The organism is Nocardioides luteus (assembly GCF_000960475.2).
In the GTDB taxonomy this organism is placed as follows: domain Bacteria; phylum Actinomycetota; class Actinomycetes; order Propionibacteriales; family Nocardioidaceae; genus Nocardioides; species Nocardioides luteus_A.
In genome coordinates this window covers 1-55,478 of record NZ_JZDQ02000008.1, presented here as the reverse complement: position 1 = coordinate 55,478, position 55,478 = coordinate 1, and the positions used below count along the sequence as shown (strand labels likewise).

Genomic DNA, 55,478 nt, shown 5'->3' with positions numbered 1-55,478 from the left:
GGCAGCGGATGCGGTCATCGGATCTCCTCAGGTCGGTTCGGCTTTCACCACCCAGCCTGACCCGGTTCCTGCGAACACTCAAACAGATAGTTCTGCTGGTTGCTAGCATCAACGATGATGGAAATCGGACAGCTCCGCTACTTCGTCGCCGTCGTCGACCACGGCTCGTTCACGGCCGCGGCGCAGCGGCTTCACGTCAGCCAGTCGGGCATCAGCGCCCAGCTGGCCAAGCTCGAGCGCGAGCTCGGCCACGACCTGCTCGTCCGGGGTCCCCGCAACGTACGCCTCACCCACGCCGGCGAGACGCTCCTCCCCCGCGCCCGCGACGCGATCCGGGCGATCGAGGGCGTGCGGCAGAGCGCCGACGAGCTGAGCGACCTGATCCACGGCCACGTACGCCTCGGGATGATCGCCGGCTGCACGATCCCCGGCTTCCTCGACGCCGTCGCCACCTTCCACCGCGAGCATCCCGGCGTCAGCGTCGAGCTCGCCGAGGACGCCTCCGACCGCCTCCAGCGACGTACGCTGGCCGGCGAGCTCGACCTGAGCCTGATCTCCCACGCCGGACCCGTCATCGACGGCCTGGCCACGGAGTCGGTCAGCGACGAGCGGCTCGCGGTGATCACGCCGGCCGGCCATCGCCTCGCCGGCGCCCGCGTCCGGCTCGCCGACCTCCACCAGGAGACGGTGCTGTGCATCCCACCGGGGACGGGCGTACGGACGGCTCTGGAGCAGTCGTGCGCCCGGGCCGGGGTGGAGCCGAAGGTCGACCTGTCCGGGTCCAACCCGGAGACGCTGCTCGGGCTCACCGCGCGCGGACTGGGGGTCTGCGTGCTGGCCGAGTCGATGGCCGCCGGGACCGATCTGGTGGCGACGCCGATCGTGGACGCCGAGGTGCGCGCCGGGCTCGCGCTCGTGATCCGCGACGGTGACCAGCAGCGCGCGACCCGGCGGCTCTACGACCTGCTTCAGGCCGCGCTGACCTGAGGATGACGCAGCCCGGGGTGGTCCTCGGGCAGCGAGCGGCGCAGCACGAACCAGCTCACCACCAGGCAGAGCGCGACCAGCGGCCAGCTGAGCCCGACCCGGGCGATCGCCAGGGAGACCACGTCCCCGGACCACCACAGCGGGCCGAAGATCGCGACCCGGATGACGTACTGACAGACCCAGACCCAGCTCGCCAGCGCATAGCCGCGCAGCAGGACCGGGTCGCGGCGCCAGGTGCCGCGCTGACGCAGGATCAGACCGACGACGACCCCGAGCAACGGCCAGCGGAACGCGATGCTGACCACCCACACCAGGGCGCTGGCCGCGTTGGCCGCGAGCTGGACCACGAAGAAGTCCTCCGCCCGCCCCGTACGCAGCGCGATCATCGCCGCGACCGCGACCCCGGCCACGCCCAGCAGGACGGCGCGCGGCTTACGGCCCTTGCGCCACTGCCAGACGGCCACCAGCGCGGCCAGCCCGAGCGCCACCACGGTCGCCACCCACAGCTCGCCGCTCAGCAGCCATCCGGCCACGAACGCGACCGGCGGGATGGTGGCGTCGATCGCTCCACGCGCGCCTCCGAGGAGGTCGGCGAGGGTCTCGGCGTCGTCGTCGCGGCGGTCGGTCGTCGTCACGCGAGTAAGGGTAGCCTTACTCGCAAGCGGTGGTGACGTCTCGGCCTGCGTACGTGACGCATCGGCCGACGGGGGTGACGCCTCGGCCGACGTACGTGACGCCTCGGCCTGCGGGGGTGACTTCTCGGCAAGATTTTACCCGGATGGCAACCGGGCGACGTACCCCGGCCACTCGGCGCCGATTGGCTCGCAGCGCCGCTGCTCGGGCACGCGGAAACCCCTTTCTCACGCGGAGGATCCAACGTGTCGCACGAGCACCACCCCCACTCGCACGGGCCCGACGGTCACCACCATGCCCATGAACACGACCACGAGCACGGCCACTCCCACGCTCACTCCCACGAGGTCGACGAGATCACCCTCGCCGCCTCCTCGGACGCGTCCGACAGCGACCTGCGTCCCGCCGAGGTCTCCCGGCGCAACCTGCTCCGCGCGGCCGGCATCGCCGGCGCGGTGACCGCCGGGATGGCGGGCATGACCGGCGTGACCCCGGCGATGGCCGAGACCGCCACCGCCACCGCGCGCACCGGCAGCCGGACCACGATCCGGCACTGGCTCGCCGGCGACCACCACATCCACACCCAGCACAGCTCGGACGCGATGTACCGCGTCATCGACCAGGCGCAGCACGGCGCGGCGTACGGCCTGGACTGGCTGGTCATCACCGACCACGGCGGCGCGACCCACGCGAAGCTCGGCGTCGAGCTGGTCAACCCCGACATCGTGGCCGCGCGCAAGGTGCTCCAGGACACCCTGATCTTCCAGGGTCTGGAATGGAACATCCCGGCGGCCGAGCACGGCACCGTCTTCGTCGCCCCGGGCGCGAACGAGGTCGCGGTGCTCAAGCAGTTCGAGAACGACTACGACGGCTCCGTCAAGGGCGCCAGCGGCAACTCCCCGGAGAACGAGGCGCTCGCCGTCGCCGGCATCCAGTGGCTCGGCAAGCAGGTCGACAAGCGGCGCGTCGCGGACGCCCTCTTCCTGGCCAACCACCCGGCCCGCAACGGCATCGACAGCCCCCACGAGGTGCGCGGCTGGCGCGACGCCGACCCGCGGATCGCGATCGGCTGGGAGGGCGCGCCCGGCCACCAGGCGGCCGGCCTGCCCGCCGGCTACGGTCCGGGCAGCGCCCGCGGCTACTACGGCAACGGCCCCGGTCCGAACTCGTTCCCCGGCTACCCCGCCGAGTCCTACCGATCCTGGGGCGGCTTCGACTGGTTCACCTCGACCGTCGGCGGCCTGTGGGACTCGCTGCTCGCCGAGGGCAAGCCGTGGTCGATCAGCGCCAACTCCGACTCCCACGTCAACTGGGGCGACACCTCGCGGCGCCCCGACGGCTCCGACTCGGCCTTCTTCAACGCCAACGGCCGCTACGGCGACCCGGTCTACGCCGGCTCGGTCAACAACACCGCCGGTGACTTCTGGCCGGGCTACTACAGCCGCACCCACGTCGGCGCCACCGAGCGCAGCTACGGCGCGGTCATGAAAGGCCTGCGCAACGGACGGGTCTGGGTCGACCACGGCGCGCTGGTGAAGTCGGTCGACGTCCGTGTCGTCTCGTCCGACGGCGGCTCGGAGAGCCTCGGCGGCACCCTGAAGGCCAAGAAGGGCAGCCGGATCTCGCTGGTCGTCACCATCGCCGCCCAGGACGTCCCGAACTGGTCGCAGTTCGTGCCGAGCCTCAACCGGGTCGACGTGATCCGGGGCGCGGTCGACCCGACGTACGTCTCCGACAAGGACACCTGGAAGGCACCCGACACCAAGGTGATCGAGCAGACCGACACCTCGGGCCGCACCGGCACGTTCCAGCTGCGCTACGACCTCGGCCGCGTCGAGGAGGCGTTCTACGTACGCGTCCGCGGCACCGACGCCAACCGGTCCCAGCCGGGCTACCTCGGTGCGAGCATCGACCCGGCCGGTCCCGCCATCGACGTCGTGGGCGACGCCGACCCGTGGGTCGACCTGTGGTTCTACACCAACCCGGTCTGGGTCGTCCCGACCCGATGACCACCCTGGCCGTCGACGCCGACGCCCGGGACCTCGCCGCCGCCGAGCACCTCGTCCACCGTCTGGACGAGGCGCTCGGCGGGGGCCCGCCCGAGGACGCGTACGTCATCAGCACCCATGTCGTGCGTGAGCCGACCGCCCGCTTCGTCGCCGTCGTCGACTGGCCCGGCGGCCCGGCGGCCGAGGACCTGACCGGGCTCCTGACCGACCGTCTCCCCGAGGCGTACGTCACCCCCGACTCCCCCGCGATCGCCGAGGCCGCCGCGCGCACCGCCGGGCGCCTGGCCCGCTATCACGGCCGGACGCGGATCGAGACCGTCACCACGGTGGCCGCGGTCGAGGCGGACAGCGTGGTCGACACCGTCGAGGGGCTGGCGGGCATCACGCTCGCGCCGGACGACGTCCTCGATCTCACCGGGTTCGCGCGGCCGGTCTGGCGCGAGGGGCGCTGCGTGCTCCTGGTCCAGCGGGCCGCCGCCGGTCTGGTGCCGTTCGAGGCCCGCCACCAGATCCCGTGCTGCTCGGACCACTGAGCGATCAGACCGACGCGGAGCCCCGCGGCAGCGGAGCCTCCCAGTGCCGCCACATCGCCAACAGCCGCCATCCGGAGCAGACGATGAAGGCGGCGGCCATGGCGAGGCTTGCCGGCAGCGCGGCGTACAGACCGAAGGCCGCGACCGAGGCACCGGCGAAGGCCGGGATCGCGTAGAAGACGCTGCGGCGCAGGATGATCGGAACCCGGCCGGCGAGGACGTCACGGAGAGCGCCGCCACCGACACCGGTGGCCAGGCCCATGACCGCGGCGGCGAGCGGGGAGAGCCCGAAGTCGAGGGCCTTGACCGCCCCGGCGATGACGAAGAGACCCAGGCCGAGGGCGTCGAAGACGTTGACCAGCGGCTCGAGGCGACCGAGCGCGGGATGGAAGAAGAAGGTCAGCAGACCGGCCGTCATCGGCACCACCAGGTAGCGCCAGTCGGAGAGCGCGGCGACGGGCGTCGCACCGATGGCCATGTCGCGCAGGAAGCCGCCACCAAGGCCGGTGACGCAGGCGAGGACGATCACGCCGAAGATGTCGAGCTCCTTGCGGACCGCCATCAGGCCACCGGAGAGGGCGAAGACGAAGCACCCGACCAGGTCGAGCACAAGGAGGGTCAGCGTCTGTTCCACCGACAAATGGTCGCCTCGTTCGTCCCGAAAACCCCAAATGCCACGGCCTCGCGGCATGGGCACCCCATACGATGACGGTCAGTGGCGTAGGGTCGTCACAACCGTTTCTAGAATTGAGAAGAGGATGTCGGCCGAAGGATTACCCCTGACTCCGGGCCAGCTCGAAGAGCAGGCTCCGGATGAGGCTGGTCCCGTCCTTCTGCGGCTCATCTCGGTCAGTGACGATGGTCTACGCATGCTTCTCGTCGATGACGAGGATCGTGAATACACCGCCGACATCGACGACCGTCTCCGTGCAGCACTCGAGGCTGTGTCGACCCGCCGATCGGAGCAAACCGTGAACAAGACCCCGAGCAGCAGCCTGCGGCCCCGTGACATTCAGACCCGTATCCGTGCGGGCGAGAGTGCCGAGGAGGTCGCCGCTGTCGCCGGCACCACGGTCGAGAAGATCTTGGCCTTCGCCGGTCCCGTCCTCGCCGAGCGCGAGCACATGGCGCAGCGTGCCCAGCAGGCTTCCGTACGCCGTCGGCCCGGTGAGGCCGCCAGCACCGCCCGCACCCTGGGAGAGGCCGTCAGCGCCCACTTCCAGACGATGTACATCGACCCCGAGACGGTCAACTGGGACTCCTACCGGCGTCCCGACGGGCGCTGGAAGCTCACCGGTGAGTACGAGACCCCCGAGCGCTCCGGCATCGCCGAGCTGACCTACGACGCCCCCGGCAACTACGTCGAGCTCGACAACGACGACGCCCGCTGGCTGACCGGCGAGAAGCTCGAGGCCGCGGCTCCCGAGCCGGAGCCGGTCGTCACCGACGACATGCTCGCCGCCCGCCGGCGCCGCGCGAAGAGCCCCGCCGCACCGGCCACCCCGCCCCCGGCTCCCAAGCCGGTCCCGGCGGCCAAGGCCGCACCGTCGGCCCCGCTCGACGTGGACACCCCGCTCGAGGCGTTCCTGGGTGACGAGAGCCCGACGGAGAAGCAGGCACCGGTCCCGGCCGAGCCGGAGCCCGTCGCCGAGCCGGCGGTCGTCGAACCACCGGCCGCCGAGGTCGAGCCGGAGCCCGCCGAGGAGGCCCAGCCGAAGCCGGCCAAGAAGTCCTCCGCGCGTCGCAAGCGGGCCTCGGTGCCGAGCTGGGACGAGATCATGTTCGGCGGCGGCAAGCAGGACTAGCAGACTCCTCACACCACGTTCACGGACCGGCCATCGGCCGGTCCGTGATGCGTTGGGGAGCCGACCGACCAGTGTCGGACAGGCGACGGACGGCGTTCACGCGCCGCCGATGAAGTGGGTGGAGGCAGCTCTCCCACCCCTTCTCGGAGGCCTCGATGCTCCTGCCCGTCCCGTTGAGCCGACGTACGTTCGTGACCGGATCCACCCTCGCCGCAGCCGTCATGATGGGGACCGGTTCGATCCCCGCCGAAGCGGTCTCGGCCCTGGGAGCCAAGCCGCTCTCGGGCTACCCGTTCACCCTGGGTGTCGCCTCCGGCGACCCGCTCCCCAACTCGATCGTCCTGTGGACCCGGCTCGCCCCCGAGCCCCTCGCCCCCGACGGGCTCGGCGGCATGCCGGCCATCCCGTTCAAGGTGCGCTGGCAGGTCGCCGAGGACCCGGCGTTCCGCAAGGTCGTGAAGGCCGGTACGGTCACCGCGACCCCCGAGCTCGGCCACTCGGTCCACCCGGAGGTCTGGGGCCTGCGCCCCGGCCGCGACTACTGGTACCGCTTCATGGCGGCCGGCGAGGTCAGCCAGACCGGCCACACCCGGACGGCCCCGGCGTACGGCTCCTCGCTTCGCCAGATGAGCTTCGCCTTCGCCTCCTGCGCGCTCTACAGCCACGGCTTCTACACCGCCTACCGGCATCTGGCCGACGAGGACCTCGACGTCGTCTTCCACCTGGGCGACTACCTGTACGAGTCCGGTGTCACCGCCGAGAACAACTGGCGCAACACGCCGGTCTCCCCCGCCGTCGGCGGGGAGGCCCTGGACCTGGCGCGCTACCGCCTGCAGTACGGCCTCTACAAGTCCGACCCGGGCCTGATGGCCGCCCACCAGGCCCACGCGTTCGTGGTCGCGCCCGACGACCACGAGGTCGAGAACAACTGGGCCGACGAGACCCCCGAGGAGCGGAGCCAGTCGCAGGGCGACCTGTGGATGCCGCGGCGTACGGCTGCCTTCCAGGCCTACTACGAGCACCTGCCGTTCCGGGCCAGCGCGCTGCCGGACGGCCCGGACATGCAGATCTACCGCAGCCTGCGCTACGGCGACCTGGTCGACTTCAACGTGCTCGACACCCGGCAGTACCGCGACGACCAGGCCTACGGCGACGGGTCCGACCCCGCCTCCCCGGACCTGACGCCGGACATCTACGACCCGTCGCGCTCGATGATGGGTTTTGAGCAGGAGGCGTGGCTGCAGCGCAACTGGCGGCTCTCGACCGCCCGCTGGCAGGTGCTCGCCAACCAGGCGCCGATGGCCGAGACCGATCTCGACGAGACCGAGGCCAAGACCCTCTACATGGACCCGTGGGACGGCTACATCGCCAACCGCAACCGGCTCCTCGCGGGCGCCCGCGCCAGCGGTATCGAGAACCTGGTCGTCATCACCGGCGACCGGCACCACAACTACGCCAGCAACCTGCTGGCCGACTACGACGACCCCGAGTCGGCCGTCGTCGGCAGCGAGTTCGTCGGCACCTCCATCGCCAGCGGCGGCGACGGCGCCGACATGACCACCGGCGGCGAGAGCCTGCTGCGCGCCAACGACCACCTGAAGTTCTTCAACAGCCAGCGCGGCTACGTACGCGTCACGGTCACGCCCGAGGAGTTCTCCAGCGACTTCCGGGTGGTGCCGTACGTCCAGCGCCGCGGCGCCCCGATCTCCACCCGCGCGACGTACGTCGTCGAGAACGGCCGCCCCGGCGTCCAGCTCGACACCCAGAACGCCGCCGTCGGGACGAGGTACGCCGACGTGCCCATGCCGACGCTCAACCACTGACCACCGCTACCGCCGGTCGAGCGGCGCGGCGATCAGCCGAACGGCAGCGGCTCGGGCACCAGGGAGACCGACTGGGCCCGGGCCGCGGTCAGGCGGCGGCGGTGGTGCTGGCGGCAGAGGACCTCGTAGGAGACCGCGCTGGGTGCTGTGCCGGATTCACGGTCGGTGTCGCCGACGACGACCTGGTCGCCCTCGGTGACCATGACGCCGTCCTCGACCCGGGCGTTGTGGGTGGCGCGCTTGCCGCACCAGCACAGCGCCTCGACCTGCAGCACCTCGGTGCGGTCCGCGAGCTCGACCAGCCGGGCGGCGCCCGGGAAGAGGCGGGTGCGGAAGTCGGTGAGGATGCCGAAGCAGAAGACGTCGATCTGCAGCTCGTCGGTGATCTTGGCCAGCGCCTCGATCTGCTCGGGGGTGTAGAACTGGGCCTCGTCGCAGATGAGGTAGTCGATCCGGGCACCGTGGGTCAGCGCGTCGACGGCGTGGCGCCAGAAGTCGAAGTCGTCGGTGACCTCGATGGCGTCGTGGGTCAGCCCCAGCCGCGAGGTGACCGCCGCCTCGCCGGAGCGGTCGTGGGCGGTGAAGATGAGCCCCACCCTGCCGCGTGCCGCGTGGTTGTGGTTGGTCTGCAGGGCGAGGGTCGACTTCCCCGCGTCCATCGTCCCGGTCCAGAAGGTCAGCTCAGCCACTCGCGGAAGCCTAGTGGTCCGCGCCGCGGCGCGTGGCGGGACCCTCGTGGCTGGACGTGTTCCGTCGATAGTGGCGAGCGACCCGGGCCCGGTTGCCGCAGCCCGCGGAGCACCACTCACGCCGGGGGTGGTCGCGGACGAAGTAGAGGACGCAGCCCGGGCCGCCGCACGCCTTCAGCTCCTGGGGCGGCTGCCGGGTGAGCAGCTCGGAGCCTTCCAGCGCGACCAGGTTCAGCTCGCGCTGCAGGCCGGAGCCGTCGGTGAGCCACTCGCGCACGTAGCCACCCTGCGGGCCGTGACGCAGGACCGGCGCGCAGTGGGAGACGAACTCGTTGAGCACGGCCAGCGCCGCCTCGGCGCCGATCCCCTCCGGGACGCTGTGCGGCCGGCTGTCGCCGGTCACGTCCGCGGCCAGCCGGCGCAGGGCGTCCCTCAACGCCTGCGCCCGGCCCAGGTCGTGCTCGCCGAGGTCCTCGTGGTGCCCGAGCCCAGCCTCCCCGGCCCAGGCCCGCAGATGCGCCTTGCTCTCCAGCGAGTCGTGGACCGAGGTCCGGTCGGCCCAGATCGTGTTCATGAGGCGTACGGCCCGGGGCTGGGTCGGGTACAGCACCGGCACCTGCAGCTCCACGGGCGTCTCCTCCGTCATCGTTCTAATGGTCAGTCTAGGCCTCGGCCGTTAGCCCGCCGCGCGCGGCAGCAAGCTGAGCCTTGAGCTCGCTGATCCGCTCGGTCAGCTCCGCGACGGTGTTCCGGGCGACCGCCAGGGGCACCAGCTGCGGGATGTGCTGCTTGCAGTTCCAGTCGTACGCCTCGACGTCGATCAGGATCCCGCGCTCGACCCGTGCCGGATGACCGACCGGAGCGAGCGAGGCGACCAGCTCGGGATCGTCCTCGGGCTCGACGACCCGCGCGCGACCGAAGATCTTCATCCTGGCCTGGAGCTGGTAGTCGATCAGGAACAGCGAGACCCGTTCGTCGTGGTCGAGGTTGCCGCGGGTGATGTACTGCCGGTTGCCGCGGAAGTCGGCGAACCCCAGCGTGGTCTCGTCGACGACCTTGAGGAATCCGGGCGGCCCGCCGCGGTGCTGGACGTAGGGCCACCCCGTCTCGCTGACCGTGGCCAGGAAGAAGCTGTCCCGCGACGAGATGAACGCCGCCTCGGCCCTGCCGATCCGGTCCGGCACGCCGTCGACCTCGGCCATGCGCGCGTACGCCGCCGCGCTCCCGTGGATCGCCTGGTGCTCCGCCACCAGTGGCGTGAACGCGACCTGCCCGTAGTGCCCGGTCATCGCCGACCCTCGATCCTGTGCTCGAATCCGTGCTCGATCCTGTGCTCGCCCATGACACACCTCTCCCGCCGGACACGGCACGTGTCCCTAATGGATAGTCATGCAGCAACCATTAGATGGCGAGGATCATTCCCGGCTAGGAGACGAGCAGCGGGATGAGCATCTCGTCGGGCGTCAGGGACCCGTGCAGCCCGACCAGCGTCGTCTCGTACTGGAACAGGCTCGTCGAGACCACCGCATGCTCACCGTGGGAGGCGACGATGACGTCGCCGAGCCGCGGCAGCACCGACGGGGTGACCGGTCCGAACCAGCCACGACGGATCGCGGTCTCCCGGGTCATCACCTCGGCCTTGTCGCCCAGCGTCTCCGCCCAGGTCGCGACCACGTCGTCGACCGCGCCACGGGAGCAGTAGAGGTGGCGGAAGCGGGCCTCACCGCCGACCAGGGCGACGCCGTGGCGCAGCTCGGGGAAGTCGTCGATGTCGGTGCGGGAGGTGGCGGGAGAGTCGACCATGCCGTGGTCGGCGAGCACCAGCAGGCGTACGGACGGGTCGAGGGCGTCGCGCAGCTGCTCGGCCTCGGCGTCGATCATGGAGAGCTGCTGCAGCCACGGCGAGGAGGCGACCCCGTACTTGTGGCCGGTCCAGTCCAGGTCGCCGTCGTAGAGGTAGGTCAGCGATCCCGGCACCCGCGACAGCGCCACGGCCGAGGCGATCCGCTCCCCCACCCGGTCGGCGCCGACGAACTCCGCGCCCCGGTGGGCGGCGATGGTCAGACCGGAGCCCCCGAAGGCCCGCTTGTTGATCACCGTGACCGGCACCCCGGCCTCGCCCAGCCGCTGGAAGACCGTCTGGTTGGGCTGCCACTCGACCGGGTCGACGTCCTTGCGCCACTGCAGCGCGTTGAGAAGATGCTCGGTGCCGGGGATCCGGGAGGTGTAGCCGACCAGGCCGTGGCCGCCGGGCGTCAGCCCGGTCCCGAACGAGGTCAGACTGGTGGCCGTCGTCGAGGGCACCCCGGCCGTACCGGCCTCCTGGTCCTCGCTCAGCGAGGCCAGGAACGGCGCCGCGTGCGCGTAGCGCCGCAGCAGGTTGGTGCCCATCCCGTCGACGAGGAAGACGACGTACGCAGCCGCCGACGGAAGCTCGAGACCGGATCTCGCCTCCGAGGTGCCCAACGGGACGCCCATGGCGGCGGCGACCGCCGGCAGGACATCACCCAGTGAGCGCTCCCCGTAGGCGGGGGCGAGAAACCCGGTCACCCTGCTCTCACCGGTTGTGGGTGCGAGCCGAGAGCGATTCCGCGAAGGAGAGCAGGCGGGCGACCGAGTCGTGACCGTCGGCGGCGGCCGAGACGCGCAGGGAGAAGTCGTCGGGGGTGAGGACGCCGGTGTAGCCGTGGTCGGCGTCGCAGTTGGGGTCCGAGCAGCCCGCGGGCTCCAGGTCGACCCGGTTGACGCCACCCCAGCCGATGGTCATGACCACCTCGGCCGGCTTGCTGGACCCCTTGGTCGGGTTGGTGATCATCCGGGTCACCACGACGGAGTTGACCGAGTCGATGCGCACGGCCTCGGTCGAGGTCGAGGTGTAGGGCTCGGGCAGCAGGTCGTCGCCGGCGTGCTCGTCGGTGTGGGCCAGGATCAGCCGCGTCGGGGTCAGCACCAGCACGGAGAGGTGGCGGCGCACCTCGTCACGGTCGAAGGTCGGCTCGTGGTGGAGGAAGAAGGAGGACACCTTCTCCCCCGCGACGGCGGACGCGACGCAGTCGGCGACCACCTCGGGGTAGTAGCCGGTGCGGTCGATCTCGGCGCGCAGGTCGTCGGCGCGGTCGAGATCATCGGTGCGGGTGCTCATGGTCCCCATCCTTCCATGGGCCGCCACAGGCCGCCTAGCCAGGAAGGGTGTCGCCCACCGCAGGGTTGAGACGGCGTACGAACCAGTCGGACCGCGGGTCGGCGACCAGGTCGACCCTGGCGCTGGCGGTGAGGACGGCGGAGTACTCCAGGCCGACCAGGACCAGGGACAGGTCGAGGGAGGAGATCTGGGGCAGGTCGTTCTGCAGCTGGGCGACCTTGAGGACGAGCCGCTCGATCTCGTCGACATCGACCATGTCGCCGCCGCGGTAGCCGAAGAGCATCGGCGCGGACTTGATCTCGCGCACCATCGAGGCCGCGTCGCGCTGCGACAGCGGCGGAATCCGGTAGGCGCGATCGGCCAGCAGCTCGGTGATCGGCCCGGCGATGCCGAAGGAGACCACCGGCCCGAAGAGCGGGTCCTCCATCGACCGGATCGTGACCGGGACGCCCGGCGGAGCGGTGCGCTGCACCGCGAACCCGCCGGTCTCGGGCGGGATCCGGCTGGTGATCAGCTCCCAGGCCTCGGTCATCTCGTCGACGTCGTCGATGTTGCGTACGACGTGGGCCTGGTCGGGCCGCTCCCGCACGCTCTCCACGGTCGCCTTGAGCACGACGTCCCAGCCGAGGTCCTCCGCGGCGGAGATCGCCTCCTCGAGGGTCGTGACCTTGTGGGTGTTCCACAGCTTGATGCCGTACGCCGCCAGCACCATCGTCAGGTCCTCACGACTCAGCTCGCCACCCGAGGGGCGCGCGGCCAGCACGTCGGTGACGATCTTGCGCGCGGTCCGCGGGTCGCACTCCTCGGCGCTGAGCCACGGCGTCTCGCCGTCGGCGGAGCGCAGCCACACCGCGTACTCCACGACCTTGGCCAGCGCGCGCACGGCCGACTCCACCGAGGAGTAGGACGGCACCGAGCCGCGACCGGCGGTCGAGCCGGCGACGTCGGGGACGCGCAGGAGCTCGGGCACACCCTCGGCACCGAGGAAGCTGGTGACCAGCGGCTTGTCGGACTGCTCCCCCACCGCGGCGAGCACGTTGGCGATCTCCTCGCCGGAGACGTTGAGCGGCGGGATGTAGACCGAGATCACCGCGTCGACCTCGGGGTCGTCGATGGCCGCGTCGAGCGCGTCCTCGAAGTCCTCGGCAGAGGGCTCGGTGGGCAGCGGGACCTGCTTGTTGACCTGCAGCCCCACCGAGACGGCGGCGTCGGCGGCCAGCAGCCCCAAGGCGTCGGAGTTGCCGACGATGGCCACCCGCCGGCCGCGCGGGAGCGGCTGGTGGGCGAGCAGCTGGGCGACGTCGAACATCTCGTCGAGGGTGTCGACCTGGATGATCCCGGCCTGGCGGAACATCGCGTCGACGGCCGCCGGCGGGGCGCTGATCTTCCGCACCGCGTGGCCCATAGGCACACCCTGGGTGGTGCGCCCGGAGCGGACCGCGACGATCGGCTTGCGCTGCGAGACGCGGCGGGCGATCCGGGAGAACTTCCGCGGGTTACCGATCGACTCGAGGTACATCATCACGACCTCGGTCGAGACGTCCTCCTCCCAGTACTGGAGGAGGTCGTTGCCGGAGACGTCGGCGCGGTTTCCGGCGCTGACGAAGGTGGAGAGGCCCAGGCCTCGGTTGTTGACCTTCTCCAGGATCGCCGAGCCGAGCGCACCGGACTGGCAGAAGAAGCCGGCACGACCACGTGGCGGCATCGTCGGGGCGAGGCTCGCGTTGATCCTGACCTGCGGGTCGGTGTTGATGACGCCGAGCGCGTTCGGCCCGATCAGCCGCAGCCCGTAGGAGCGGGACAGGTTCACCAGCCGGCGCTGCCGCTGACGGCCCTCCTCGCCGGTCTCGGCGAAGCCGCTGGAGATGACCACGAGCCCGTGCACGCCCTTGGCGGCACAGTCGAGCACGACGTCCTGCACGGCGTCAGCGGGCACCGCGACGATCGCCACGTCGACGTCGTCGGGGATGTCCTGGACGCTCTTGTAGGCGGGCATCCCGCTGACCGCGCTGGAGCTGGGGTTGACCATGTAGACCCGGCCGGTGAAGTCACCGATCACCAGGTTGCGTACGAGCGCCTGACCGACGGTCTCCTGCCGCCGGCTGGCGCCGATGACCGCGACCGAGCGCGGGTTGAAGAAGCGGTGGATCGAGGCGGCCTCGGCCTCGTGCTCACGCAGGGCGAGGCGGCCGACCGCGGTGTCGGTGACGTCGATCCCGAACTGCAGCGAGATGACGCCGTCCTCGTAGACGCTGGCGACCTTGTAGCCGGCGTCGCGGAAGGTCTGGATCATCCGGGCGTTGTCGGGGAGCACGTCGGCGGTGAACTTGGTGACCCCACGCTCGCGTCCCGCCTGGGCGAGGTGCTCGAGCAGGATCTGCGCGATCCCGCGCCCCTGGTAGTCGTCCTCGACGAGGAAGGCGACCTCGGCCTCGCCGGGCTTGACCACGTCGTAGCGCCCGACCGCGATCATCCGGCCCCTCAGGGTGAGGATGAACGCGACCCGGTCCTTGTGGTCGACCTCGGTGAAGCGCGCGACGTCCCGGGCCGAGAGGTGCGGCATCGGCGAGAAGAAGCGGTAGTACTTCGACTCGTCGCTGACCCGGTGGTCGTAGAAGTCGACCAGCAGGTCCTTGTCCGCCGACCGGATCGGCCGGATGTGAGCCGTCCGACCGTCGCGCAGCAGCACGTCCGCCTCCCAGTGGGAGGGGTACGGCGGGGTCTGCTGCGCGGTCACGAGAGAAATCTAGCGGTTGGTCCCAGGTCGACGCTCATGGCGAGCCCTGCCGGATCGTCACGGGAGCTGGAGAGCGCTCGCAAGCCTGCGCCACTCGGGCAGCGGCAGATCGGAGAGGCCCCGCTCGGTGAGCACCTGGACCAGCACGTGGTCCGCTCCGGCGTCACGGTGAGCATGCAGACGGGCCGCCACCGCATGCTCCTCGCCCCAGGCGGCGCCCAGGTCCACCCAGCGGTCGCTGCCCTCGCCCTCGAAGTCCTCCGGCACGAGGCCGTAGTCCAGCAGTGCGTTGGTGTAGTTGGGCAGGCCGAGGTACATCGACAGGCGCTCCCGCGCGACGGCGCGGGCGCGTGCCGGGTCGGTCTCGAGGACCACCTTCTGCTCGGCCGCCAGCAGAGGTCCCGCTCCGAGCACGGCCCGTGCGTGCGCGGTGTGCTCCGGCGGCATCAGGTAGGGGTGCGCGCCGGCCGTGCGGTCGCCGGCGAGGCCGAGCATGCGCGGACGGAGGGCGGCCAGCAGCCGACCCTCCTCCGGGACCGTGCCGGCAGCGTCGAGCTCGTCGAGGTAGGCGACGGTTCGGCTGTACGGCTTGACGTACGTCTGCTCGCCGACCTGCTGAGCATGGCTGTTGCCGAGACCGAGCACGAACCGGCCCCCGTACGTCGCGTCGAGCTCCGCGTAGCGGGCCGCCACCGCGGCCGCGGGGTTCTCCCAGATGCTCACGATCCCGGTCACGACGAGCAGGTCGGTGCTGCCGGCGAGCAGGGCCTCGTGCAGCGCGAACGGCATCGAGGAGGACCCGACCCAGATCGCGCCGTACCCCAGGCTCTCCACCTCGGCCGCCACCTCACGGGCCCGGCCGAGGTCCGTCCACTGCCGCGCACCGGTCCACACCCCGTACGACGTGAGCCGCTTCTTGAGCTCGTCCACCTTCTGCTGGTCGGGCATGCCGGAATCCCTCCGATCGACTATGTTCGACGATGATCGAACATCCCAACCTTGTACGACGGAGATCGAACATGTCAACCGATTCCCGCACCCCGGCAGCCGACTCAGACCTCCAGCGCGCCCTCGATGCGGTCGGCGACCCCGTGCGCCGCTCGATCCTCCGGCAGCTGGCCGACGCCGACCCGTGGACGATCGCGTGCGGTCAGTTCGACCTCCCGGTGGCGAAGTCGACGCTGACCCATCACTTCAGGTCCCTCGTCGACGCCGGTCTCCTCGAGCAGCGCGACGAGGGCAACCGGCGGATGAACCGGCTGGTGCGCGACGAGTTCGACCGCCGGTTCCCCGGGCTACTCGACCTGGTGCTCGATCAGTGACGTACGACGTTGGCGCGGTCGCGCTCGTTGAGCACCCGCCAGCCGTCGTAGTCCCAGTTCCGCGCCAGCTTCTGGGCATGCTTGGGAGCGTCGCCCTCGTGGTTGCGGATGACGAGCTCGCGGAGGGCGAACTCCACCGCCTCCTGGGGTGTGGTCGCGCCGGAGATCCGCTGGATCTCGGCGAGCAGCTCGTCATCGAGTTCGATCTGGGTGACAGCCATCTTCAAGCACCTCCATGTGCGTTGAACCGGTGACTCCGGACCCCTCCAATGTACGCGGCTGCGCGGCGTACGAAAGGGGCCTGAGGGGTCCCGCCAGCTGCCATCCCGCATTTCCTGACCGTTCGCCCAAGTCGGGCGGCCCCGTCACCCGTCACTCGTAGCTTCGACTTCTCGGGAAATGCTCAGCGCGCCGCCTCGGCGGCGCGCGGTCCTGTCGTCCCAGAGGAGCCCCGATGTCAGCTCGCGCGGCCGTGCATGCGCGCAGTCTCACCAAGATCTTCGGCGACGTGATCGCTCTCGAGGATGTCGATCTCGACGTGCCGGCAGGACAGATCCACGGCCTGGTGGGCCCGAACGGGGCCGGGAAGACCACGCTACTGGGCCTGCTGCTCGGCCTGTCGGTGGCCGACAAGGGGACGCTCGAGATCCTCGGTGTGCCCAGCGGGGACGTGCTCTCGGTCGCCCACGGCGTCGCGGGTTTCGTGGACTCGCCCGGCTCCTATCCCGGCCTCACCGCCCGCCAGAACCTCACCTCGCTGGCATCGCTGCGCGGCGAGGTCCGGGCGAGCGGCGACATCGACGACCTGCTGGACCGGGTGGGTCTCGGTGAGGTCGCCGACGACACCGTGCGCGGCTTCTCTCTCGGGATGCGCCAGCGGCTCGGGCTCGCCGCGGCCCTGCTCGGAAAGCCTCGGCTGCTGATCCTCGACGAGCCGGCCAACGGGCTCGACCCCGTCGGCAAGCGTCAGGTCCACCAGGTGCTCACCGACCTCGCCGACTCGGGCGCCACCGTCATCCTCTCGAGCCACCGGATGGACGACCTGGCCGCGCTGTGCGACGAGGTGACGCTGCTCGCCACCGGCCGCGTGGTGTTCTCGGGCCCGGTCTCGAAGCTCGAGGCCGAGAGCGGCGAGCTCGACTACCGCCTGGTCACCAGCGACCCGGCCGAGGCCCGGCGGATCGCCGAGGAGGAGACCTCTCTGACCCTCGTCGCCGGCCGCAAGCAGGCGGCGGGCGACAAGCCGGCCCTGGTCGTACGTGGCCACGAGGCCGAGATCGACGACCTGGTCCGGCGCCTCGTCGGGGCCGGCGCGGCCATCCGCGAGCTGGGCCCGGTCGTGCCCCCGCTCGAGGCCGCCTTCCTCGCCCTCACCGGCGCCGACGATCAGGAGCTCACCCGATGACCGCCCTCACTCTCGACGAGCCCCGCCGGACCGAGCCCGTGGCCCTGCGGCGCGGCTACCGCTTCGAGATGGTGAAGCTGGTCTCGCAGTGGCGCCTGCGGGTGGTCCTCCTCGCCTGCCTGCTGGCCCCGGCGATCTACACCGCCGTGGTGAGCCGGCAGACGACGCTGCCCGCCGACGCGGTCTACGGCCGGCTGATGAACCAGTCCGGCTGGGCCGGCTCGCTGACGATCCTGGTCTTCATGGGCACGCTCGCGCTGCCGCTGCTCACCTCCGTCGTCGCCGGTGACATCTTCGCCGCCGAGGACCGGCTCGGCACCTGGCGCCACCTGCTGATCGCCGTACGCTCGCCGCGTCGGATCTTCTGGGCCAAGACGCTCGCGGCGCTGACCGCCACCCTGGTGCTGCTCGCCGCGCTGGCGCTCTCCTCGGTCGTCGGGGGCGTGCTCTCCGTCGGCGCCCACCCGCTGCCCGGCCTGGACGGGCACCAGCTCTCCTCCGCGGCGCTGGCCCGCACGATCGCGCTGGCCTGGCTGAGCGTCGTACCGCCGACGCTGGCGTTCTCGGCCGTCGGCCTGCTGGGCTCGGTGGCCCTCGGCCGCTCGCCACTGGGGCTGCTCATGCCGGTCGCCGTCGCCCTCGTGCTCGAAGGCGTCCAGCTGCTGCCGATCCCGGTGGCTCTGCGGATGGCGCTGCCGATCAACGCCTTCCTCTCCTACCGCGGCCTGACCACCGAGCCCGCTCAGCTCTCCGCGCTGTGGATCGGGATCGCGGTCAGCCTCGCCTGGACGGCCCTGGCGACCTTTCTCGCCTACCGGATCTTCACCCGTCGCGACTTCACCAACATCGCCTTCGACGGCAACGCGAGCCGCTTCGCCCTGGTCGGTCTCGCCCCGCTGGTCGCCCTGGCCGTGGTCTCGACCGGCGTCATCGCGGCGGCGACCGGCGCCGTCGGCAACGGGGTCGAGCGCGTGAAGCTGGAGTCGGCCCTCTCCACCTCCTTCTCGCACCTGTACGTCCTGCAGACCGAGCGGCTGGGCCGCCCGGTCGTCACCGAGGGCGAGCTCCACGCCACCGCGGCCTGCGACAAGGGCGGCGAGCGGGTGGAGGACGCCGGACCGGGAGCCGACTGGCGCTGCGTCGTCACCTGGACCCTGCCGGGCGCGACCGCCGAGGGCAACGCGATCTACCAGCTCGACGTGCTGCCCGACGGTCGGTTCACCGCCGACGGCGACGGCCCCAAGGAAGTCAACGGGTTCTTCCAGGTTCGCACCCCCACGGGCGACGCGCCGAACCCGTTGTGGCAGTTCGACGGGCTCGTCGACCTGCTTGCTGAAGCGAAAGGACAGGAATGAACATCACGCGCAACCGCGTTGTGAAGCGGTCCCGTCGGCTCCCGTCACGGCGCCGCACGGTCGCCGCGCTCGCTGGTGGACTCGCGCTCGCGGTCACCGGCGGCGTGGCGTACGGCACCACCGCCGGGTTCGGCGAGAACCTGGTCGGCCAGGAGTACGCCGACGGCCTGCAGATCTCCTCCAACCAGATCCTGAAGCCCCTCGGCGACCGGCTGATGACCGAGTACGGCAAGTTCATGGGCTCGACGGTCAGCCCCGACGGGCGGTTCCTGGCGGCGACCGCCAACGACCGCTCGGTCTCGCTGCAGATCTTCGACCTGCAGACCTACAAGTTGATCTGGCGCGGCGGCACCGCCTCCGGCGTGGACGCCAAGCTGCCGGACAACACCGTCGGCCAGGAGGGTCCGCGCTACTCCCCCGACGGCGCGTTCCTGTTCATGCCGAACGCCAAGGGCATCACCCGGTTCCCGGTGAACGCGGACGGCAAGCCGGGCACCGGCTCCAAGATCGCGCTCCCCGACGTCGACGGCAGGCAGGCGCTGACCGCCGGGATGGCCTTCTCCCCTGACGGGTCCACCCTGTACGCCGCGGCCAACGGTCAGAACTCGGTCGTCGCGATCAACCCGGCCGACGGCACGGTGAAGCGGACCTGGCCGGTCGGCATCGCCCCGCGCCAGCTGCGGTTCGTCGGCACCAAGCTGTACGTCAGCGACGAGGGTGGCCGCACGGCCCACGCCGGCGAGGACACCATCGGGTCCTACGGCACCGAGGTGCCGGCCGACCCGCACAAGGGCACCTCGACCACCGGCGTACTCAGCGTCATCGACACCGCCGACGCCGGCGCGCCCGTGGGCCAGATCGAGGTCGGCCTGCACCCGACCGCCATGCACGTGCAGGGCAAGGCCCTCTACGTCGCCAACACCAACGACGACACCATCTCCGTGGTCGACGTGGCGACCGACAAGGTCGTCCAGACGATCTCCGCCCAGCCGTGGCAGAGCTCGAAGGTGGGCTACGAGCCCACCGGCATCGCCGTCCAGGAGGGACGTCTGCTGGTCAGCCTCGGGCGCGCGAACGCGATCGCGGTCTACAAGCTCGGCGCGAGCGCCCTCGACCCGGTCAGCTACGTGGGCCTGGTCCCGACCGACTACTACCCCGAGGACGTCTTTCCCGTCGGTGGAAAGGTCTACGTGGCCAACCGCCGCGGCATCGACGCCCGTGGCCCGGAGATCACCTTCAACAAGGGCCCCGAGGTCCCGGTCGTCAAGGGACACGGCACCCACGGCACGACCGCCTCGCTGACCCGCTTCACCCTGCCGAGCGATGCCGAGATCAAGGCGACGTACACCCCGCAGGTCTTCAAGCAGAACGGCTGGGGCGGCGCGGACTCCGACGTCAAGCACGCCGTGAAGGGCAGCAACGTCTCGCCGGTCGCGGTGCCCAAGCGGATCGGCGACCCCTCGACGATCAAGCACGTGTTCATGCTGGTCAAGGAGAACCGCACCTACGACCAGATCCACGGCGACCAGCCCGAAGGCAACGGGGACCCGTCGCTGGCCCAGTTCGGCGAGGACGTCACCCCGAACACCCATGCGCTGTCGCGCCAGTTCGGGCTCTACGACAACACCTACGACACCGGCACCAACTCGGCCGAGGGTCACAACTGGATCATGCAGGGCGACAACCCGGAGTACACCGAGTCGAGCGCCGGCGAGTACATCCGCAGCTACGACACCGAGGAGGACGTCCTGGGCCATCAGCGCTCGGGATTCCTGTGGACCGCGATCAAGGACGCCGGCCACTCGGCACGGAACTTCGGCGAGTTCATCTACACCACCGGGAAGCCCTCGGGGACCTGGCAGCAATACTACTGCGCGACCAAGTCGGTCCAGGAGGGTGGCGACCCCGCTCAGCTGACCTCTCCCGAGCTCAAGGGTGACTACGGCTCGCCGATCCCCTCGCTCAACGACATCACCGTGCCGACCGCGCCGCCGTTCGACATGCAGATCCCCGACCTGTACCGGGCCGAGATCTGGAAACAGGACTTCCGCACGAACGGTCCGTCGGACTTCAACATGGTCTGGCTCTCCGACGACCACACCGGCGGCCCGGTCTCGTCCCGGTCGAACGTCGCCAGCGGCGACCTCGCCGTCGGCCGGATCGTCGAGGAGATCTCGCACAGCAAGTACTGGAAGGACTCCGCGATCTTCGTGGTCCAGGACGACTCCCAGAACGGCGCCGACCACGTCGACGGCCACCGGGCACCGATCCAGGTGATCAGCCCGTACGCCGCGCACGGGAAGACGGTCTCGACCTACTACTCCCAGATCAGCATGATCCGCACCATCGAGCAGATCCTGGGTGCCGAGCCGCTGAACCAGAAGGTCGCCGCGGCCACCCCGATGTTCGACGCGTTCCAGGTCAAGCCGGACTTCACCCCGTTCGAGGCGGTCCCCAACCGGATCTCCCTGACCGAGGGCATCAAGACGCCGCCCGAGTGCGGTCTCGACGAGCCCACCGGCCCGCAGGCCGTGGCCCCGCGGAGCACCCCAGAGGCGTACGTCTCCTACTCGGAGGAGTGGCAGAAGTGGGCGAGCAAGCAGCGCCTGACCACCAGGGGTGACGTCTCGGCCGCACCCGACTACGCCAACCCGGAGCTGATGAACCGCTACACCTGGTACGACGCCCACCACTGGCAGCTGCCCTACCCGGGCGACAAGAAGATCTACCTCCCCGACGAGGTGCCCGGCGCGGCACTTCCGGGCGCCGAGGTCGACTGATCCGTCGCTGAGGAGAGGGTCCCGGGCGCTTCGGCCCCGCTACCAACAGGTGACGGGCCGGAGCACCCGGGGCTCTTCTCGCCCCGGGGCTGCGAGGTGAAGATGACGGCCGTGTACGGCTCGGGCGTCTCGGCGATGCTCACGAGCGGTCCCCGCCCACGGCGGCCAGGGCCTCGGTGCCGGGCTCGAGGGGCAGCCGCAGGGCGCGTACGGCGAACGAGATCGCGTGGTACCAGCCGGCGAGCAGGGTCAGCTCGACTGCGGCGTCCTCGCCGGTCGCGCCGATCAGCGCGACCCAGGTCACGTCACTGATGTCGGCACCCGCGTGCAGCTCGTCCACCGCCCGAAGAACCGCGCGGTCGGTCGGCGTCCAGCAGGGGTCGTCGGGCAGGCCATGGGCGAGCGAGGCGAGCTGTGCCGGATCGAGCTCGGCCTTCTCGGCGAAGTGGGCGACATGGACGCCCCATTCGTAGTCGGCTCCACAGAGTGCCGTGGTGCGGTCGATGACCAGCTCGCGCTGCCGCAGGGTCAGCGCCGAGCGCCGGGAGAAGTAGTGGCGGCCCCAGCCCGCCACGCCGCGAGCCAGCTCGGGACGCCTCGCCATGACGCGGAAGAGCTGGATCGGCGGACCGAGGAGGTCCAGGGCGGCCTGGGTGTCCTCGTCGTAAGGCGGGTGCACAGGGTCGACCCGAGGCTGCTTCGATTTCAGAGGCATGGCCTGGATGCTAGCGTCGGCGCTTCGGAAAGGAAAGCAAATATGACGACACCCATGCCTGGCCGCCCGGTCCGAGGCTCCCGGACCGGACGGCCGATCATGGTGCTCCTCGACCTGTTGGGTCGCCGCTGGGCGCTCCGGGTCCTGTGGGAGCTGCGCGAGGGGCAGGCCATGACCTTCCGCGAGCTGCAGCACGCCGCGGGCGGGATGTCCTCGAGCGTGCTGACCGCTCGGCTCCATGAGCTGAGCGAGGCCGGCCTGGTGACCCATGCCGGCGGCTACGACCTCACCGACGACGGCAGGAGCCTGCTCGACCTGATGGCGCCCCTGGACGCCTGGGCCGAGGAGTGGTCCGCAGACCACTGACCGCACCCTTACGGCGAGCCCGGTGGCGCGCTCGCACAGGGATTCGAGACAATGCCCCTTATGGCACGCGGCAAGACCACCCAGGATCTCCCCGACGACTTCGAGGAGCACATCCTCGACACCGACATCGGGGAGGAGATGCGGTCCTCCTTCCTGGAGTACTCCTACTCCGTCATCTACTCCCGGGCGCTGCCCGACGCCCGCGACGGCCTCAAGCCCGTGCAGCGCCGGATCCTGTTCACGATGAACGACATGGGCGTACGTCCCGACCGCGGCCACGTGAAGTGTGCCCGCATCGTCGGTGAGGTGATGGGCAAGCTGCACCCGCACGGTGACGGCGCGATCTACGACGCGCTCGTGCGGATGGCGCAGCCGTGGGCCATGCGGCTGCCGATGATCGACGGGCACGGCAACTTCGGCTCCCCCGGCGGCGACGACCCCGCTGCGGCGATGCGTTACACCGAGGCCCGGATGGGCCCGGCCGCGCTGGCGATGACCGATGACATCAAGGAAGACACGGTCGACTTCCGGCCCAACTACGACTCGCGGGAGATGGAGCCGAGCGTGCTCCCCGCGGCGATCCCCAACCTGCTGGTCAACGGCGCCACGGGCATCGCGGTCGGTATGGCCACCAACATGGCCCCGCACAACCTGATCGAGGTCATCGCCGCCGCGCGCCACCTGATCAAGCACCCGGGCGCCGAGCTCGACACGCTGATGAAGTTCATCCCCGGCCCCGACCTCCCCACCGGCGGCACCATCGTCGGCCTGGACGGGATCCGGGATGCGTACGAGACCGGCCGAGGCTCCTTCAAGATCCGCGCCACCACGCGGATCGAGACGTTCGGGCGCCGCAAGGGCATCGTGATCACCGAGCTGCCGTTCAACATCGGCACCGAGAAGATCATCGAGCGGGTCAAGACGCTGGTGCAGTCCAAGAAGATCCAGGGCATCGCCGACCTCAAGGACCTCACCGACCGTCAGCACGGCACCCGCCTCGTCATCGAGGTCAAGAACGGGTTCGTGCCCGAGGCCGTGCTCGAGCAGCTCTACAAGATGACGCCCCTGGAGGACTCCTTCGGCATCAACAACGTCGCGCTCGTCGATGGCCAGCCGCGCACCCTCGGCCTCAAGGAGCTGCTCGAGGTCTTCCTCGGCCACCGCTACGACGTCGTCCGCCGCCGTTCGCAGTTCCGCCGCGACAAGGCCGCCGACCGGCTGCACCTGGTCGAGGGTCTGCTGATCGCGATCCTCGACATCGACGAGGTCATCCAGCTGATCCGCGCCTCCGACAACGCCGGCGAGGCTCGCGAGCGCCTGATGTCGGTCTTCGACCTGAGCCAGCCGCAGGCGGAGTACATCCTCGACATGGCCCTGCGCCGGCTGACGAAGTTCTCCAAGATCGAGCTGGAGAAGGAGCGCGACGAGCTGCAGGCCACCATCGAATACCTCGACTCGATCCTCGGCGACGACGAGATGCTCCGGAAGGTCGTCTCCGACGAGCTCGCCGAGGTGGCCAAGACGTTCGGTACGCCACGCCGCACCGTGCTCCTGGCCTCGGCCGGGACCCCGGCGCTGGAGGCGATGAGCCTCGAGGTCGCCGACGACCCGTGCTTCGCGCTGCTCTCCTCGACCGGGCTGCTGGCGCGCTCCTCCGACGCCGAGCCGTTCTCCACGGGGTCGGCGCGAGCCAACCACGACGTGATCGTCTCGGTGGTCCCGGCGACCGTCCGAGGCCAGATCGGCGTGCTCACCTCCCGCGGCCGTCTCGTACGTCTCGGGGTGCTCGACCTGCCGGCGATGCCGCCGACCGCCGGTGACCCGAACCTGTCCGGCGGCCTGCCGCTGTCCGCGCTGCTCTCGCTGGAGTCCGACGAGCGCGCACTGGCGCTGACCACGCTGGCCACCGACGGACCGGGCATCGCGCTCGGCACCCGCCTCGGTGTCGTGAAGAGGGTCAACCCCGAGGTGCTGCTCAACAAGGACGAGTGGGAGGTCATCAAGCTGGCCGACGGCGACGAGGTCGTCGGCGCGGCTCAGCTGCGCACCGGCACCGAGTCGCTGGTCTTCGTCACCTCCGACGCCCAGCTCCTCCACTTCCCCGCCGACACGGTGCGCCCGCAGGGCCGCAGCGCCGGCGGCATGGCCGGGGTCCGGATGGCCCACGGGTCCAAGGTCGTCTTCTTCGGCGTCGTCTCCCCCGACGCCCCCGAGGGTGCCGCGGTCGTCACCGTCGCCGGGTCCTCGAGCGCTCTGCCCGGCACCGAGACCGGCAGCGTGAAGACCACGCCGTTCAGCGAGTTCCCGGCCAAGGGCCGGGCCACCGGCGGCGTACGCGCTCACCGGTATCTCAAGGGTGAGGACTCGATCGTCTTCGCCTGGGTCGGTGCCGCCCCAGCAATGGCGGCTGCAGCGTCGGGCGCACCGATCGACCTGCCCGAGATCGACCCCCGCCGCGACGGCTCCGGAGTCCCACTCGAGCAGCCCATCGACGCCGTAGCCGGCCCCCCTCGCCCACAGATAATCCGCCGAGACGTCGATTTCTGACCGCGAGGAGTCAGTTTCTGACCGCGAGGAGTCGATTCTCCGACGTCAGGAATCGACTCCTCGACGTCAGGAATCGACCCGTCGACGTCAGGAACCGACCCCTCGGCGTCAGGAATCGACTCCTCGGCGTCAGCGCAGCGCGATGGGGTTCACTGGCGCACCTACGGCCCCGGTGACTCGCAGCGGTGCGGCGGTGAGCAGGAAGTCGTAGCGGCCGTCCGCAGCACAGGCGGAGGCCAGGCCGTCGAGGTCCCACATCTCACCCAGGAACAGCCCGAGGTGCGGGATCGCGACCTGGTGGAGGGGCTGGAAGGCGTCGTCGAACTCGTTGGGCCGCACCTCGAAGCCCCAGGTGTCGGTGGCGATCGCGGCGATCTCGGTGCGGTGCAGCCAGTCGGCGGTGGTGAACGACAGGCCGGGCGCCGGTCCCCCGGCATAGCCGCCCCAGCCCTCGCCCGCCGCGAGGCCGCGGCGGGCCCGGGTGAGCTGGCCGGTGCGTACGACGACGATGTCGCCGCGTCCCACGGCCGATCCCTGCGCGGCGATCGTGCGCTCCAGGTGCTCCTCGGTGATCGCGAAGCCGTCGGGGAGCTCGCCGTCCGTGCCGAGCTCCGTGTCGAGCTCTGCGCCGAGTGCGCGGCCGACGTCGAGCAGCACCCCGCGGCCGCAGACCACGTCGGCGACCGTCTCGATCCCGGTGACGCCGTCGCCCAGCGAGGTCACGACCGACTCCGCCGGGCGGCCGTTCCAGGCCCGCCCGTGGTCGAAGATGTGGCCCAGCCCGTCCCACTGGGTCGAGCACTGCAGCGGCATCGCGATGACGTCGTCGGCGCCGCCGATCCCGTGCGGGAAGCCCTGGACACCGGCGACCGCGTCGGTGCCGGTGTCGAGCATGGTGTGCACCGGGTTCGTACGCCGCCGCCAGCCGTTCTGCGGCCCGTCCATGTCGAAGGGCAGCGAGAGCGAGTAGGACCGGCCGGTCCGCACCAGCCCCGCGGCCTCGACCCGCTTGGTGTCGGTGAGGAAGTTCATCGTGCCGCGGACGTCGTCCTCGCCCCAGCGTCCCCAGTTGGAGACCCGGGCGACCGTCTTCGCGATCTCACCCTCGGGATCGGTGCGGTCCAACCCCGTCATGACGCGTCCAGCTCGGCGAAGGTGTCCGCGACCCAGTCGGCGACGAAGCCCATGACGTGCGGCAGGTGGTCCAGTCCGATGTGCTCGGTGGCGCCCTCCTCGGGTGTGAAGATCCGCAGCTCTCGCTTGGGACTGCTGACCGCCTGGTCGTAGGACCGGTGCGCATAGGACAGCGGGATCTGGCGGTCGTTCTCGCCGTGGGCGATCAGGAACGGCACGGTGATCTTCTCGACCACACCGTCGAGCTTGATCGACTCGGCAAACTCGATGAACGTGTCGATGTCGGGCTGACCCCACACCCACAGCACGTGGTCCCAGTAGTGCGGCACCGGGTTCTCGCCCTCGCGGTCGAGCCGGCGCTTCTGCACCGCGCCCCAGTCGTGGTTGGCACCCCAGGCCACGCACAGCGCCAGCCGCTTCTCGAACGCCGCCGCGCGGGGCGCGTAGTAGCCCCCGAGCGACCAGCCCACGAGCCCGATCCGGTCGGCGCGTACGTCCGAGCGCGTCTCGAGCCAGTCGACGCAGGCCGCGGCCCAGGCCTCGGTGTCCACGCGCGCGGTGAGACCGTCCAGGCGCAGCGCCTCCCCGGCACCACCGCAATCGACCATCAGCGTGGAGATGCCGCGGGCGGCCAGCTCGGTGTGGACCCCCGCGCTGACCATCATCTCCTTGGTCGAGTCGAGGCCGTTCCACACGATCATCACCGGCGCCGGTTCGCCGTCGCGGCCGGCCGGGTGGAAGTAGGCGGGCAGGCTGGTCTCGCGGCCGTTCTCGACGTACGGGATGGCGACCTTCGTCGTCGGCTGGTCGAGCAGCTCGAAGGAGCGGACGAGCAGGTCGACGCTGCGCTGGTACTCGGCGTTGCGGCCGGGGTCCTTCGCGCTCTGCATCCGCTCGGCCTGGGAGACGTAGACGGAGGCGCGGAAGAGCTTCTGCCCGGCCGTACGCCGGTGGCCGGCCTTCTCGGCCTCGCCGGCCTGCTCCTCGAGCTGGTCGGCGACGCGCCGCCAGGCGGCCATGAACTCGGCGGTGCCGACGTCGGAGCCCTGCGCGGCCAGCTCGCGCAGCGGCCGGCAGGCGCGGTCGACCTCGTCGATCAGGCCGCCGGAGTTGAGCGTGGCGACCACGCCCAGGTTCCAGACGTAGTTGCCGGGAAAGTACTCGAACATCTCATGTCCTCTTGGTTGTGATGGATCTCAGCGCAGGGCGTCGGAGACGGCCTTGGCGCCGGCATGGGAGGCGGCCCCGCCGTCGACGGGGAGCTCGGCGCCGGTGACGTACGCCGCCCCGTCGCCGAGCAGGAAGACCACGACCGACGCGACCTCCTCGGGCGTGCCGACGCGGCCGAGCGGGGTGGCGGCGACCGAGGCGTCGCGGAACGCAGCGGGCGCGGAGGCGGTCATGGCGGTCTCGATGAAGCCGGGGTGGACGGCGTTGACGCGGATCCCCCGCTCCCCCAGCTCGAGCGCCGCGGTGTGCGTGAGCCCGCGAACGGCCCACTTGCTGGTGGTGTAGGCCACCGGGTAGTGCCCCTGCAGGGCGGCGAGCGACCCGATGGTGACGATCGATCCGCCGGCCGGCATCAGCGGCGCGAGCGCCTGGATCCCGAGCAACGGCCCGAGCACGTTGACGTCGTGGGCGTCCCGCATGTCGGCGACGCTCGCGGCACCGACCCGGGCCCGCCGGGTCACGCCGGCACAGCTCACCAGCCCGTGCACCGGCCCGGCGAGCTCGGCGGCCAGCTCCGCCCAGCTGTCCTCGTCACGCACATCGAAGGTTCGGACGCCGGATGCGGCCTCGCGGTCGAGGCCGACCACGGTCCCGCCCGCCGCGGTCACGGCGGACGCCACGGCGGCCCCGATCCCGGAGGCCGCTCCGGTGACGACGACCGTGCGTCCGGCCAGCCCGCTCATCGGGCCACCGGGTCGTGGCGGCACGCCGGCGGCAGCTCGGGCGCGGGTGGTGCGATCGCGACGGTGTTGGCGAGCGTGCCGATGCCCTCGACCTCGAGGGTGACCACGTCTCCCGGCTGCAGCGGCTTCGGCTCCTGCACGCCACGACGGCCCCAGAGCTCGGCCAGGCACCCGCCGTTGCCGACGGTGCCCGAGCCGAGGACGTCACCGGCGACCACGCGGGAGTCGCGGGAGGCGTACGCGATCATCGTCTCGAAGGTCCAGCCCATGTTCGAGAGGCGGTCGCGGCCGACCTCCGTGCCGTTGACCGACACCGTGCACAGCAGGTCGAGGAAGCCGTCCTCGTCCCGGTACGGCTCCAGCTCGTCGGCGGTCACGATCCACGGCCCGAGCGTGGTCGCGAAGTCCTTGCCCTTGGCCGGCCCGAGACCGACCTGCATCTCGCGGCCCTGCAGGTCGCGGGCCGACCAGTCGTTGAGGATCGTGTAGCCGAAGACGTACGTCCCGGCCTCCTCGGACGCGACCGACCGGCCCTCGGCGCCGACGACGACGGCGACCTCCAGCTCGAAGTCCCGGGCCTCGCAGGACGCCGGGAACGGGACCTCGGCATCCGGCCCCAGGATCGCGTGCGGGTTGGTGAAGTAGAAGGCCGGGGCGTCGTACCAGGCACCGGGGACCCCGGCCGCGCCGTCGACCGAGCGGCGTACGCCCTCGACGTGCTCCTCGAAGGCGACGAAGTCGCGGACCGAGGCCGGCTCGAGCGGCGCCAGCAGCTGGACCTCGGCGAGGTCGAAGGGGGTCGCCGCGCGGGCGTGGTCGGCGGCACGGTCGAGCACGTCGCGCCCGGCGGCGATCAGCGAGCGCATGGAGTGCCGGACGGCGAACGGGTGCAGGGCGTCGCCGGTGACCAGCCCGACACGCGGCAGCTTCAGGTCCGGGTCGCGGAAGGTGGCGAGCTTCATCGTCCCTCCTCAGACCGGCGGGGCGACGAAGACGCCCTTGTCCGGGTCGTTGAAGGACTTGCCGGCGATCAGCTCGTTCATCGGGTTGGCGGTGCCCCACTGGTCGGTGACCTCGGGGTCGCTGAAGTCGTAGAGGTGCGGGTGCCAGGTGTCCTCGGCGAGCTCCTCGAGCTCGGTGGTGTACTCGATGGTGTTGCCGTGCGGGTCGAGGAAGTAGCTGAAGGTGTTGTTGCCGGCCAGGTGCCGCCCCGGCCCCCAGATCTTCTCCACGCCGGCGCGCAGCAGCCGTCCGGTGCCGCGCATGTACTCGTCCAGGCCGCGCATCTCGAAGGAGGCGTGGTGCAGCGCGACGTGCGGACCGCGGGCGATCGCGAGGCTGTGGTGGAAGGTGTTCGTACGCAGGAACCACATCATCGAGCCCAGCCGCGGGTGCATCAGGGTGTCGGAGAGCGCGAAGCCGAGGTGGCGCTGGTAGAACGCCACGGTCTGCTCGGGGTTCGGCGAGTTGATGACGACGTGAGAGAGCTTGACCGGGACCGACTCCCCCTCCTCGATCCTGCGATGTTGACGCACGGCAACATCGCAGGAGACCTCGACCGTACGCCCGTCGTTGTCGAAGAAGCGGAAGCCGTAGCCGCCGCCCGGGGTGAGCACCGGGCCGGGCTCGCTGACGAGCTGCACGCCGGCGCGACCGAGCCGCTCGGCCATCGCGTCGACGTCGGCCGGGCTGGCCGCACCGAAGGCGATCAGGTCCAGGCGCTTGTCGTCGGAGCGGCGCAGGCGCACGGAGTACTGCTCCGGGGAGCCCTCGGCGGCCAGGAACGCCAGGCCGGAGTCGGTGGTCTCCGCCTTGAGCTTCCAGGTGCTCGTGTAGAACTCCAGCTGCCGCTCGTAGTCGGGCACGGCCAGGTCGACGTGGCGCAGGTGGGTGATGAGCCGCTCGGCGGGCGGAGTCTCGGCGGCGGGGTCGATGATGGTCACGGTGTTCTCCTTCGTGAGGCAGGTTCGTGAGACAGGTGGTCAGGCCGGGTCGCTGACGAGGGCGGCGACGCGGGCCATCAGGCCGGGTACGTCACCGCGCTCGTGCGCCTTCAGCCAGGTGCAGAGCTGGAGCGAGGCCTCGACGACGGCCTTCGCGCGCGGCAGCCGGCGCTCGGTGAACGCGGGCCAGACGGCGTCCAGATCGTCGAGACCGGTGAGGAGCTCGCCGAGAACGGCGGCGTCCTCGAGCGCCTGAGCCGCGCCCTGGGCCATGGTCGGCGGGCAGCTGTGCGCGGCGTCGCCGATGATCACGACCCTGCCCCGGTTCCACGGGCCGTCGACGACGTGGCTCTCGAAGTGGGTGTGGTTCACCCGCTCGGCATCGGTCAGGGAGGCGCGGATCTCGTCCCACGGCCCGTGGTACGCCTCGGCGAGCTCGCGCATCACCGCCAGGCCCTCCGCCGGCGAGAGGTCGGCCCGGTCCTGGGCCGGCTCGACGACGTAGGCGTAGAGGCTCTCCTCCGACGTCGGGCAGTAGCCGGCGATGTAGGAGGGGCCGCCGTAGAAGAGGTCGGTGCGGGTGACCTCGGCCGGTCGACGGGTGAAGGCGCGCCAGATCCCCATCCCGACCGGCTCGGGCTCGACGTCGATGCCGATCGCCCGACGGGTCCAGGACCGCACCCCGTCGGCGCCGACGACGAGGTCGTAACGACCGTGGGACCCGTCCGCGAAGGTGACGTCGACGCCGGTCTCGTCCTGCTCGATGCCGGCCGGCGTGACCCCGAAGCGCACCTTGGCGCCGGCCGCGGCGGCCCGGTCGGTCAGGATCCGGGCGAGCGCGGGGCGGTACATCCCCACCGTCGCCGGCAGGTCCGGCCCGCCGGTGCGGTGGTCCTCGAGCTCGACCAGCAGGCTCCCGGCCGGGTCGGGCGCGCGCAGGCCGAGGGTGTCGTAGCCGTAGCCCTCCGTCCGCACCTGCTCCCACACGCCGAGATCGCGCAGCACCCGCAGCGCGTTGCCCTGCAAGGTGATCCCCGAGCCGAGGGCGGAGAGGTCCGGCTTGGCGTCGACGAGGTCGACCGAGACGCCGCGCTCGGCGAGCAGGATCGCGGTCGCCGTCCCGGCGGTTCCGGCGCCGATGACGAGAACCGAGCTGATGGCGGGCATGAGATCTCCCAGGAAGTGCGGGGGTGGAGTGACGAGCACCACTCTCGCTCTCGCAAAACTATTCAGGAAGAGCAGATCCCCTATCCCACCTATACATGGTGTTTATAGTCAGAGCATGGCCGCCGATCCGCTCCACAACCTCGACCTCAACCTGCTGCTCTCCCTCGACGCGCTGCTCGAGGAGCGCAACGTGACCCGGGCCGCGGAGCGGCTCGGACTGAGCCAGCCGGCGGTCTCGGCGGCCCTGCGGCGCCTGCGGCGCCACTTCGGTGACGAGCTCCTCGTCCGCACCGGCAACCGCTACGACCTCACTCCGCTGGCCACGCAGCTGCGGGGCACCACCACGACGGCGCTCGCCGGTGTGCGACGGGTCTTCGAGGCCGAGCCCGGCTTCGACCCCGAGACCTCGACACGCGAGTTCACCGTGGTCGCCTCGGACTACTCCGCGACCGTCCTCGGCGACCATCTCGCCACCGAGGTCGCCCGGGAGGCCCCGGGGGTCCGCCTGCGGTTCCAGCTGCAGACCCATGCCGACGTCGACCAGGCGCCGGAGTCCCTGCGCCACGTCGACGGGATGGTCCTCCCCCACGGCTTCGTCCACGAGGTGCCCGCCGTCGAGCTGCACACCGACAGCTGGGTGCTCGTCGTCTCCGCCGACAACGACGCCGTCGGCGACGCGGTCACCATGGAGGAGCTCGCCGAGATGCCGTGGGTCGTCACCCACCACGCCCCGACCGCGTTCACCCCAGCCGTACGCCAGCTCAGCATGATCGGCCTCGATCCCGACATCCACGTGGTGACCGAGAGCTTCCTCCCGGTGCCCTTCCTGGTCGCCGGGACACCGCGCGTCGCCCTGCTGCAGCGCCAGCTCGCCACCCGGCTGGCCGGAGCCGCCGGCGTCCGCACCCTCGACTGCCCCTGGGACGTACTCCCGCTCAAGGAGGCGTTCTGGTGGCATCCCTCCCACCGCGCCGACCCGGCGCACGGCTGGCTGCGCCGGATGATGGCGCGTGCCGCAGCACGGTTGGATCAGCCGCACTGACCCCACGTCATCGACCGGACTGATACCCAGCAGAAGCAGATTTGGCTTCCGCAATACCTCCCGCGTCTCCCACGATTCTGTGACTGCTGTCACACAATCTCGGCCGACCGTGGGAGACCCCATGCCCGACACCACCACGCCGTCCCGGCGAGCCGGACGCCCCCAGGGCTTCCTGCTGATGTTCATGAGCTGCCTGCCGATCCTCGGCGCGGTGCTGCTCGCTCCTGTCCTGCCCCGGATGCAGGACCACTTCGGCGACAGCGGCGCAGCCACCGCGCTGGTGCCGCTCTCGCTCACCGTCCCGGCCCTGATGATCGCGCTGCTGGCGCCGTTCGCCGGCCGCATCGTGGACAGGTTCGGCCGCAAGCGGCTGCTCCTGATGGCCCTGGCGGTCTATGCCGTCTTCGGCACCGCGCCGCTGTGGCTCGACGGGCTCGCCGCGATCGTGCTCAGCCGCGCCGGGGTAGGCGTCGCCGAGGCGGCCATCATGACCTGCTGCACGACGCTGATCTCCGACTACTTCTCCGGCACCGAGCGCGACCGCTGGCTGGGCATGCAGACCGTGTTCGCGTCGCTGTCGGCGACCTTGTTCTTCGCTCTCGGCGGAGCGCTCGGCGCCCAGGACTGGCGCACCCCGTTCTGGCTCTACGCCTCCAGCCTGCTCTTCCTCGTCCTGGCCGCGACGCTCATCTGGCAGCCCGCCGGCGAGACCGCACGGGCTGGTGAGCGCACACCCCTGCCGCCGCTGCCGGCCCGTGCCCTCGCGCTGCCGTGCGCGGTCACCCTCGTCGGCGGCATCGTCTTCTACACCCCGATCGTGGAGCTGCCCTACGTCCTCGACGCGGCCGGGATCACCGCTGTCCCCGTCATCGGCGCGTTCACCGCGCTGGCCTCGCTCGCGACGGCCGGCGGTGCGTACGCCTTCGGCCGGGTCTCCCGCCGCGGCACCGCGTTCCTGCTCCCCCTGGCCTTCCTGCTGGCCGGAGCCGGTCTGGTCGTCCTCGGTGCCACCTCGGTGGTGCCGGTCATCGTGCTCGGCGCGGTGGTCGCCTCGGCCGGCACCGGCCTGATGCTGCCCACCCTGCTCGTCTGGGCGCAGTCCGGGCTCAGCTTCGAGCAGCGCGGCCGCGGCACCGGCCTGTGGACCGCCGCGCTGTTCCTCGGCGAGTTCGTCTGCCCGCTGCTGGTCGTGGCCTTCACCGGTGCCCTCGGTGGCCTCGGTGCCGCCGTCGTCCTGGTCGGTGCCGTCGCCGTCCTCCTCGCCCTCCTCACCCGTCGCGTCCTCATCCGGCGCGTGCCGGTCACCGCGTGAGGACCTGAGGAGGTCAGGAAACCGGCATACCGGGTACCGGATCACTCCGTCGCCGAGCGAGGGAGCCTGCCATGACATCTGCCGTCACACCCGAAACCGGGCGATCGGCTCGCCTCCGGGCGCGCCTCCGTCGGCTGCCGTGGGGTCAGGCCCTGACGACGGCGGTCGCGGGAGCGATCGCCTTCTGGGTCGGCGCGGTCTTCCCCGGGCCGGCGGGCGAGTTCCCCTACTACGCGCCTCTGGGTGCCGTGGTGGCGATGTCGTCGACCGTGCTGGGCTCGGTTCGTACGTCGGTGCAGAGCATCGTGAGCATCTGGCTCGGCTCGGCGATCGCCCTGGCCATCGGGGCGGTGCTCTCGCCGAGCCCCGCGACCGTGGCGCTGGTGATCGGGGTGGGGACGATCGCGGGAACCTGGCGTTGGCTCGACGATGCGGGCCACTGGGTCCCGACGGCCGCCCTGTTCGTGCTCATCATCGGGACCGAGGATCCGGTGGCGTTCGTGAGTGCCTTCGGCGGCCTCACCCTGATCGGCGCCGCGATCGGGGTGGTGATGACGATGCTCTTCCCCCAGCTGCCGCTCGCGCCCACGGAGCGGGCGATCAGCGACGTGCGCAGCGAGGTCCTCGTCCAGCTCCGGCGCCTGGCACATGCCCTGCAACGGGACACGCCACCGACACAGACCCAATGGAGCGACCTCCTGGCGCAGCTGGAGCCCGCCCTGCAGAGCATGCGCGCCGCGAGGCAGCTCGTCCTCGATGCGTCCCGCGCGAACAGGCGCCGGGAACGCCACCGAGACCGCCTGGACAGGCAGCTCGAGCAGGCGGCGAGCCTGGAGCGGGTGTGCCTGCTGGTCGAGGAGCTCACCCAGCTCCTGGAAGAGGAGGAACGAGAAGGCAACGACCAGCTCGGGCTCGGCCCGGAGCTGCGTCCTCCCACGGCGCGGGCGCTGCTCGCCCTCGCGGATCTGGTGGAGTCGGGAGACGGGCTCACCGCCGACCCGGAGGCCAAGGTGGACTCACAGGCCGCTCTGGCGGCACTGGTGGATCAGATCCACGACGTACGTGTGAGCGAATCCTCCGACGACGAGCTCTTCACCGCCGGCAGCATCGTCACCACCATCCGGCGGTGCATCGAGACTCCGCGACCCGTCCACCGATGAGGCCACCGACGACACCACCGATGAGCCACCTGGGCACCACGACGGTTGCAGGGCGTGGCATTCTGAGCCGCATGCCCCTGAGCCTGCCACGCCTCGCCTTCGCTCTCGTCGCCCTTCTGGCCGCGCTTCTCGTGATGACCTCGTGCGGCGACGAGGAGCCGACCAAGGGACGTACGCCGAAGCAGGTGCTCGCCTCGGCGCAGAAGCACCTCGACGAGACGAGCGGGATCAACTTCTCGATCGCCTCCGACGACCTGCCCGAGGGCATCACGACGCTGAAGGCGGCGACCGGGACCCTGACCCGCGAGCCGGCGTTCCAGGGCACGCTGACCGTGCCCGTGATGGGCGCCGAGGCGCAGGTCGAGGTGGTCTCGGTCGACGGCGTCGTCTACGCGAAGCTGCCGTTCACGACCGCGTTCCAGGAGCTCGACCCGGCCGACTACGGCGTACCCGACCCGGCGGCGCTGATCGCGCCGGAGACCGGCATCTCCTCCCTGCTCTCCGCGACCCAGGACGTGAAGATCGGCAAGTCGGTGCGCGGCGGCGCCGACAACGACGAGATCCTCTCGACCTACACCGGCACGCTGCCGGCCACCGCGGTGCAGAAGATCCTCGCCGGCGCGGCCGGTGACTTCGACGCCACCTACGTCATCAACGACTCCGACGAGCTCACCGAGGCCACCATCAAGGGCCACTTCAGCGGCGAGGGCGAGGCGGCGTACTCCTACACGATCGACGTGACCGACTACGGCGTCGAGAAGGAGATCACCAAGCCGTGAGGGCGGTCCTCTGGCTGGCTGCGATCGCGGTGGCGTTCGCCGCCGCGGACACCTACGTCGTCGTGCTGGCGCTGCCGGACATGATGGCGGGCGTCGGGCTCTCGATCGAGGAGCTGCAGCGGGCCGCACCGCTGATCTCCGGCTTCCTGCTGGGCTATGTCGCGGTGCTGCCGCTGATCGGACGGCTGGCCGACCTCCTCGGGCATCTGCCGGTGCTCGTCGGCGGGCTGGTGGTCTTCGCCTTCGGCTCGTTCCTGACCGCGCTCTCGTGGGACCTGGCGGCGATGGTGGTCGGCCGGTTCTTCCAGGGGCTGGGCGGCGGCGCCCTGGTGCCGGCGACCCTCGCCCTGGTCGCCGCGCTCTATCCGGCCGAGCGCCGTGGGGTGCCGCTCGGGCTGGTCTCGGCGGTCCAAGAGCTCGGCTCCGTGCTCGGGCCGCTCATCGGCGCGGTGGTGCTCGCGATCGCCGACTGGCGGGCGATCTTCCTGCTCAACCTCGTCGTCGGCGTCGTGCTGGCAGTCGCGATCCGGCGGCTGGGCCGCTCGGGCACCCCTGCCGAACCGTCCCTCCGGCCGGACCTGATCGCGCTGCTGCTGTTGCTCCTCGCCGGCGTCGCCTTCGTCCTCCTCGCGATCGAGCCGACCGCCCTCGTTCAGGACCTGACCTGGGGTGCGCTCTACGTGCCCGCGGCCGGGTCGACGCACTGGCTGACCCCGCTCGGCCTGGTCACGATCGTCGCCACGCTCGCCTTCCTGCTGAAGTGGGGCCTGCGGCCGGGCGTACGCCGCGTGCTCGGCCGGATCACCGAAGAGGTCGATCTGCTCGGCGCGCTGCTGCTCTCGATCGCCCTGGCCGGGGTGATCCTCGCCTTCGCGACCGCCGACCCCGAGGTGGCGGTCTTCTCCGAGCAGGGCACCTGGTATCTGGTCGCCGGCGGGCTGGCGCTGCTGGGCTTCGTCTTCCACCTGCGCCGGGCGCAGGACCCGATCGTGCCGCGGGGCGCGTTCGCCCGGATGCCCGCCTGGGGCTCGGTGCTGATCTCGTTCTTCGTCGGGGCGGCGCTGGTGGCGGCGCTGATCGACGTGCCGCTCTTCGCCCGCACCACCATCTACGGCGACAGCCAGCTGAAGGCGGCCCTGGTGCTGCTGGAGTTCCTGGTCGCCCTACCGGTGGGTGCCGTCGTGGGCGGCTTCCTCACCCGGCGGCTGCCCGCCGGCGTGATCGCGGGCGGCGGGATGCTGCTGGCGGCGGTGGCGTTCGTGCTCATGGCCCGCTGGGACGCCGACGCGCTGCGCTCGGCGTCGGCGACGGTCGTGCTGGTCACCGGCGGACTCGGGTTCGGTCTCGCGCTGGCGCCGGTCAACGCCTCGATCCTGGCCACGACCGAGCAGTCGATGCACGGTCTGACCACGTCCTTCACCGTGGTGGCCCGCATGGTCGGCATGCTCGTCGGCATCTCGGCGCTGACCACGCTCGGCCTGCGCAGCTACTACGCCGCCCAGGCCGACCTGCCGTCGCTGTCGTCGGTGTGCACCGGCGGCGGCATGTGCGAGGACTACCAGGACCTGCTCATCGGCGCCGCCATCGCCCAGGAGCACACCGTCTTCGCCGGCGCCGCGGTCAGCGCCGCGATCGCCGCCGTCCTCGCCGTCGTCCTGCTGCGGGGCGCGCCGACCCGGGCCCTGTCGCCGACCGAGACCGTCACCGCGCTCTAAGGGGTCTCGACGTACTCCGGACGAGTGGAGCCCATCCGCTCGTGCGTCGCGTTCCGTCGTCCGCCGGCCCGCTCGACCGCGCCGAGCGCAGCGCCGAGGCCGAACGTCGGCATGTTGCCGTAGAGCGTCTCGACCTGGTCGGCCGGGACCCGGTAGGTCTCGTGCCAGATCCCGATGTCGCCGGTCGAGGCCGCGCGCCGGTTGAAGGCGGCCCAGGCCGGAGCGTGCGTGAGCGACGGGTCCTTGGCGAACCGGCCGAGCTCCTCGACGCTGCGCCAGTACTGCACCGTCATCAGCACCCTCCCCGACCAGTAGCTGCGCGCCGAGAGCAGCCCGAGGTCCGGGTTCTTCGCGAGCTCGGCGAGCATCCGCGGCATCGCGACGAACACCGGGAACCAGCTGCGCACCTTGCGCCAGCGGTTGACGCGCATCCCGATCAGGAACACGACGACCTCGCCGGTGCCGGCCTCGGCGACACGGTGGCCGGGCGCGACGCCGCTCGGCACGTTCTTCGGAGCCTCCCGGTAGGCCCGGGCGATCTTCGACATTCCCGTCTCCTCACTGGATAGTTACAGTATCTAGTCTAGGATAGTGCTCCTATCCAGCAGGACTGTCAACCACTTTCACGGAGGAACGATGCGGATCTCCGAGCTCGCCGACACGACCGGCGTCAGCGTCGCGACGATCAAGTACTACGTACGCGAGGGCCTCCTCTCCCCCGGCAGGAAGCTGTCCGAGCGCCTGGCCGACTACGACGACCAGCACGTACGCCGCCTCCGCCTGCTCCGCGTGCTCCGCGATGTCGGCTCCGTGCCGGTCGGAGCGCTCAAGGCGCTGGTCGACGCCACCCAGGACCGCCGCGCTTCGGTGCACGACATGTTCGGCAGGGCCTGCGACGCGCTCCGCACCGAGACGGCCGTCCCCGAGGTCCCCGACGAGCACACCCGCGCGCTCGCCGACCAGATCGTGGCCCGGGCAGGGTGGACGAAGGTCAGGCCGGACGCACCCGAGCGCGACCGGCTCGCCGGCATCATCAAGGTCATCCTCGACAGCGGCCTCCCCACCGACCCGGAGGGCGCGGCGACGTACCTCCCGCTCGTCGACGCGATCGCCGCCTACGACCTCGATCAGATCGACGACACCCGGGACCGCGAGGCCATGATGGAGCAGATGGTCCTGGGCCAGGTCGTCCTCGGCGAGTTCCTGCTCTCCCTACGCCGCCTCGCGCACGAGCACCACAGCGCCCTGCGGTTCGCCGGCCGCCGCTGACCCGGTCACTGGTCGATCCGGATCCGCAGGCGCTCGCGAGTGGGGATCCGCGGATAGGTGCTCCCGCGCTCCACCACGCTCCAGGAGGCGCCGGCGAAGATCTCGACGGTGGCGGCGATCATCGCGATCGTGGACGGCTCGCCGGGACACCGGTGGCCCTCGGCCGGGTCTCCCCCGCCCTGCGGCACCAGCTCGAACGGGTCGACGTCACGGTCGACGAACCGCTCGGCGGAGAAGGTGTAGGGCGCGGTCCACGACCCCGGGTCCAGGTTGGTTCCCGGGACGTCGAGGACGACCCGCTGGCCGGGTGCGACGGGCTGGCCGTCCCAGTCGGCGTGCTGGCGGGCGATGCCGGCCAGCGCGGGGACGAACGGGAAGAGGCGGCGTACCTCCTGGGTGAAGGCGTGCCGCCGCGAGGGGTCCTCGGCGAGCGCCGGACGCAGTCGTGGCTCGTCGTCGAGGGTCTGGACGGCGAAGGTGCCGAGGTAGGCCACCGCGACGGCGGGCCGGAGCACGTTGAGCAGCTCGACGGCAGCCACCGAGACCGGCAGCAGCTCGTCGTGCGGGTCCCGCCAGGCGGCGATGATCTCCACCGGCGTCGAAGGCGGGGCCGATGACCGGGTCGTGGCGGACCGCGCCTCGCGGATCAGCCCGCGCGCCCAGCGGTTGGCCCAGAGCCGGGCCGCCCAGGCCGAGGCGTAGGACGGGCCGGAGAACCCGAACCCGTCGACGATCGCGGCCAGGCGCCGCCCGACCCGGTCGGGATGGGGCACCGAGATGCCGGCCCACTCGAGGACGGCACGACCGTAGACCTCGGACAGCAGGGTGAACACGCCCACCGTCTCCCCGCGACGGTCCCGGAAGGACGCGCGCAGGTGGCGGCGTACGAGGTCGTGGAGGGTGGCGTCGGCATCGTCGAGCAGGTCGAGGAAGTGCGCCTTGCGGTGCAGGTGGTCGGGGCCGTCCAGGCCGTGGACGGCGCCACGGCCGAAGAGCAGGAACGCCAGCGGCGCCGGCACCGCGCCGGCGCGCCGGATGAGCTTGGTGTCGTAGAAGCGGCGTACGGAGGCGGGACCGCTCACGACCAGGGCGTCGTCCCCGAGGAGCTTGACCGGGCAGACCGGCGGATCGCCGGCCCGTCGCCGAGCGTCGGGGATCGCGTGGTAGCCGTGCCGGAGCAGGTCTGCGGCGAGATCGCGGGTCATCCGGATCCCGCCGTCAGGAGCCGCTGGTGACCCGGTCGCTCACCCCGGTCACACCGACCTCGTGAGCGCAGTGCGCGCAGCAGAAGATGTGCTGCTCGTTCTGTACGCCGTGACCGAGGATGCGGGTGCCGCAGTTCACGCACACCGGCGCGATCACGGAGACCGCGCACTCGATCGAGTCGAAGACATGATGCTCACCCGAGGCCGTGGTGACCTCGAAGCTCTCGTCGTACTCGTTGCCGCACGTGGCGCACTTACCCATGGTGGGTCCTTTCCATCGACTTCGTCACCGGACTTCGTCACCGGACTTCACACGGACACCACGCGGCCCGGGGCCCACGAGGGGCACCGGACCGCACGGTGTCTAGGTGAAGATGCTCACCCCACCGGGGCCGACCAACAGACCGACCACGATGAGGACAGCTCCCCACAGGATTTGGCCACGGACCAGCGCCAGGATGCCGCCGATCACCAGGACTGCCGCGATCAGCCATAGAAGTAGTGCCATTGTGATCTCACCTCGGTGTGTAGTTGTTGCGGGGGGAAGCTCAGACGTTTCCGTCCAAGCGGCTTCGGAGCAGGGCCTTCGCCTCCTCGGCACCCTGCACGGAGTTGGCCTGCGCACGGAGGAACAGGTCCTCGAGGTCGCTGTCCTTCGAGCGGCGCGCGTCCTGGATGTAGGTGTCCAGACGCAGCGCGTTGTCCAGGCAGGCCTCGGTGAACCAGATGAGGTTGTAGTCCTTGTCAGGGGTTCCCGTGACGGTTCCGGTCTCAACGCTCTTCGTGGTCATGCGGATCACTCCTCATGAGTTCTCTCTTGCGTACAGCCCTGCCGGTACCCACCCCCGCGCGACCGCAAACCTCCCGTCCCGGGAAACCCTCAGGCGAGTGCGAACCGCTCCCACGAGCGGTGCGCACCGAGGAGATCGGGAAGCTCGGCGGCGGCGATCGAGCTGGACTCCTCGGCCTTGACGCCGGGCGCCGGCACCGCGATCCCCGCGGTGGCGACCACCTCGACGCCGTTCCCCCAGGCCAGCAGCGCCTTGCCGTGCCGGAAGATCTCCTCGACCAGCAGCATCACGTGCGGGTCCGAGCCGACGGCGGCCGCGCCGTCGGCGACCACGAGCGCGTCGAACTCCACGGAGCGAGCGGTGGAGAACGTACGCTGCACGGCCACGTCACCGCCGAGCGGTGCGGCCGTCGGCGCGACGACCATCGGCATCATCAGCGACCCGCGAAGCGCCGCGCACAGCCCGTCGATCTCCTCGGCCGGGCTGTCCGGGCCGACGACGATCCCGACTGTCCGGCCGTCCGGCGGGTAGGAGCCACCGAGCATCGACAGCGCCGGGCTCGGGTCCGGGTCGGCGAGCTCGCCCTTCGGCGAGGGCGCCGTCAGCCCGAGGGCGGCGGCGACGCCGCCGCACAGGTCGGGGGCGATCTCGGCCAGGCACTGGAGCTGTCGCTCCCGGATCGCCGGCTCGTGGACCTTGCCGAGCTCGAAGGCGTACGCCGCGACGATGTGCTGCTTCTCGACCGGCGTCATCGAGAGCCAGAAGAGGCGCGGCTGGCTGAAGTGGTCGTCGAACGAGGCCGGCTGCTCACGCTGCTTGGCCGTCTCGGGCACCCTCACCGGGTTGTCCAGGAAGGCTCCCTGCGGGTCACCGGCCAGGAACGGGCAGCCCGCGTCGAGGGAGTTCGGGTGGTAGGGCGCGACCCCACGGTGCACCTCGTCCTGATGGAACCCGTCGCGCAGCATGTCGTTGACCGGCGCGTGCGGCCGGTTGACCGGGATCTGGTTGAAGTTCGGCCCGCCGAGCCGGGTCAGCTGGGTGTCGACGTAGGAGAACAGCCGCGCCTGCATCAGCGCGTCGTCGGTGACGTCGATGCCGGGGACGAGGTTGCCGACGTGGAACGCGACCTGCTCGGTCTCGGCGAAGAAGTTGTCGGGGTTCCGGTCGAGGACGAGCCGGCCGATCGTCTGGACCGGCGCGATCTCCTCGGGGACCAGCTTGGTCGGGTCGAGCAGGTCGATGCCCTCGTACGTCTGCTGGGGTGTGTCCGGGAAGACCTGGACACCCAGCTCCCACTCGGGGTGGGCGCCGGCCTCGATCGCGTCGGCGAGGTCGCGGCGATGGAAGTCAGGGTCGAAGCCGCCGAGCATCTGGGCCTCCTCCCACAGCAGCCCGTGCACGCCGAGCTTCGGCTTCCAGTGGAACTTGGCCAGGCTCGTCTCCCCCGCGGCGTTGATGAGCCGGAAGGTGTGGACGCCGAAGCCCTCCATCATCCGGTAGGAGCGGGCGATGCCGCGGTCGGACATGTTCCACAGGGTGTGGTGCTGGGCCTCGGTGTGCAGGGAGACGAAGTCCCAGAAGGTGTCGTGCGCGGACTGGGCCTGCGGGATCTCCCGGTCGGGGTGCGGCTTGCCGGCGTGGATGATGTCGGGGAACTTGATGCCGTCCTGGATGAAGAAGACCGGGATGTTGTTGCCGACGAGGTCGAAGGTCCCCTCCTCGGTGTAGAACTTGGTCGCGAACCCGCGGGTGTCGCGCACCGTGTCGGCGCTGCCGCGCGATCCCAGCACCGTGGAGAAGCGCACGAAGACCGGTGTCTCGCGGCCCTCGGCGAGGAAGCCGGCGCTGGTGACCGTCTCGGCGGTGCCGTACGCGGTGAAGGTGCCGTGCGCGCCGGCGCCGCGGGCGTGGACCACGCGTTCGGGGATCCGCTCGTGGTCGAAGTGGGTGATCTTCTCGCGCAGGTGGTGGTCCTGGAGCAGGGTCGGGCCGCGCTCGCCCGCCTTGAGGGACCGGTCGGTCTCCCGCAGGCGCACACCGCCCGAGGTGGTCAGCCACTCGGTCTGGTCGGGGGCACCGGAGCTCGGCGTGTCGGTCATGGCGGTCCTTCGGTCGGGTACAGGTCTTTACCTCCCGTACCCGCACCCGGGCCGCACGATGCCCGCACGGTGCCCGGGCGCGCTCGGGCGCGCCTGCGTCAGCCGGCGCTGCCGCTGGCGACCCAGCGGAGCACGTCGTCCCACTCGTCGAGGAACCGGTCGAGGCCGTAGCGGCGCCGGGCGTGCCGGCGCCCGATCAGCCCGGCCTCCTCGGCGACGTCGGGATCCTTCATCAGGTGGCGTACGGCCGGGACGATCTCGTCTCGGCGGGTGGTGACGTAGCCCGCCTCATGAGGGACCGCGAGCGGTGTCTCGGTCGTGGCGAGGGCGACGACCGGCATGCCGAGGTGCATCGCCTCGATCAGGGAGAGCCCCAGCGAGGTCCAGCGGTTGAGGTGGACATAGACGCGACGCCGCGCGAGGTGGTCGTGCAGATCCTCCTGCGAGAGGTTCTCGTACGTCCGCAGCCCCTGGTACGCGGGCAGCTGCTCGACGCGCATCCCGAAGACGTCGGCGCCGACGCCCTCGGCCAGCGCCGGAAGGAGATCGGCGCCGACCGAGCGGCCGCGGCGTACCGGATCGTTGACGACCACACCGGCGCGCTCGATGTCACCGGTGTAGCGGCGGCCCGGGTCGACGATGCCGTGCTCGATCACGGTGGTCGGGGTGCCGCTACAGTCCCAGACGAGGTCGTTGAAGCCGGTCACGTGCACGATCGGGATGTCGCCGCCCGCCATCGGGTGACGGGTGTCGGGGACGCTGCCGGCCGGGGTGTTGTGCTCCAGGTAGACCGCGGGGATGTCGCGTCCCGGCCGTCGTCCGCCGAGCCACCGCTCGGCCAGGTCGACCTCGTGCGGGCGCTGCAGGACGACGACGTCGACCTCCTCCTCGACGAGGGCGTCGGCGGCGACCTCGCGGGCGGACGACGGCCACTCCCAGGTGCGGGCGCGGCCGAGACCGTCGGGACCGCGGTCGGGCGTCACCGGGAGGAGGTAGTCGTGGCGGCCGTGCACGAACGCCGTCGTCCAGGAGCCGTGCACGTGCCAGATCAGGATTCTCATTCCCCATCGGTGCCCGGGAGCACCTTCGGTGATGCGGCGGAGCGAGACAAGTTCCGCCGCGAGGCGACTCAAAGCGCTTCGCGTCGGGTACGGGAAGCACTTCGCATCCCTATCCGGTCCGGAAGGCAGCACAGATGAAGGTCCTTGGCGTCAACGCCCTCTTCCACGACCCCAGCGCAGCACTCGTCATCGACGGCAGGACGGTCGCGGCGGCCGAGGAGGAGCGCTTCTCGCGCCGCAAGCACGGCCACCGGCCGGTGCCGTTCGCGGCGTGGGAGCTCCCCGACCACGCGATCCGATGGTGCCTGGAGGAGGCCGGGCTCGAGCCCGGTGACCTGGACGCCGTCGCCTACTCCTACGACTGCTCCCTGGCCCGGCCGGCGGACGAGATGGGGCTGCACGACCCGTGGGACGGCCTGCGCCAGGCGTACGCCGCCCATGCACCGGACTTCCTGACCAACATCCTCCCCGGCCTGGACCGGGCCGACGTACGTTTCGTGCCCCACCACGTCGCCCACGCCGCCTCCGCGGCGCTGGCCTCGCCCTACGTCGCCGAGGGCAGCGACGTGCTCGTCCTGGACGGGCGCGGCGAGTGCCACAGTCATCTGGCCGGCACCTACGACGCGAACGGGTCGCTGACGACCCTGCGCAGCCAGGAGCTGCCGCACTCGCTCGGCCTCGTCTTCGAGGAGCTCACCGAGCATCTGGGGTTCCTGCGCGCCAACGACGAGTACAAGGTGATGGCGCTCGCCTCCTACGGCAAGCCGTTCGCGGCCAGCGGTCACCGGATCGAGGAGCTGACCGAACGGATCCGGCTCACCGGCGACGGCGGGTTCATCACCGAGCCCATCGACTGGTCCGCTCTCGCGCCGCGGTTGAGGCCCGGCGAGGACTGGACCGCCGACCACGCCGACCTGGCCGCGAGCGTGCAGCTGCGCTTCGAGGAGGTCCTGGTCGAGCTGGCCCGGTGGCTGCGCGGGAAGACCGGCGGCAGCCATCTGACGCTCGCCGGCGGGGTGGCCCTCAACTGCGTCGCCAACACCAGGCTGGTCGAGCGCAGCGGCTACGAGAACATCTGGGTGCAGCCGGCGGCCGGCGACGCCGGTACGGCGCTCGGCGCCGCCCTGCAGATCGCGGCCGACAACGGCGACGTCCTCGAGCCGATGCCGGGCGTCGCGCTCGGGCGTGGCTGGTCCGAGGAGGAGATCGAGGCTGCGCTGAGCACCGCCCGGGTCTCCTACGAGCGGCCGGCCGACCTCGCCGCCACCGTCGCCGAGACGCTGGCCGGCAACGGGATCGTCGCGTGGTTCCAGGGGCGCAGCGAGTTCGGTCCGCGCGCGCTCGGGCACCGCTCCCTGCTCGCCCATCCCGGACGCCAGGAGAACCTGGAGAGGATCAACGACGTCAAGGGCCGCGAGCAGTTCCGGCCGGTGGCACCGATGGTGCTCGCCCAGCGGGCCGCGGACATCTTCGAGCGCGGGCCGCTGCCCTCGCCGTACATGCTCTTCGTCCACGACGTCGCGGCCGAGTGGCACGCCCTGATCCCGGCGGTGACCCATGTCGACGGCACCGCCCGGGTGCAGACCGTGGATCCCGCCGAGGAACCCCTGGTGGCACAGATGCTCGCCGAGTTCGAGGCCCGGACCGGGCTGCCCGTCGTGGTCAACACCAGCCTCAACACCGCGGGACGGCCGATGGTCGACTCGCCGCGGGACGCGCTGGAGTGCTTCGGGTCCGCACCGATCGACCTGCTCGCGATCGGCCCGTTCGTCGTACGCCGCGGAGGGACGTTCCGATGACCATCGACACCACCATCGTCATCCCGACGGTGGGCCGCGACAGCCTGTGGACGCTGCTGGACGCGCTGGCGGAGCAGACCGTGCCGCTGCACCATCCGGTGATCGTGGCCGACGACCGTCCCGACGGTGACGACCTGGTCCTCGGGGACCGGACGATCGACGTCGAGGTCGTCCGCACCGGAGGTGGCGGTCCGGCCCGCGCCCGCAACATCGGCTGGCGGCACGCCCGCACCCGCTGGATCTCGTTCCTCGACGACGACGTGGTGCCCGACGTGTCCTGGTATCGCGACCTCATCGCCGACCTGCGTCTGCTCGAGGACTACCCCGAGCAGGAGATCGTCGGCAGCCAGGGGCGCCTCACGGTCCCGCTCCCCGAGGGGCGCCGCCCCACCGACTGGGAGCGCAGCACCGCGAGCCTGGAGACGTCGGCGTGGATCACCGCCGACATGAGCTACCGCCGCGACCGGCTCGCCGCGGTCGGCGGCTTCGACGAGCGGTTCCACCGGGCCTTCCGTGAGGACGCCGACCTGGCCCTGCGCCTGGGCGCCGAGCGTGGCCGGATCGTCACCGGCAGCCGGCACGTGACCCATCCCGTGCGGCCCTCCGACGACTGGGCGAGCCTGCGGGCCCAGGCGGGCAACGCCGACGACATCCTGATGCGAGCGGTCCACGGGCCCGGCTGGCACGAGCGCGCGAAGGCTCCCGAGGGGCGCCGGAAGACACACCTGGCGATCACGGCGGCAGGCGTGGCCGCCGTCGCCGGACTGCTGTCGCGGCGCCGGTCGCTCGCGGCGGCGGGCACGCTGGGCTGGCTCGCCGGCACCGCCGAGTTCGCCCGCCACCGCATCGCCTCCGGCCCGATGACCGCCGGTGAGATCCGGCGGATGCTGCTGACCAGCGCCGCGATCCCGGCCGCCGCGACGTGGCACCTGCTGCGGGGCGTACGTCTCCACCACGGCGCTCCGCCGTGGCGAGGCATCCCGGAGCTGGTCCTGCTCGACCGCGACGGCACCCTGGTCGAGGACGTTCCCTACAACGGCGACCCCGACCTGGTGCGTCCGCTGCCCGGTGTCCGTCAGGCCCTCGACCGGCTCCGGGCCGAGGGGGTCCGGCTGATGATCGTGACCAACCAGTCCGGTATCGGCCGCGGCATCATCTCCGAGCCGCAGGCCGACGCCGTCGACGAGCGGGTCGTCGAGCTGCTCGGTCCGTTCGAGGCGGTGCTCCGCTGCCCGCACTCCCCCGACGACCAGTGCTCGTGCCGCAAACCCTCCCCTGACCTGCTCAAACAAGCGCTCGCCACGACCGGCGTGCACCCGGACCGCGCGGTGATGATCGGGGACATCGGCAGCGACATGGACGCCGCGACGCACGCGGGCGTGCACGGCTTCCTGGTCCCGACGACGCAGACGCGCCGCGAGGAGGTCGACGCCGCCCCACGCTCGGCCGCCGGCCTCGTCCAAGCCGTCGACCAGATCCTGGGAGGCGCGTGGTGAGGACCCTTGTCGTACGCCTGGACTCGATGGGCGACGTGCTGCTCGCCGGGCCGGCCGTGCGCGCGATGGCCGCGACCAGCGACCACGTGACGATGCTGTGCGGCCCGCGGGGCCGCGAGGCCGCCGAGCTGCTGCCGGGGGTCGACGAGGTGCTCTGCTGGGAGGCACCGTGGATCCTCGCCGACCCGCCGCCGGTCGACCCCGACGACGTCGAGCTGCTCCGCAAGCGGCTCGAGACCGGGCTGTTCGACCGGGCCGTGATCCTCACCAGCTTCCACCAGTCGCCGCTGCCCACCGCACTCGTGGCCAGGCTCGCCGGGATCGGCCGGATCGGCGCGGTCAGCACCGACTATCCCGGCTCGCTGCTCGACCATCGGGTGCGGGTTGAGGAGGACATCCCCGAGCCCGAGCGGGCGCTCGCCGTCGCCACCGCGTGCGGTGGCCGGCTGCCCGCCGGCGACGACGGCCGGCTGGCGGTCCGCGCCGCTCACCGACCGCCGCCGGTGGACCCTCCCTACGTCGTCCTCCATCCGGGCACCTCGGCACCCGCCCGCGCCTGGCCGGCACAGCACTTCCGCGACCTCGGAGACCAGCTGGGGCTGCTCGGCCTCGGTGTGGTCGTGACCGGTGGCCCCGAGGAGCAGCCGCTGACCGCGTACGTCGCCGGCGAGACCGGCACGGACCTCGGCGGGTCCCTCGGCCTCGACGAGCTCGCCGGCGTGCTCGCGCAGGCCGAGGCGGTCGTGGTCGGCAACACCGGCCCCGCCCACCTCGCCGCCGCCGTCGGCACCGCCGTCGTCTCGCTCTACGCCCCGACGATCAGCGCCGAGCGCTGGGCACCCTACGGCGTCGACCGGGTGCTCCTCGGCGACCAGAACGCCGCCTGTCGCGACACCCGCGCTCGCGAGTGCCCCGTCCCGGGTCACCCGTGCCTGACCGAGGTCACGCCCGACGATGTGCTCACCGCGCTCGGCACCCTCGGCGTACGTCCATCCGAAACCGTGGGAAGGAGCCGCTGATGCGCGTCGCACTCGTCTCGGAACATGCCAATCCCCTCGCCGCCCTGGGAGGTGAGGACGCAGGTGGCCAGAACGTCCATGTCGCCGCCCTGGCCGCAGGCCTGGCCGATGACGGCCACGAGGTGACCGTCTACACCAGGCGCGACGACCTCAGCACGCCGGCGCGCGTGCGGACCGACGGCTACGTGGTCGAGCACGTCCCGGCCGGGCCGCCGGCCGAGGTGGCCAAGGACGACCTCCTCCCCTACATCCCGGAGCTGGCCCGGCGGCTCCAGGAGGCGTGGCTCCTCGAGCCGCCCGACCTGGTCCACACGCACTTCTGGATGAGCGGGCTCGCCTCGCTCGCCGGTGTCCGGGAGCTGGGCGTACCGCTGGTGCAGTCCTTCCACGCGCTCGGCTCCGTCAAGCGCCGCCAGCAGGGCAGCGCGGACACCAGCCCGCCGGAGCGGATCGGGCACGAGCGCCGGCTGTGCGTCGAGGCCGACACGGTCATCGCGACCTGCACCGACGAGGTCCGCGAGCTCCGCCGGCTCGGCCTGCCCGACGGCCGCGCGACCGTCATCCCCTGCGGTGTCGACACCGACCGGTTCCGGCCCGGACCCGGCGTGCTCGCCGACCGCCTGCGGCTGCTGGTCCTGGGCAGGATGGTGCCCCGCAAGGGGATCGGCAACGTCATCGAGGCGCTCGGCCGGCTCGTCCACGACGAGGGGCTCGACGTCGAGCTGGTCATCGCCGGCGGTCCGGCACGCAGGGACCTCGACTCCGACCCCGAGGCGATGCGGCTGCGGGAGATCGCGGCACACCACCGTGTGGCCGACCGGACGATCTTCCTGGGCAGCGCCGACCGGGACGACGTGCCCGGCCTGATCCGGAGCAGCGACGCCGTGGTCTCCGTGCCCTGGTACGAGCCCTTCGGGATCGTGCCGCTCGAGGCGATGGCCTGCGGCCGCCCGGTGGTCGGCACGGCCGTCGGCGGGCTCCTCGACACCGTGGTCCCGGGGGTCACCGGCGACCTGGTGACGCCGAGAAGACCCGACGAGCTCGCCCGCGTCCTGGCCACCCTGCTGCGCGATCCCGAGCGCCGACGGCGCTACGGCGACGCCGGCCGGCGACGTGCCGTCGAGCGCTACGACTGGCGCCACGTCCTGGCTGCCACCGAGGACCTCTACGAGCGGGTCACCCGAACCGCCCGATCCCCCCGATCCCGCCGCTCCAACGGAGCCATCGATGCGAAGGAGGCAGTCCGATGACAACCCCGTGCGCTCACGAGCATCTCGCCGAGCTGAGCCAGACCCTGCAGAAGTTCGGCGGCTGTGTCGACATCGCCGACGAGTGGGGCGTACGCCTCGCCGCGGTCCTCGAGGCCGGCGGCCGGCTCCTCGCCGCGGGCAACGGCGGCAGCGCCGCCCAGGCCCAGCACCTGACCGCCGAGCTGGTCGGCCGCTACCGCGAGGACCGCGCACCGTTCTCGGCGATCTGCCTCTCCGCGGAGACGTCCAGCCTGACCGCCATCGGCAACGACTACCCGCCCGAGGAGCTCTTCGCCCGGCAGGTCGAGGCGCACGGGCGGCCGGGTGACGTCCTCGTGCTGATGTCCACCAGCGGTCGCAGCGGCAACCTGCTCGCGGCCGCCCGTCGCGGGCGCCGGGCCGGGCTGCAGGTGTGGTCGATGACCGGGCCGGTCCCCAACCCGCTGGCCGACCTCTCCGACGAGCACTGCTCCGTCGACGCCCGCTACACCGCCACCGTGCAGGAGATGCACCTGGTCGCACTGCACATCATGTGCGCCGCGCTCGACCGCGAGCTCGGCGTCGGGGAGCCGGCACGGCCCTCGGTCGAGGACCTGGAGGTGCTCTGATGGCTATCCGGATGGTCGTCGTCGGCGACGTGCTGCTCGACGTGGACGTCACCGGAGACGTACGCCGCCGGCTGCCGGAGGCGGACGCGCCGGTCATCGACCGTCCGCGCGAGCGATTCCGTGCCGGCGGGGCCGGGCTGGCGGCGGCCCTCGCCGCCGCCGACGGTCACGACGTCGTCCTGGTGACTGCGCTGGCGGCCGACGCGGCGGGCTCACGGATCCACGAGCTGTGCCGCGACGCGGGCGTCACCGTCCTCGCCGTGCCGCAGGACGGCAGCACCCCGGTCAAGCGCCGGATCATCGCCGATCGGGGTCCGGTCGCTCGGCTCGACGAGGGCTGCTGTGGCTCGATCGAGCCGGTTCCGTTCGATGCGCTCGACGCGATCGGGTCGGCCGACGCCGTCCTCTTCTCCGACTACGGCCAGGGGATGTCGAGCGTGGCCAACCTCCGTCGCGCCCTGAGCAGCGTGACCGCCACGACCTCGACGCCCGTCGTCTGGGACCCCCACCCGCGTGGCGACATCCCGGTCCCCGGCGTACGTCTCGCCACCCCCAACCGGGCCGAGGCCGCCGCCTTCGCCGGTCAGACCGCCGACACGGGTGCGAGCGAACATGCCACCGCGCTGGTGGAGGCCTGGCAGGCTCGCGCCGTCTGCGTCACCCTGGGCTCGGAAGGTGCCGTCCTGGCCGAGGGCGAGGCAGCAGCGCCGGTGGAGATTTCCGCCCGCCGCGTCGGACGCCAGGACACCTGCGGGGCCGGTGACCGGTTCGCGGCCACGGTGACGGCGAGCCTCACCGGCACGACGGCGACCGAGGCGGCCGTGAAGACCGCCGTCGAGGCTGCCGGCGACTTCGTGGCCTCGGGTGGAGCAGCCGCGTTCACACCCGTCGAGCGGCGCAGCAAGGACCGCACGATCGTCGCCACCGGCGGATGCTTCGACCTGCTCCACGCCGGGCACGTCGCCACCCTCCAGGCGGCACGCCGGCTCGGCGACCGGCTGATCGTGTGCCTCAACTCCGACGACTCCGTCCGCCGACTCAAGGGCGCGGACCGCCCGGTCGTCCCCGAGCAGGACCGCGCCCGGATGCTGGCCGCGCTCGACTGCGTCGACGACGTCGTCCTCTTCGACGAGGACACGCCCGCGCACGTGCTCGCCGAGGTCCGTCCCGACATCTGGGTCAAGGGCGGCGACTACGACGAGGACAGCCTCCCCGAGAGCGACCTGGTGGCCACCTGGGGCGGCCGTACGGTCGTGGTCCCCTTCCACGAGGGCCACTCCACCACCGCGCTGATCGAGACCGCCAGGGCCGTTCCCCACCGATGAGGACGGCGCTGGTCTACCGCGCGCTCGGGCTCGGCGACCTGCTCGCCGGAGTGCCGGCGCTGCGCATGCTCCGGCGGGCCCTGCCGCACCATCACATCGTGCTGGCCGCGCCCGCGTCCCAGATCCGGCTGATCACCCTGGCCGCCGTCGTCGATCAGGTCATCGCCACCGAGGAGCTCGAGCCGGTCGCCTGGACCGGCCCGCCTCCGGACGTCGCCATCGATCTGCACGGCAACGGGCCTGCCTCCCGCAACCTGCTCCGGGCTCTCGGTCCCCGGCGTCTGATCGGCTTCGAGGAACCCGACGGGCCAGCGTGGGACCCGGCCGAGCACGAGCGTCACCGCTGGTGCCGGCTGCTCGCCACCACGCTGGGGGCCGACGCCGACCCCGACGATCTCCGGCTCCCGCCTCCCGACCTGGACCCGCCACCCGAACGGGACGCGATCCTCATCCATCCCGGCGCGGCCTCCGCGAGCCGCCGCTGGCCGCCCGACCGGTTCGCGGCCGTGGCCACCCGGATGACCCTGACCGGCGCCCCCGTCCTCGTCACCGGCTCCCCCGCCGAGCACGATCTGGCCGAGGAGGTACGCTCCCGCGCCGGTCTCCCGGCCACGGCGAACCTGGCAGGCAGCACCGATCTGATGGCGCTCGCCGCCCTGGTGGGCGCGGCTCGGCTGCTGATCAGCGGGGACACCGGGATCGCCCACCTGGCCTCAGCCCTGGGCACCCCCTCGGTGGTCCTGTTCGGGCCGACCCCGCCCTCGGTCTGGGGGCCGCCGCCGGGCCCGCACATCGCGCTCTGGCACGGCGACGGTCCCGGTGACCCGCACGCCGACGTACCCGACCCGGCGCTCCTGCGCCTACGGGTCGACGAGGTCAACGACGCGGCGTTGCGTCTGCTGTCGGGTCGGTGACGTCCTCCCGCCACCGAGCCGTACGCTTGAGCCCCTCCTCGAGCGACATCTCCGGCTCCCAGCCGAGGAGCAGCCGGGCACGGGTGAGGTCCGGGCGGCGTACGTGCGGGTCGTCCGCCGGCAGCGCCACGTGATGGATCCGCGAGTCGGACCCGGTCAGCTCGATGATCAGCCGGGCGAGCTCGAGCATGGTGACCTCGTGGTCGTTGCCGATGTTGACCGGTCCCGCCACGTCTGCGCAGGCGAGCCGCAGCAGGCCCTCGACGGTGTCCTCGACCCAGCACAGCGAGCGGGTCTGCGAGCCGTCACCGGCGACCGTCAGCGGCTCCCCGCTCAGTGCCTGGCCGAGGAAGGCCGGCACGACCCGGCCGTCGTCCAGGCTCATCCGGGGGCCGTAGGTGTTGAACAGGCGCGCCACCGCGACGTCGACGCCCCGCTCACGGGCATAGGCCATCGTGGTCGCCTCGGCGAACCGCTTCCCCTCGTCGTAGACGCTGCGCAGGCCGATCGGGTTGACGTGGCCCCAGTACTCCTCGCGCTGCGGGTGCACCTCGGGCTCACCGTAGACCTCGGAGGTCGAGGTGAGGACGAACCGGGCGCCGTGACGCGACGCCAGCTCGAGGGCGTTGACCGTGCCCTCGCTCGCCACCTTCAGTGTCTCCAGGGGAAGCCGCTGGTAGTGCACCGGTGAGGCCGGACAGGCCAGATGCATCACCAGGTCGACACCACCGGGGTCGGGGATCGCGTGGCTGACGTCGGCGAGGGTGATCGCGAAGCCGGGACGGCCGAAGAGATGCTCGATCTTGTCGGCCGAGCCGGTGAGCAGGTTGTCGACGATCCACACCTCGGCACCGGCGTCGAGCAGCCGTTCGCTGACCCACGATCCGACGAAGCCGGCCCCGCCGGTGACCACCACGCGGGCACCGCACAACGACTCTTCCCAGTCGTTCATCGCGGATAGCCTTCGTTGCGCAGCATCACCACGGCGCTCTGCAGACAGGCCTCTTCGGGGAGCGTGACCGCGAACCGGATCAGCTCCGCCACGATCCTCGGGTCCATCATCCGCTCCGGCGGCAGGCCCCACTGGTCCATCATCGGGGTGGCCATCGCGGCCGGGTTGATCGCGCTCACCCGGACCGGCCACTCGCGCTCGCGCGCCTCGGTCTGCATCACCTCGGTGAGCTTGAGCAGCGCCGCCTTGGAGGAGTTGTACGCGGCTGCGCCGGACCCGACCGTCAGGGCGCTGATCGAGGCGATGCTGACGATGTCGGCCACGGGCTGGGCCGGTCCGTCCTCGAGCGCCAGGCGGTGGCGTACGAAGGCACGGGAGAGTCGCATCGGGCCGTCCACGTTGACGCCGAAGACGCCGTCCCACTGGTCGTCCTCGATGTCGACGAGGTCCGAGCCGCGGTCGGTGCCGGCGTTGTTGATCAGCAGGTCGAACCGGGCCCCGAACCGTTGCGAGAGGTCGGCGACCGTCTTCTCGACCGCCGAGGGTGAGGTGACATCGAGGTCGACGGCCTCGGTCTCGCCGCGCCGGGGTTCGCCACGGATCAGCTCGACGGTCTCCTGGGCAGCGTCGGGGTCCCGGTCGCTGACCGCGACGTACGCTCCGGAGACACTGAGCATCCGGCTCGTGGCCCGTCCCAGCCCGCTCCCGGCGCCGGTGACCAGCGCAACCCTGCCCTCGAGACCGTTCATGCCGAACGTTTCGTTCATGGTGTTCCTCCCAGCGCGTTTGTCCGTACATCTGCACCGGTACCCGCAGCCACCTGCCACAGCCCGGCCGGTCCACTTCCCACCCGAAAGGGTGGTTGCGGCGGCGAAGAGGCACACCCACGAGGGTGAACTTGGCGCCGAAGCCGTTGGGGAGGGCTCGATCCGGGCACTAACCACCCATGACGACGATGACTTTCGAGACGGACCTACCCCGAGCCGAGCGCCAGCGTCTGACCGCAGAGCTGCTGGCAGAGGCATACCAGGCGGAAGGAGAGGACAAGGATCGGATTCTCGAAGAGGTGATCCTGCTCAACGCAGCGGTCGCCCGCTCGATCGCTCACCGTTACACCGGACGCGGCATCCCCCGCGCCGACCTGGAGCAGGTGGCGTACATCGCCCTGGTCCGGGCGGCGAAGAGCTTCCACCCCGACCGCGCCGACGACTTCCTCACCTATGCCGTACCCACGATCCGCGGTGAGGTGAAGCGCTGGTTCCGCGACCACGGTTGGACCGTACGTCCGCCGCGTCCCATCCAGGAGCTGCAGAGCACGCTGCTGCGGATCGGCTCCGAGCGAGGCAACCTGCCCACCTCCGAGCTGGCCGAGATCGCGCACGTCCCGGAGCAGAAGGTACGCGAGGCTCTCGACGCCCGCGGCTGCTTCACCCCCTCCTCCCTGGACGCCCCGCTGCGCTCGAGCGAGTCCCAGTCCTCCTCGGAGGCCACCATCGGCGACATGCTGCCCGGCATCGACGGCGGACTCGCCGACTGCGAGACCCGTCTGGCCCTGGAGCAGGCGATCCACGTGCTCTGCCCCCGCGACCAGCTCGTCGTCCGGCTGCGCTTCATCGAGGACCGCAGCCAGGCCGAGATCGGCGAGGCCATCGGCGTCACCCAGACCCAGGTCTCCCGCATCCTGACCAGGATCATCGACGAGCTGCGCGAGCAGCTCGAGGGCGTCGGTATCGCCGCATGACCCGCATCCACGACGGGTACGGGGACCTCGACAGTCGCCCCACACAGCCGTCTGACACACGAAGGAGATCTGGCATGACGTACTCAACGATCACCGGCGAGCGCGACGACACCGCCCAGCGCTCGCTGTGGAACGGCACGCCCAAGACCAAGTGGCAGGAGTCGTCCTGGGGCAAGCGGATCGCGGCTGTCGCCGCCGTCCTCGTCCCGGTCCTGATGACCGTCGTCACCACCGCCATCCGCAAGAAGGGCACCGACGCCCTGCTGCGAAAGTTCAAGGGAGGTCGGAAGAAGTGAGGACGAAACGAAACCTCTTCACCTTCGCCCTGGGCGGCGTAGCCGGCTACATCGTCGGCCGCTACCCCGCCGCGACCTACGAGACCCTCCGTGACGGAGCGGGGGTGACCCTGGGCATGGCACGCGAGCGGATCGGCACCATGCCGCACCCCTTCGGCCATACCGGCGACCACCGGGCGCGCACCACAGCCCCTCCGGCGGCCGATGACGACCTCGAACGTACGTCCACGGCGTACGTCTCCCGGCCGCACCCGTAGTCCCACTCATCGTCGTTGGACCACTCGGCGGCTGTCGGCTCCTTGGGCCGGCAGCCGCCGACCCTTGTGCGGAGGTGTTCCCGGCGGGGTCCGGCGCAGCCGATCCGGTCGGGTTCGACTCGGGAGTCTTGGCAGTCACGCCGCCGGCGACTCATGCCTCCCCGCGCGCCCGCGGCTTCGACTGAGGTCGAAGCTGGACGACGGTGGAACCACCGACCAAAGGGGTGGCGGTGTGGCCATGGCGCGGTTGGTTCAGGGCCTGCGGGTAAACCGGATCGTGCCATCGGGTAGTCGTTCATGAAGGTAGGCCGGGTTGTGGGCCAACCGGTGATGATGCAGACACAGCAGCGCACCGTCTTCCAGATTGGTCTTGCCGCCGGCGG

Annotated in this window: 54 protein-coding genes (1 of these 54 running past the window's edge); 27 read left to right on the top strand and 27 right to left on the bottom strand. The window is 71.4% G+C overall.

The features are described 5' to 3' along the window. Positions 1–18, bottom strand: the beginning of a protein-coding gene (locus UG56_RS07110) for a nuclear transport factor 2 family protein (protein ID WP_045548619.1). 336 nt of this gene lie to the left of the window's left edge; the window shows 18 of its 354 coding nt (coding positions 1–18); it begins with the start codon at positions 16–18; its stop codon lies beyond the left edge, outside the window. 99 nt (positions 19–117) lie between these two features. On the opposite strand from UG56_RS07110, the gene UG56_RS07105 reads away from it, so the two are divergent. Continuing rightward, positions 118–987: a LysR family transcriptional regulator gene (locus tag UG56_RS07105; protein WP_045548620.1), complete on the top strand. Its 870-nt coding sequence runs from the start codon at positions 118–120 to the stop codon at positions 985–987. On the opposite strand, the gene UG56_RS07100 is transcribed toward UG56_RS07105, so the two are convergent. Beyond that, positions 969–1,622 carry a DUF3159 domain-containing protein gene (locus UG56_RS07100; RefSeq protein WP_045548621.1) on the bottom strand — a complete coding sequence of 218 codons (654 nt, stop codon included), beginning with the start codon at positions 1,620–1,622 and terminating at the stop codon, positions 969–971. The two genes, UG56_RS07105 and UG56_RS07100, sit on opposite strands and share 19 nt — an antisense overlap. Positions 1,623–1,865: 243 nt before the next feature. Between UG56_RS07100 and UG56_RS07095 the strand changes: the two genes are divergently transcribed. Both UG56_RS07095 and UG56_RS07090 read left to right on the top strand, forming a co-directional pair. Further along, positions 1,866–3,629 carry a PHP domain-containing protein gene (locus UG56_RS07095; protein ID WP_071326929.1) on the top strand — a complete coding sequence of 588 codons (1,764 nt, stop codon included), beginning with the start codon at positions 1,866–1,868 and terminating at the stop codon, positions 3,627–3,629. Beyond that, on the top strand, positions 3,626–4,162 hold the full coding sequence (locus tag UG56_RS07090; protein ID WP_052694259.1) for a hypothetical protein: 537 nt from the start codon (positions 3,626–3,628) through the stop codon (positions 4,160–4,162). The genes UG56_RS07095 and UG56_RS07090 overlap by 4 nt, the downstream gene beginning before the upstream one ends. Positions 4,163–4,166: 4 nt before the next feature. Here UG56_RS07090 and UG56_RS07085 read toward each other — a convergent pair whose 3' ends face one another. Then, a complete protein-coding gene (locus UG56_RS07085) occupies positions 4,167–4,796 on the bottom strand; it encodes a trimeric intracellular cation channel family protein (protein ID WP_052694261.1) in 630 nt (209 codons plus the stop codon). Here UG56_RS07085 and sepH point away from each other — a divergent pair. Continuing rightward, the gene (gene sepH / locus UG56_RS07080) at positions 4,699–5,967 is read left to right on the top strand and encodes a septation protein SepH (protein ID WP_084100695.1); all 1,269 of its coding nucleotides are present in this window, start codon (positions 4,699–4,701) and stop codon (positions 5,965–5,967) included. The two genes, UG56_RS07085 and sepH, sit on opposite strands and share 98 nt — an antisense overlap. Before the next feature lie 155 nt (positions 5,968–6,122). Next, positions 6,123–7,790, top strand: coding sequence for an alkaline phosphatase D family protein (locus UG56_RS07075; RefSeq protein ID WP_071326927.1), 1,668 nt, complete (start codon positions 6,123–6,125; stop codon positions 7,788–7,790). Positions 7,791–7,822: 32 nt separating this feature from the next. Here UG56_RS07075 and UG56_RS07070 read toward each other — a convergent pair whose 3' ends face one another. From UG56_RS07070 to UG56_RS07040, 7 genes are all read right to left on the bottom strand, one after another. After that, on the bottom strand, positions 7,823–8,479 hold the full coding sequence (locus UG56_RS07070; protein WP_045549595.1) for a thymidine kinase: 657 nt from the start codon (positions 8,477–8,479) through the stop codon (positions 7,823–7,825). A gap of 10 nt (positions 8,480–8,489) precedes the next feature. Continuing rightward, positions 8,490–9,125, bottom strand: a complete 636-nt coding sequence (locus UG56_RS07065) for a CGNR zinc finger domain-containing protein (RefSeq protein ID WP_084100662.1) — start codon at positions 9,123–9,125, stop codon at positions 8,490–8,492. A 16-nt stretch (positions 9,126–9,141) separates the two neighbouring features. Next, positions 9,142–9,768 (bottom strand): pyridoxamine 5'-phosphate oxidase family protein, encoded by a 627-nt coding sequence (locus UG56_RS07060; RefSeq protein ID WP_045549596.1) that lies wholly within the window; start codon positions 9,766–9,768, stop codon positions 9,142–9,144. A 136-nt stretch (positions 9,769–9,904) separates the two neighbouring features. Beyond that, positions 9,905–11,029, bottom strand: coding sequence for an alkaline phosphatase family protein (locus UG56_RS07055; protein WP_045549597.1), 1,125 nt, complete (start codon positions 11,027–11,029; stop codon positions 9,905–9,907). 7 nt (positions 11,030–11,036) lie between these two features. After that, entirely contained in the window at positions 11,037–11,621 is a 585-nt protein-coding gene (locus UG56_RS07050; protein ID WP_008361736.1) for a DUF5998 family protein, read from the bottom strand. 34 nt (positions 11,622–11,655) lie between these two features. Then, positions 11,656–14,358 (bottom strand): bifunctional acetate--CoA ligase family protein/GNAT family N-acetyltransferase, encoded by a 2,703-nt coding sequence (locus UG56_RS07045; RefSeq protein ID WP_045549598.1) that lies wholly within the window; start codon positions 14,356–14,358, stop codon positions 11,656–11,658. Between the two features lie 57 nt (positions 14,359–14,415). After that, positions 14,416–15,306, bottom strand: coding sequence for a TIGR03620 family F420-dependent LLM class oxidoreductase (locus UG56_RS07040; protein ID WP_045549599.1), 891 nt, complete (start codon positions 15,304–15,306; stop codon positions 14,416–14,418). A 71-nt stretch (positions 15,307–15,377) separates the two neighbouring features. Between UG56_RS07040 and UG56_RS07035 the strand changes: the two genes are divergently transcribed. Next, a complete protein-coding gene (locus UG56_RS07035; protein ID WP_045549600.1) occupies positions 15,378–15,680 on the top strand; it encodes an ArsR/SmtB family transcription factor in 303 nt (100 codons plus the stop codon). Here the strand turns inward: UG56_RS07035 and UG56_RS07030 are convergent. Then, the gene (locus tag UG56_RS07030; protein WP_045549601.1) at positions 15,674–15,901 is read right to left on the bottom strand and encodes a type II toxin-antitoxin system VapB family antitoxin; all 228 of its coding nucleotides are present in this window, start codon (positions 15,899–15,901) and stop codon (positions 15,674–15,676) included. The genes UG56_RS07035 and UG56_RS07030 overlap by 7 nt on opposite strands. A gap of 233 nt (positions 15,902–16,134) precedes the next feature. Between UG56_RS07030 and UG56_RS07025 the strand changes: the two genes are divergently transcribed. Genes UG56_RS07025 through UG56_RS07015 form a run of 3 tightly spaced genes read left to right on the top strand, consistent with a single transcriptional unit; the run spans position 16,135 to position 21,220 of the window. Continuing rightward, positions 16,135–17,085: an ABC transporter ATP-binding protein gene (locus tag UG56_RS07025; RefSeq protein WP_045549602.1), complete on the top strand. Its 951-nt coding sequence runs from the start codon at positions 16,135–16,137 to the stop codon at positions 17,083–17,085. Then, complete coding sequence (locus tag UG56_RS07020; protein WP_045549603.1) at positions 17,082–18,440, top strand: ABC transporter permease; 1,359 nt, start codon at positions 17,082–17,084, stop codon at positions 18,438–18,440. Before UG56_RS07025 ends, UG56_RS07020 begins: the two co-directional genes overlap by 4 nt. Further along, positions 18,437–21,220 (top strand): bifunctional YncE family protein/alkaline phosphatase family protein, encoded by a 2,784-nt coding sequence (locus UG56_RS07015; RefSeq protein WP_045549604.1) that lies wholly within the window; start codon positions 18,437–18,439, stop codon positions 21,218–21,220. Before UG56_RS07020 ends, UG56_RS07015 begins: the two co-directional genes overlap by 4 nt. Before the next feature lie 139 nt (positions 21,221–21,359). Here the strand turns inward: UG56_RS07015 and UG56_RS07010 are convergent, their stop codons facing one another. Continuing rightward, on the bottom strand, positions 21,360–21,935 hold the full coding sequence (locus UG56_RS07010) for a carboxymuconolactone decarboxylase family protein (RefSeq protein ID WP_045549605.1): 576 nt from the start codon (positions 21,933–21,935) through the stop codon (positions 21,360–21,362). Between the two features lie 42 nt (positions 21,936–21,977). Here UG56_RS07010 and UG56_RS07005 point away from each other — a divergent pair, with 42 nt between their 5' ends. Next, on the top strand, positions 21,978–22,301 hold the full coding sequence (locus UG56_RS07005; protein ID WP_045549606.1) for a winged helix-turn-helix transcriptional regulator: 324 nt from the start codon (positions 21,978–21,980) through the stop codon (positions 22,299–22,301). 60 nt (positions 22,302–22,361) lie between these two features. Next, positions 22,362–24,848, top strand: coding sequence for a DNA gyrase/topoisomerase IV subunit A (locus UG56_RS07000; protein WP_045549607.1), 2,487 nt, complete (start codon positions 22,362–22,364; stop codon positions 24,846–24,848). 129 nt (positions 24,849–24,977) lie between these two features. Here UG56_RS07000 and UG56_RS06995 read toward each other — a convergent pair whose 3' ends face one another. From UG56_RS06995 to UG56_RS06970, 6 genes are read right to left on the bottom strand one after another with little or no spacing between them, the layout of a single operon-like run. Continuing rightward, a complete protein-coding gene (locus UG56_RS06995) occupies positions 24,978–25,982 on the bottom strand; it encodes a cyclase family protein (protein WP_045549608.1) in 1,005 nt (334 codons plus the stop codon). Beyond that, on the bottom strand, positions 25,979–27,151 hold the full coding sequence (locus UG56_RS06990; protein ID WP_045549609.1) for an alpha/beta hydrolase family protein: 1,173 nt from the start codon (positions 27,149–27,151) through the stop codon (positions 25,979–25,981). The genes UG56_RS06995 and UG56_RS06990 overlap by 4 nt, the downstream gene beginning before the upstream one ends. Before the next feature lie 27 nt (positions 27,152–27,178). Beyond that, positions 27,179–27,895 carry an SDR family NAD(P)-dependent oxidoreductase gene (locus UG56_RS06985; RefSeq protein ID WP_071326926.1) on the bottom strand — a complete coding sequence of 239 codons (717 nt, stop codon included), beginning with the start codon at positions 27,893–27,895 and terminating at the stop codon, positions 27,179–27,181. Next, positions 27,892–28,857, bottom strand: a complete 966-nt coding sequence (locus tag UG56_RS06980; protein ID WP_045550593.1) for a fumarylacetoacetate hydrolase family protein — start codon at positions 28,855–28,857, stop codon at positions 27,892–27,894. Before UG56_RS06980 ends, UG56_RS06985 begins: the two co-directional genes overlap by 4 nt. Positions 28,858–28,866: 9 nt before the next feature. Continuing rightward, the gene (locus UG56_RS06975; protein ID WP_256206478.1) at positions 28,867–29,838 is read right to left on the bottom strand and encodes a VOC family protein; all 972 of its coding nucleotides are present in this window, start codon (positions 29,836–29,838) and stop codon (positions 28,867–28,869) included. 39 nt (positions 29,839–29,877) lie between these two features. Then, positions 29,878–31,005: an FAD-dependent monooxygenase gene (locus tag UG56_RS06970; RefSeq protein WP_045550594.1), complete on the bottom strand. Its 1,128-nt coding sequence runs from the start codon at positions 31,003–31,005 to the stop codon at positions 29,878–29,880. 115 nt (positions 31,006–31,120) lie between these two features. Between UG56_RS06970 and UG56_RS06965 the strand changes: the two genes are divergently transcribed. The 5 genes from UG56_RS06965 to UG56_RS06945 all read left to right on the top strand — a co-directional run bounded on the left by UG56_RS06965 (position 31,121) and on the right by UG56_RS06945 (position 37,013). Continuing rightward, positions 31,121–32,047, top strand: coding sequence for a LysR family transcriptional regulator (locus UG56_RS06965; RefSeq protein ID WP_045550595.1), 927 nt, complete (start codon positions 31,121–31,123; stop codon positions 32,045–32,047). 121 nt (positions 32,048–32,168) lie between these two features. Then, a complete protein-coding gene (locus tag UG56_RS06960) occupies positions 32,169–33,359 on the top strand; it encodes an MFS transporter (protein WP_045550596.1) in 1,191 nt (396 codons plus the stop codon). A 71-nt stretch (positions 33,360–33,430) separates the two neighbouring features. Beyond that, positions 33,431–34,519: an FUSC family protein gene (locus tag UG56_RS28260; RefSeq protein ID WP_045550597.1), complete on the top strand. Its 1,089-nt coding sequence runs from the start codon at positions 33,431–33,433 to the stop codon at positions 34,517–34,519. Between the two features lie 71 nt (positions 34,520–34,590). Further along, a complete protein-coding gene (locus UG56_RS28255; RefSeq protein ID WP_045550598.1) occupies positions 34,591–35,298 on the top strand; it encodes an LppX_LprAFG lipoprotein in 708 nt (235 codons plus the stop codon). Continuing rightward, positions 35,295–37,013: an MFS transporter gene (locus UG56_RS06945; RefSeq protein ID WP_045550599.1), complete on the top strand. Its 1,719-nt coding sequence runs from the start codon at positions 35,295–35,297 to the stop codon at positions 37,011–37,013. The genes UG56_RS28255 and UG56_RS06945 overlap by 4 nt, the downstream gene beginning before the upstream one ends. Here UG56_RS06945 and UG56_RS06940 read toward each other — a convergent pair. Continuing rightward, a complete protein-coding gene (locus UG56_RS06940; RefSeq protein WP_045550600.1) occupies positions 37,010–37,561 on the bottom strand; it encodes a DUF4188 domain-containing protein in 552 nt (183 codons plus the stop codon). The two genes, UG56_RS06945 and UG56_RS06940, sit on opposite strands and share 4 nt — an antisense overlap. 88 nt (positions 37,562–37,649) lie before the next feature. On the opposite strand from UG56_RS06940, the gene UG56_RS06935 reads away from it, so the two are divergent. Beyond that, positions 37,650–38,282 carry a MerR family transcriptional regulator gene (locus tag UG56_RS06935; protein ID WP_045550601.1) on the top strand — a complete coding sequence of 211 codons (633 nt, stop codon included), beginning with the start codon at positions 37,650–37,652 and terminating at the stop codon, positions 38,280–38,282. A 5-nt stretch (positions 38,283–38,287) separates the two neighbouring features. Here the strand turns inward: UG56_RS06935 and UG56_RS06930 are convergent, their stop codons facing one another. From UG56_RS06930 to UG56_RS06910, 6 genes are all read right to left on the bottom strand, one after another. Continuing rightward, positions 38,288–39,487 carry a cytochrome P450 gene (locus UG56_RS06930; protein WP_045550602.1) on the bottom strand — a complete coding sequence of 400 codons (1,200 nt, stop codon included), beginning with the start codon at positions 39,485–39,487 and terminating at the stop codon, positions 38,288–38,290. A gap of 13 nt (positions 39,488–39,500) precedes the next feature. Continuing rightward, positions 39,501–39,749: a hypothetical protein gene (locus tag UG56_RS06925; protein WP_045550603.1), complete on the bottom strand. Its 249-nt coding sequence runs from the start codon at positions 39,747–39,749 to the stop codon at positions 39,501–39,503. A gap of 102 nt (positions 39,750–39,851) precedes the next feature. Further along, positions 39,852–39,995 carry a GPGG-motif small membrane protein gene (locus UG56_RS28250; RefSeq protein ID WP_008361769.1) on the bottom strand — a complete coding sequence of 48 codons (144 nt, stop codon included), beginning with the start codon at positions 39,993–39,995 and terminating at the stop codon, positions 39,852–39,854. A 40-nt stretch (positions 39,996–40,035) separates the two neighbouring features. Further along, positions 40,036–40,278 (bottom strand): hypothetical protein, encoded by a 243-nt coding sequence (locus tag UG56_RS06920; protein WP_045550604.1) that lies wholly within the window; start codon positions 40,276–40,278, stop codon positions 40,036–40,038. An 89-nt stretch (positions 40,279–40,367) separates the two neighbouring features. Beyond that, a complete protein-coding gene (locus tag UG56_RS06915) occupies positions 40,368–42,377 on the bottom strand; it encodes a catalase (protein WP_045550605.1) in 2,010 nt (669 codons plus the stop codon). 98 nt (positions 42,378–42,475) lie between these two features. Further along, positions 42,476–43,438, bottom strand: coding sequence for a glycosyltransferase (locus UG56_RS06910; RefSeq protein WP_071326925.1), 963 nt, complete (start codon positions 43,436–43,438; stop codon positions 42,476–42,478). A gap of 134 nt (positions 43,439–43,572) precedes the next feature. Here UG56_RS06910 and UG56_RS06905 point away from each other — a divergent pair, with 134 nt between their 5' ends. From UG56_RS06905 to UG56_RS06875, 7 genes are read left to right on the top strand one after another with little or no spacing between them, the layout of a single operon-like run. Beyond that, on the top strand, positions 43,573–45,237 hold the full coding sequence (locus tag UG56_RS06905; protein WP_045551973.1) for a carbamoyltransferase family protein: 1,665 nt from the start codon (positions 43,573–43,575) through the stop codon (positions 45,235–45,237). Then, on the top strand, positions 45,234–46,733 hold the full coding sequence (locus tag UG56_RS06900; RefSeq protein ID WP_071326924.1) for an HAD-IIIA family hydrolase: 1,500 nt from the start codon (positions 45,234–45,236) through the stop codon (positions 46,731–46,733). Before UG56_RS06905 ends, UG56_RS06900 begins: the two co-directional genes overlap by 4 nt. Then, complete coding sequence (locus tag UG56_RS06895; protein ID WP_071326946.1) at positions 46,730–47,752, top strand: glycosyltransferase family 9 protein; 1,023 nt, start codon at positions 46,730–46,732, stop codon at positions 47,750–47,752. The genes UG56_RS06900 and UG56_RS06895 overlap by 4 nt, the downstream gene beginning before the upstream one ends. After that, a complete protein-coding gene (locus UG56_RS06890; RefSeq protein ID WP_071326923.1) occupies positions 47,752–49,002 on the top strand; it encodes a glycosyltransferase in 1,251 nt (416 codons plus the stop codon). Before UG56_RS06895 ends, UG56_RS06890 begins: the two co-directional genes overlap by 1 nt. Then, the gene (locus tag UG56_RS06885) at positions 48,999–49,610 is read left to right on the top strand and encodes a D-sedoheptulose-7-phosphate isomerase (RefSeq protein WP_084100657.1); all 612 of its coding nucleotides are present in this window, start codon (positions 48,999–49,001) and stop codon (positions 49,608–49,610) included. The genes UG56_RS06890 and UG56_RS06885 overlap by 4 nt, the downstream gene beginning before the upstream one ends. Then, entirely contained in the window at positions 49,610–50,935 is a 1,326-nt protein-coding gene (gene rfaE2, locus UG56_RS06880; protein ID WP_084100654.1) for a D-glycero-beta-D-manno-heptose 1-phosphate adenylyltransferase, read from the top strand. Before UG56_RS06885 ends, rfaE2 begins: the two co-directional genes overlap by 1 nt. Then, the gene (locus UG56_RS06875; protein ID WP_045548050.1) at positions 50,932–51,849 is read left to right on the top strand and encodes a glycosyltransferase family 9 protein; all 918 of its coding nucleotides are present in this window, start codon (positions 50,932–50,934) and stop codon (positions 51,847–51,849) included. Before rfaE2 ends, UG56_RS06875 begins: the two co-directional genes overlap by 4 nt. Here UG56_RS06875 and UG56_RS06870 read toward each other — a convergent pair. Together UG56_RS06870 and UG56_RS06865 are read right to left on the bottom strand one after the other, a co-directional pair. Further along, positions 51,812–52,801, bottom strand: a complete 990-nt coding sequence (locus UG56_RS06870) for a UDP-glucuronic acid decarboxylase family protein (RefSeq protein ID WP_045548049.1) — start codon at positions 52,799–52,801, stop codon at positions 51,812–51,814. The genes UG56_RS06875 and UG56_RS06870 overlap by 38 nt on opposite strands. Continuing rightward, positions 52,798–53,568 carry an SDR family oxidoreductase gene (locus tag UG56_RS06865; protein WP_045548048.1) on the bottom strand — a complete coding sequence of 257 codons (771 nt, stop codon included), beginning with the start codon at positions 53,566–53,568 and terminating at the stop codon, positions 52,798–52,800. Before UG56_RS06865 ends, UG56_RS06870 begins: the two co-directional genes overlap by 4 nt. A 188-nt stretch (positions 53,569–53,756) precedes the next feature. Here UG56_RS06865 and UG56_RS06860 point away from each other — a divergent pair, with 188 nt between their 5' ends. From UG56_RS06860 to UG56_RS06850, 3 genes are all read left to right on the top strand, one after another. After that, a complete protein-coding gene (locus UG56_RS06860; RefSeq protein WP_256206474.1) occupies positions 53,757–54,542 on the top strand; it encodes a sigma-70 family RNA polymerase sigma factor in 786 nt (261 codons plus the stop codon). Between the two features lie 74 nt (positions 54,543–54,616). Then, positions 54,617–54,838 carry a hypothetical protein gene (locus UG56_RS06855; RefSeq protein ID WP_045548046.1) on the top strand — a complete coding sequence of 74 codons (222 nt, stop codon included), beginning with the start codon at positions 54,617–54,619 and terminating at the stop codon, positions 54,836–54,838. After that, complete coding sequence (locus tag UG56_RS06850) at positions 54,835–55,095, top strand: hypothetical protein (protein WP_045548045.1); 261 nt, start codon at positions 54,835–54,837, stop codon at positions 55,093–55,095. Before UG56_RS06855 ends, UG56_RS06850 begins: the two co-directional genes overlap by 4 nt. Positions 55,096–55,478 lie beyond the last annotated feature (383 nt).

Bases quoted from the DNA above. Each gene is read 5' to 3' on its own strand.
- UG56_RS07105 (WP_045548620.1), top strand. From the start codon at position 118: ATGGAAATCGGACAGCTCCGCTACTTCGTCGCCGTCGTCGACCACGGC.
- UG56_RS07090 (WP_052694259.1), top strand. From the start codon at position 3,626: ATGACCACCCTGGCCGTCGACGCCGACGCCCGGGACCTCGCCGCCGCC.
- sepH (WP_084100695.1), top strand. From the start codon at position 4,699: ATGTCGAGCTCCTTGCGGACCGCCATCAGGCCACCGGAGAGGGCGAAG.
- UG56_RS07075 (WP_071326927.1), top strand. From the start codon at position 6,123: ATGCTCCTGCCCGTCCCGTTGAGCCGACGTACGTTCGTGACCGGATCC.
- UG56_RS07065 (WP_084100662.1), bottom strand. From the start codon at position 9,125: ATGACGGAGGAGACGCCCGTGGAGCTGCAGGTGCCGGTGCTGTACCCG.
- UG56_RS07060 (WP_045549596.1), bottom strand. From the start codon at position 9,768: ATGACCGGGCACTACGGGCAGGTCGCGTTCACGCCACTGGTGGCGGAG.
- UG56_RS07050 (WP_008361736.1), bottom strand. From the start codon at position 11,621: ATGAGCACCCGCACCGATGATCTCGACCGCGCCGACGACCTGCGCGCC.
- UG56_RS07040 (WP_045549599.1), bottom strand. From the start codon at position 15,306: ATGCCCGACCAGCAGAAGGTGGACGAGCTCAAGAAGCGGCTCACGTCG.
- UG56_RS07035 (WP_045549600.1), top strand. From the start codon at position 15,378: ATGTCAACCGATTCCCGCACCCCGGCAGCCGACTCAGACCTCCAGCGC.
- UG56_RS07030 (WP_045549601.1), bottom strand. From the start codon at position 15,901: ATGGCTGTCACCCAGATCGAACTCGATGACGAGCTGCTCGCCGAGATC.
- UG56_RS07025 (WP_045549602.1), top strand. From the start codon at position 16,135: ATGTCAGCTCGCGCGGCCGTGCATGCGCGCAGTCTCACCAAGATCTTC.
- UG56_RS07020 (WP_045549603.1), top strand. From the start codon at position 17,082: ATGACCGCCCTCACTCTCGACGAGCCCCGCCGGACCGAGCCCGTGGCC.
- UG56_RS07015 (WP_045549604.1), top strand. From the start codon at position 18,437: ATGAACATCACGCGCAACCGCGTTGTGAAGCGGTCCCGTCGGCTCCCG.
- UG56_RS07010 (WP_045549605.1), bottom strand. From the start codon at position 21,935: ATGCCTCTGAAATCGAAGCAGCCTCGGGTCGACCCTGTGCACCCGCCT.
- UG56_RS07005 (WP_045549606.1), top strand. From the start codon at position 21,978: ATGACGACACCCATGCCTGGCCGCCCGGTCCGAGGCTCCCGGACCGGA.
- UG56_RS07000 (WP_045549607.1), top strand. From the start codon at position 22,362: ATGGCACGCGGCAAGACCACCCAGGATCTCCCCGACGACTTCGAGGAG.
- UG56_RS06995 (WP_045549608.1), bottom strand. From the start codon at position 25,982: ATGACGGGGTTGGACCGCACCGATCCCGAGGGTGAGATCGCGAAGACG.
- UG56_RS06990 (WP_045549609.1), bottom strand. From the start codon at position 27,151: ATGTTCGAGTACTTTCCCGGCAACTACGTCTGGAACCTGGGCGTGGTC.
- UG56_RS06985 (WP_071326926.1), bottom strand. From the start codon at position 27,895: ATGAGCGGGCTGGCCGGACGCACGGTCGTCGTCACCGGAGCGGCCTCC.
- UG56_RS06980 (WP_045550593.1), bottom strand. From the start codon at position 28,857: ATGAAGCTCGCCACCTTCCGCGACCCGGACCTGAAGCTGCCGCGTGTC.
- UG56_RS06970 (WP_045550594.1), bottom strand. From the start codon at position 31,005: ATGCCCGCCATCAGCTCGGTTCTCGTCATCGGCGCCGGAACCGCCGGG.
- UG56_RS06965 (WP_045550595.1), top strand. From the start codon at position 31,121: ATGGCCGCCGATCCGCTCCACAACCTCGACCTCAACCTGCTGCTCTCC.
- UG56_RS06960 (WP_045550596.1), top strand. From the start codon at position 32,169: ATGCCCGACACCACCACGCCGTCCCGGCGAGCCGGACGCCCCCAGGGC.
- UG56_RS28260 (WP_045550597.1), top strand. From the start codon at position 33,431: ATGACATCTGCCGTCACACCCGAAACCGGGCGATCGGCTCGCCTCCGG.
- UG56_RS28255 (WP_045550598.1), top strand. From the start codon at position 34,591: ATGCCCCTGAGCCTGCCACGCCTCGCCTTCGCTCTCGTCGCCCTTCTG.
- UG56_RS06940 (WP_045550600.1), bottom strand. From the start codon at position 37,561: ATGTCGAAGATCGCCCGGGCCTACCGGGAGGCTCCGAAGAACGTGCCG.
- UG56_RS06935 (WP_045550601.1), top strand. From the start codon at position 37,650: ATGCGGATCTCCGAGCTCGCCGACACGACCGGCGTCAGCGTCGCGACG.
- UG56_RS06930 (WP_045550602.1), bottom strand. From the start codon at position 39,487: ATGACCCGCGATCTCGCCGCAGACCTGCTCCGGCACGGCTACCACGCG.
- UG56_RS06925 (WP_045550603.1), bottom strand. From the start codon at position 39,749: ATGGGTAAGTGCGCCACGTGCGGCAACGAGTACGACGAGAGCTTCGAG.
- UG56_RS28250 (WP_008361769.1), bottom strand. From the start codon at position 39,995: ATGGCACTACTTCTATGGCTGATCGCGGCAGTCCTGGTGATCGGCGGC.
- UG56_RS06920 (WP_045550604.1), bottom strand. From the start codon at position 40,278: ATGACCACGAAGAGCGTTGAGACCGGAACCGTCACGGGAACCCCTGAC.
- UG56_RS06915 (WP_045550605.1), bottom strand. From the start codon at position 42,377: ATGACCGACACGCCGAGCTCCGGTGCCCCCGACCAGACCGAGTGGCTG.
- UG56_RS06910 (WP_071326925.1), bottom strand. From the start codon at position 43,438: ATGAGAATCCTGATCTGGCACGTGCACGGCTCCTGGACGACGGCGTTC.
- UG56_RS06905 (WP_045551973.1), top strand. From the start codon at position 43,573: ATGAAGGTCCTTGGCGTCAACGCCCTCTTCCACGACCCCAGCGCAGCA.
- UG56_RS06900 (WP_071326924.1), top strand. From the start codon at position 45,234: ATGACCATCGACACCACCATCGTCATCCCGACGGTGGGCCGCGACAGC.
- UG56_RS06890 (WP_071326923.1), top strand. From the start codon at position 47,752: ATGCGCGTCGCACTCGTCTCGGAACATGCCAATCCCCTCGCCGCCCTG.
- UG56_RS06885 (WP_084100657.1), top strand. From the start codon at position 48,999: ATGACAACCCCGTGCGCTCACGAGCATCTCGCCGAGCTGAGCCAGACC.
- rfaE2 (WP_084100654.1), top strand. From the start codon at position 49,610: ATGGCTATCCGGATGGTCGTCGTCGGCGACGTGCTGCTCGACGTGGAC.
- UG56_RS06875 (WP_045548050.1), top strand. From the start codon at position 50,932: ATGAGGACGGCGCTGGTCTACCGCGCGCTCGGGCTCGGCGACCTGCTC.
- UG56_RS06870 (WP_045548049.1), bottom strand. From the start codon at position 52,801: ATGAACGACTGGGAAGAGTCGTTGTGCGGTGCCCGCGTGGTGGTCACC.
- UG56_RS06865 (WP_045548048.1), bottom strand. From the start codon at position 53,568: ATGAACGAAACGTTCGGCATGAACGGTCTCGAGGGCAGGGTTGCGCTG.
- UG56_RS06860 (WP_256206474.1), top strand. From the start codon at position 53,757: ATGACTTTCGAGACGGACCTACCCCGAGCCGAGCGCCAGCGTCTGACC.
- UG56_RS06855 (WP_045548046.1), top strand. From the start codon at position 54,617: ATGACGTACTCAACGATCACCGGCGAGCGCGACGACACCGCCCAGCGC.